Below are 57,671 nucleotides of genomic sequence, written 5' to 3'. Positions count from 1 at the left end.
CGAAGTATTAGTTATTAGTACTCCTAAATTTTTACTAGATGAAGATGAAGCCTTTGCGTTTTCCATCCCATCAGATACGAAGGGGTTAAAATTCATTTGCAGAGAGCCGTTTGTTGGTGGGGATTCTCTTTTTAACCATCCCTTAAGCTCTCGATTCGAAGAGATGGATACCATCCTTGTTTTCGATAATGTACTCGTTCCGTGGAATCGAGTATTCTATTATGACAATGCGATTGTAGCTGCAGATTTCTCATACCAAAGCTCTTTTCACAATTTTACGACCCACCAAGTCATAACCAGACAAATTGCCAAAACGGAATTCATTTTAGGTCTGGCTGAGCTCCTTGTACAAACGATAAACGTGAGAGAATATCAACATATTCAGGAAAAACTGTCTGAGATCATTATTGGTCTAGAAACGATGAAAGCACTATTGGAAAAGTCGGAGAATGATGCGGTGTTGGATCAGTGGGGAGTCATGCGACCGGATATTGTTCCGCTTAAGGTTGCCAATAATATCTTCCCTAAAATTTATCCCCGCTTCACCGAAATTATTCAATTAGTTGGCGCTAGTGGTCTGGTTAGTCTGCCTACTGAAAATGCATTTAAATCCTCTATTCGAGCCGATCTCGATCAGTATCTTCAAGCAGCAACCAGTAACGCAGAGGATCGGGTGAAAATATTTCGGTTAGCCTGGGACCTGACAATGAGTTCATTTGGAACGAGACAAACCCAATATGAGAGGTACTTTTTTGGAGACCCAATCCGATTATCTGGCCGTCTATACAATGCATATCCACTTGATGATTATGTGAAAGAAGTTAGGAATTTTTTAGACTTGGAAAGTGAAGTAAGTAAGTCTAAAGATTAAAGGCCTCTAGCCAAGTTCTATTAGATGTCAGTAGTGGACTGCTCACAATTTGAGTTGAAAAAGTAACCAACCCAAAGGCCTGCTAGGTGTTTAATGGGTGGTTACTTTTTTTTGTGAGAGCTTTAACCCCATTCTACAGAACATATTCAATACTTTATTACATAAAAATAAGACCCCCTGCCGTAGCTGAGAGTCTTGATGCGTATATACAAAATTAACATTTTGGGAAATATACTTATTGAATCCACAATAAATGTTAGTTGTATACTATTTCTGACCATGGCTTATAAACTCTAATATTCTCATACATTTCTCTACATAAATGATTAAGCTTTTCCTTTTCTCATGAAGAGGAAGAACACGCCACTTAACAAGAGTAAAAACCCTGCTAATAAGTACTGATAGATCGTAGTGGCAGTTTCCGGTAGCTTTTGTCCTTCTTGTCCTTCTTTTCCTCCTTGTACGTCTTGCTCTTTTTGTCCGTCATCCGTACTAGGCTGCTGTTCTATTGCTTCCTGTTCAAAAACAGTATAGGTGCTAAAGTGATCGGTTTGTGCCATTACCTTTCCATCTTGCCATTCTCCGCCAATTGCTTCCCATTCTTCAAGTTCTGGGTTCAAATAAAACAGTTGCACCTCATCTTTATCATTTACCTTGTCGCTATTAACAGAAAAAGTCAGCGTCACTTTTTCGTCGAAGGTATTTAATTGTTTTTCGCCTTGTTTGATTTCAAAGTCATAGACCACACTCAATGCTTGATCAATGTCAGCTAAACGCTGTAACTGGATTGTTGCAGCCTCGGATACATTAGTGAAATTGGAGGCAGCTAGTTGCAAGCTGACATTTTTCAACTGAATAATGATCGTTATTTGATGCTCCTTCAGCCATTTTATCTGGTCAGAAGTAAAAGCGAGATTAACAGAGTCATTATGTTCAAGTAAATCTATCCACAATTCACCTTGATCAGCTAGCTGATGGAGTGAGGCTGTTTCAATCGTTGCTTCCCCATTGATAACGTCTGGTGTTACGGTAACACGAGGGCGTTTCTCTGCTTCTAGGTCTTGTGAGTCCTCCGGATCCTCGGGATCGACAGGATCTTTGGGATCTTCATGATCTTCCGGATCTTCAGGGTCTGGTGTACCTGGATCAGAAGTACCGACTGCGTTGATATGTGCAACGACATTATTATTATCATAAGTGACATTTACCTCATAATCATCTGCTGTTACATTATTAAATTTACCTTCCACCTTGTCAGCAGTCATTATCGTAATATTTGCAGCCTTGTCTATTTCATAATTAGAAAGATCCAAATTCAGATCCCCACCATCAAGGTATACCACGCCATCTACATTTAGTTGAGTTTGGTCTTTATTCATAGCAATATCTAGGCTTCCAGCTTCCATTGTTAAGTTCCCGTTTAAATTCAGAGGTTCCTCTACATTAACTAAAACAGCACCATTTTCTACATAAAGGTCACCTTCACCAAAAGCAGTCGCTGAAGTAGCTTCTAACGCTCCTTCTTGCAGTAATGTGCCTCCCGTATAACTATTATTCCCTGTCAATGTAAGTGTTCCTGTCCCTTGCTTGGTAAGCATACCACTTCCAGTTATATCATTTCTCCACCAATCTTGGGCATTAAATCTTCCTTTTGAAGCATCCATATCCACTGTTACATTGCTTAAAAACGCACCATAACCATCAGACGCTGTTACCAAATCAATTCTTCCCCAACCATTTGATTCATCTATTACAGGGTAGCCTGATTCTATTTCTGTCGTATATAACACTTCTCTACGTTGTTCATCGGTCAAATAAGGTTGGCGAGTTTCTAACAAAACTTCTGCCCCTTTAGGTACTACAGGAGCTAAACCTTTTACGCCTGTTTGAGGTAATCCGTATGTGAGCTTTTCCCGATAAAATGCTTTATTTGCTTCATGGTCTTCCCACTTTTGTTCATCGTACGCACTTTCAAACGTATAATCCTCTGTTACTGTATGTGCATATTCGTACAAACTCATTTCTTTGGATGCAGCTAATTTACCGAATACTTCTCCAGCATTGTTATATGCCTTATCCAATACTTCTTGATTTCCTGAAAGATTGTATGCATAAGCAGTCATGGCAGTAGATTGTATTCTTCCTCCTATAATATCAAGTGGAGAGTGCATACCAGTCACTATTCTATTTTCTCCCATTTGAGCTGCTCTTGTTAAAAATTCAGCATACCTTTCAGGTGTTGCGTATGCAAACCCGAATGTTGACAAATAAGATGCACTTGTATGCCCGCTTGGAAAAGCTCCGTCTTTACCTCTCCCGTCTTCCGCTATTCTTTTTACATATTCTAATGCAGGAATTATTTCCACATTCGTTTCATATTGTTGGTAATGTCTTTCCCCTGTTTCTTTTTTCCCGCCTGAAGGTAACTCTTCTACTACCTTATCGCCGCTACCGATTGTTTCCCATTCAGGTAAACCATTCTCATCTACAACTTCTATCACTTCTCCATTTGAATTCATTCTGTACGGCCTTGGAGAAGAGTAAAAGTACTTAGAAGGATTGGATGAAGAAGGATTTCTAAACCGTATTAAATGTACTAAATCCAACGCATCTGAAAGTTCAGTTCCTTCCCATTGTCCCATTCCTTGGCTTTGGTCTTCAACAGTCGTTTCTTCCAATATCTTATTCATGTCCTCAGTTGATCTTACTACACTTGTGGTCGGATTAACGATATCTACATAGGTATTAGCCAAAGGCCCATAAGCTTCCATCATACTATATATCTTATCTCTTTGATCATCATAATAGGCCGCTAACGCCTCTTCATCTGTTCTGTTTTTGGTAACATCTTCAACATATTTAATATTAGCTTTCCAAGTCTCTGGATCTCTGATTTCTACGTTAGCATATGTATTCTTATCTGCTACTACTTTTGTCTTATCATTTTTATATCCATCAAAATAAACGGTGGGTCCGTCACCATAGTTAGCAACTTCCCCATTTGCACCTGGTATAGTTAACGCTGTTCCGTCTCTCCAATCTGATTGATTCATAGACCATACTTGATCAAACCCATCTAAAATACTTATAAAAGGATTAGTCGCAGCTATATTCTTTAATTGTGAATCATTGGCATTTCCACCATTATCCACTGCTGGTAATGGTTGCTCAACGTTAGGAGGATCTGTATTTACGTTTTCAGTAGTTCCTTGTGGTTTTGAGGGTTTATCTGAATATTGACTAGCAGCCTGAACAGGAAGCTCAAAATTTGTCATAATTAGCATTGCAAGTAGTAATATTATCGACGCTTTTTTCATGAATTTCATACTTTTTTATTTCCCCTTTTCTGCTGCATTTTAGAATAACTAACTAAACCTCACTAGTTACACTTTAAGGACAGTATGTTAAATGAATGTAGGGAAACTGTTAAAACTTCGTTAATTTTATGTAGAAGAGCAGAGAAGTATGACGAAAATTACGGGTTCAGTTGTAGTCGAAGCAGGCATGGATCCTAACAAAGAATATTTCATTACTAACCATGAAAACGTCAAAATGCTATTACTATGATAAGTGGGGAAAGTGATGGAATACTCATGTTACCGATGAAGCGAAGGAGAAAACATCCGAGATTTTCCCAAATTAGCCCAGGGTATTCAATCCCAAAGTTGGACAGAAAAAAAGACTCTTTCCACATAAGTGAAAAGAGCCTTGAAACGTAAATATAAAATTAACGTTTTGAGAACTGTGGTGCACGACGAGCGCCTTTAAGACCGTATTTCTTACGTTCTTTCATACGAGCGTCACGAGTTAGGTAGCCTTCTGATTTAAGAGATCCGCGGTATTCTGGATCTGCTTCAAGAAGTGCGCGAGCGATACCGTGGCGGATTGCTCCTGCTTGTCCTGTGAATCCTCCACCATGAACGTTTACTAAAACATCATAAGTTCCTTGAGTTTCAGTAGCAGCTAGTGGTTGGTTCAAGATTAAAAGCTGAGTATCGTATGGGAAATAGTCTTTCGCTTCACGACCATTAATAGTTACATTACCTGTACCTGGTACTAAGCGTACACGTGCAGTTGATTTTTTTCGACGACCTGTGCCGTAGTATTGTACTTGTGCCATTTGATTAACCTCCTTTTAATTACCCGCGAAGTTCGTAAACTTCAGGTTGTTGTGCTTGGTGATTGTGCTCAGCGCCTCTGAATACGTGCAATTTCTTACCCATTTTACGGCCTAGAGAACCTTTTGGAAGCATTCCTTTGACTGCAAGCTCAAGCATTTGCTCAGGGTATTTTGTACGCATTTCATATGCATTACGTTCTTTCAATCCACCTGGGTGGTTTGAGTGACGGTAGTAGATCTTGTCATTGATTTTGTTACCAGTTAGTTCGATTTTCTCTGCGTTAATGATGATTACATTATCGCCAGTGTCAGCGTGTGGTGTGTAAGTTGCTTTATGCTTTCCGCGAAGGATTGCAGCAACCTCACTAGCTAAGCGACCAAGACGTTGGCCTTCAGCATCCACAACAAGCCATTTGCGTTCGATATTAGATTCATTCGCCATGAAAGTTGTGCGCATGATTGTTCCCTCCATAATTAAAAATTCATTTTAAAATTCGTTTCGCTATTTCTATATTCAACACAATTAGATTCCGGGGCTAATCGTGGTTTCAGAAATAAATTGCCATAGATCATAATACACCAAAGTATAGGGATTTGTCAAGGGGATGAGCAAATGATTTGCGTAAATCCTCTATTTACATTATGAAGGCTCCTCTTCATAGACAACATTCCACAAATAAAGCCCCTGTGGTGGAATCGTTTCGCCCACAAGCTGACGATCTTTCTGTTTCAGCAAGTCATTTATGTCTTCGGGGTTACGCCGCCCCTGTCCAACATCTAGGAGCACTCCAACAATGATGCGCACCATATTATATAAAAAGCCGCTCCCTCGAAAAATAAATTCCAGCTCTGTCCCCTGCTGTTCGCAGCTTACCTGAAATAGGGTTCTTTCCTTACTCCCCTTCGTCGTTGCTTTCGCAGATGAAAAGGTTGTAAAATCATGTGTCCCTTCCAGGTAAGTGCACGCCTCTTTTATTTTCGAGACATTAAGTACGTAGGGGAAATGATAGCTATAATGACGTTTAAACACATCAGGCTCTTTTTCGTTTGTTACGTAATAGCGATATTCTTTTTCGACTACATCATAGCGAGCATGAAATGTTTCCGAGACTTCTGTTACGTCCTTAATATAAAGATCACCCGGCAATAAAGTATTTAGCGCAAGCTTCCAGTTCCCTGTTGGAATCGTATAAGGGGAGTCAAAATGGATTTTTTGCCCTTTTGCATGCACGCCAGTGTCAGTCCGGCCAGATGCCTGGATCCGAATGTCGCTACCCTTATGCATTTTCTTCAACGCTCTTTCCAGCTCACCTTGGATTGTTCGCTTTTTGGGTTGTATTTGGAAACCGGAAAACTGGGACCCATCGTAATAAATGGTACATCGTAGTCTTACCATCGTGTTTCAGCCTTTCCTTAATAGCCTCTTGTTAGCAGCAGACCTGCAATGACAGCGATAAATAGTAGATAAACGGCGATATCACGTGCGTTTATCTTTAATTCTCTTAATTTCGTACGTCCCTCTCCACCTTTATACCCACGAGCTTCCATCGCCATAGCCAGCTCTTCCGCCCGCTTAAAGGCACTAACAAACAAAGGAATCAGCAATGGAACCACCGCTTTTGCTCGATCTTTGATAGAACCTGTCCGAAAGTCAACTCCGCGTGAGGCCTGAGCTTTGGAGATTTTTTCTGTTTCCTGCATAAGTGTTGGGATAAACCGAAGAGAAATAGACATCATCAGTGCAAGCTCATGAACAGGGAACTTCACTTTCTTTAATGGATGCAGCATATCCTCAATAGCATCGGTAATCTCAATTGGTGTTGTGGTTAAAGTTAAAAGAGATGTAATGAGAATAAGCAAGAAGAACCGCAATGAGATAGCAATCCCTTGAAATACTCCACCAGAATAAATCTGAAAGGAGTATATCTCCAGCCATACGGTGCCTTCCTTCGTTACAATGATATGCAAGATGAACGTGAAGACAATCAGGAACCATACAGGTGTCAGCCCCTTCATGATAAATCGTATGGGTACACGAGAGGTCACCATACTGGCCAGTGCAAACAACGCTAGAATACTATAACTCACTACATTATTGGCTAAAAATACAATGAATACAAAAAAGAAAATAAGTGTAATTTTAGTTCTTGGGTCTAATTTATGAACAAGGGAGTTTCCTGGTACATATTGTCCGATGATCAGGGTGTTATTCATCTATTCTTCCCCCTTGCACGACACGACGGATGTCCTCAGCCATTTCATCAACCGTCTGACCTTTAAAAGGCAGAGAGTACTTAAATCTCTTTTCAAACTTACTTAGGAATGCAACACTCTCTGGTACATCTAATTGCACCTTATGCAATGCATCCTTTTGGGTGAAAACTTCAACAGGGTTTCCCTCCATATACTTTTTCCCTTTGTTCATAATCAACACGTGGTCAGCATATTTCAGTGCATCCTCCATACTATGGGTAACGAGAATGGTAGTAAGCCCCTGTCTTTTATGAAGCTCGTAAAACATTTGCAAAATCTCTTTTTGACCTCGAGGGTCTAAACCTGCCGTAGGTTCATCCAAAACAAGTACTTCTGGCTGTACAGCCATAACACCTGCAATCGCAACTCTACGCATTTGCCCACCACTCAAGTCAAATGGAGAACGCTCTAATATATCCTCAGATAATCCAACAGCTGGAATGATGTCTCGAATTCGCTCCTCGATTACAGCTTTCTCGACACCGAAATTTTCTGGACCAAAGGCGATATCTTTTACAACGGTTTCCTCGAATAGCTGGTGCTCGGGATATTGGAATACGACACCTACTTTGCTACGCAGTTCTCGCATGTTCTTCGGCTTCTCTTTTGCTTTTAGGTGAAAATCACCAATCGTTACCTCGCCTCTTGAAGGCATGGCAAGACCATTTAAATGCTGGATCAGGGTCGATTTACCGGAACCTGTATGACCGATGACAGCTACAAAGGAACCAGATGGGATATGAAAATTTAAATCCTCAATCGCCTTATGAGCGAAGGGGCTATTTTCTTGATATATATAGCTTACGTTGTTGAATGTAATGTCCATAATTCCTCCAGCAGCTCTTCATGGTTTAATGGTTCCTTTGTTAAAGCTAGTCCCTTTACCTGCAACTCATCAGCCAAAATGGCGACAAATGGCACATCAAGCCCGATTTCTCGAAGTGCATGTTTTTTAGCAAAGATTTCTCTAGGTGTGGCTTCATCCCAAATCTCTCCATGGTTCATGACGATAACGCGATCTGACTGCACGACTTCATGTAAGTCATGGGTTATCGTGATGAGAGATAGATTATTTTTTTCTTGCACTTGATTTAATGTGTTCATAATTTCCGTTCTACCTTTAGGGTCAAGCATCGCTGTCGCTTCATCTAATATCAGGACTTTTGGGGAGACTGCCAGTACACCTGCGATGGCGACACGCTGTTTTTGACCACCTGAAAGCCGGTGTGGCTCTGTTAAATGGTAATCCTGCATTCCCACGGCTGTTAAGGATTCCTCAATACGGGCTATCATTTCTTCTCTTGGAATACCTCTATTTTCCATCCCGAAGGCTACATCATCCTGGACGGTGGTACCCACGAACTGATTGTCAGGATTCTGAAAAACCATCCCTACATCTTTTCTAATATCCCAGATTGTCTCCTCTGTTACAGGTTTTCCAGCTATTAAAATCTCGCCTTCTTGAGGAAACAGTAAGCCATTAATTAGCTTTGCTATTGTGGATTTACCACTTCCATTATGGCCAATGATAGCAATCGATTCATCTTCATAGATTTCAAACGAACAGTTTTTCAAGACCCAGGGGTGCTCTTCTCTATATCGAAAGGATACATTTCTAAACTCTATTAGCTTCTCTCTCATTCTAATGCCTCCTCTAGCTCTTCTCTCCCCCTGAGGTGTGTTTGTGTAGGGGCAATGGGTTAAATAATGTTCAGAAGGGCGTTAAAAACGCTTCTGTGAGGTTTATACTCTATGATGTTTCTTCCGTCTAGTTGGATACAAGGCATAGTAGGCTCAAACACTCCACAAGCAACATTAGCCAGCACTAGAGTGTTACAAGCCCACTACCTTTTTAAATTACAAAAAAAGGGCTTGGCTTCACCTCATGAAGAGATTCAGTCCTGCCCTCGACGCCTTTTTGTAAAATTAAACTAATTCTACAATTGCCATTTTTGCTCCATCACCTTGGCGTTCACCTAATTTAAGAACGCGTGTGTATCCACCTTGACGGTCTTCATAGCGTGCAGCAACGTCATTGAAAAGTTTTTGAACAACACTTTCATTTTCGTTAGCTTCTTTGTTATACAAGAATGCTGCAGCTTGACGACGTGAATGAAGATCACCACGTTTTCCAAGCGTAATCATTTTATCTACTACAGATTTAAGCTCTTTCGCTTTTGCTTCTGTTGTTTCAATCCGTTCATGAATAATCAAATCAGATGCAAGATTACGAAGTAGAGCCATACGAGAATCTGTTGTACGACCTAGTTTTCTAGCCATGGACTATCCCTCCCTTTCTTGATGACTACAGACTAAATTTAAAAATGCGAAAAACCGCAAAGAAAACCTGCGATACCTATTCTTCCTAACCTGCGTATGTCCCGGTTATCGGGACCAGGTTAAATGGGAATAGGAATGCTGGTAAAAACAATGATCAATCGTCATCACGTAAGCCTAAGCCAAGATCAATTAGTTTTACTTTTACTTCTTCTAATGATTTACGACCTAAGTTACGAACTTTCATCATGTCTTCTTCCGATTTGTTTGCAAGTTCTTGAACCGTGTTAATTCCAGCACGTTTCAAGCAGTTATAGGATCTGACAGAAAGATCAAGCTCTTCGATTGTCATTTCCATTACTTTTTCTTTCTGGTCTTCTTCTTTTTCTACCATGATTTCGGCCTTTTTGGCTTCATCAGTTAAACCAACGAAAATATTAAGATGCTCAGTGAAAACTTTAGCTCCAAGAGAAACTGCTTCCTCTGGGCGAATGCTTCCATCTGTAGAGACATCCAACGTTAGTTTATCAAAATTAGCTACTTGCCCTACACGTGTATTCTCAACTTGATAGGTCACACGGGAAACGGGAGTAAAAATAGAATCGATTGGCACAACACCAATAGGTTGGTCATCTTTTTTATTCGCTTCAGCCGGACGGTATCCGCGACCACGTTCTGCGGTGATTTTCATACGCAAATTACCTTTGCTGTTCAATGTAGCAATAGGTAGTTCCGGATTTAATACTTCCACATCACTATCGTATGTCAGATCAGCGGCCGTAACTTTCCCTTCCCCCTGTACATCCACTTCTAAAACCTTTTCTTCATCAGAATAGATTTTCAAAGCTAGTTTTTTCAAGTTCAAAATGATAGACGTTACGTCTTCAACAACACCATCAATTGTTGAAAATTCATGAAGCGCCCCATCAAACTGAACGGATGTAACAGCAGCACCTGGAAGTGAGGATAGTAGGATACGACGCAAGGAGTTTCCTAGAGTGGTACCATATCCACGTTCAAGCGGTTCGACTACGAATTTACCAAACGTAGCATCCTCGCTGACTTCTACCGTCTCAATTTTTGGTTTTTCAATTTCGATCATTCAATAAAACCCTCCTTTAAAACGTCGAAACCCCGGTTAGACACCGCGTCTAACCGAAATTCCTCAAATAGGCAGTTGGCGTTTCTGCACTACCTGCAATACTTTCGTACTTCTTGTCTCTCGAATGCTGTATGGTAAAGGGCGGACCTTTACATTTTTAGCTATCATAACCCATTATAGACAGGGTGACAAATTCTATACGGTATAATTATACGCGACGACGTTTTGGTGGGCGACAGCCATTGTGTGGAACAGGAGTTACATCAACAATTGCTGTTACTTCCAGACCAGCTGCTTGAAGAGAACGAATCGCTGCTTCACGGCCAGCCCCAGGTCCTTTAACTGTTACTTCTAGAGTTTTCATTCCATTATCTACAGCAGATTTCGCTGCAGTTTCTGCTGCCATTTGAGCAGCAAATGGAGTAGACTTACGAGATCCTTTGAATCCTAATGATCCAGCAGAGCTCCAGCCAATCGCATTACCTTGCGCATCTGTAATTGTAACAATTGTGTTGTTAAAAGTAGAACGGATATGTGCAATACCGGTTTCTATATTCTTTTTCACACGACGTTTACGTGTATTAGTTTTACGTGCCATTAATTAGCTTACCTCCTTCACGTTATTTTTTCTTGCCTGCAACTGCTCGACGAGGTCCTTTACGAGTACGTGAATTGTTCTTAGTTTTTTGTCCACGAACTGGCAACCCACGACGGTGACGAACACCTCTGTAAGAACCAATCTCGATTAGACGTTTGATGTTAAGGGAAATTTCACGACGAAGGTCCCCTTCGGTTGTATAAACATCGATTACTTTACGGATTTTACCAAGCTCATCTTCTGTTAGATCGCGTACACGAGTGTCTTCTGAAACGCCTGCTTCTTTAAGGACTTTCTCTGCGGTCACTTTGCCAATTCCATAAATGTAAGTCAATGAAATTACTACACGTTTGTCACGTGGAATATCAATACCTGCAATACGTGCCATAAGATTGTAACACCTCCTATTAGTTTAGCCTTGTTTTTGCTTGTGTTTCGGGTTCTCGCAAATAACCATAACTTTACCTTTACGTTTGATTACTTTGCATTTTTCACAAATTGGTTTAACAGATGCTCTTACTTTCATCTCATCTTTTCCTCCTTTTATATCGGAGCTCGCTTATTTATAACGGTACGTAATTCGTCCTCTAGTTAAATCATACGGAGAAAGTTCAACCGTTACTTTATCACCTGGCAGAATGCGGATGAAATGCATACGAATCTTGCCTGAGACATGGGCCAAAACTGTATGGCCATTTTCAAGCTCTACATTAAACATCGCATTCGGCAATGTATCGGTTACGGTACCTTCAACTTCAATTACATCGTCTTTCGCCATCGTGTTGATCTCCCTTCTTCAAATCAGTCACAACTTCATTGATAAATTTAGCTATGGCAAACCGTAGCTTACCATTTGTGACACGACCAGTTTCTAGAAGGCTTTTCTGGACTTCAGGAGAAATGTAGTCCATAACTTCAATATGATGCAAGTTCTTTTTCTTTGGTCGATCATATTTACGTTTTTCCCCATCTGCAAGCAAGACATACCGATCTTCAAGTAATTTTATGATAACCGCATATTGTCCTGCTTCCCGTCCCTGCATAATACGAACAACTTGACCTATTAGCGGAATCGAATCATCTTCGTTCAACAACGATCACCTTCACTTAGGCTATAGTTTATACTGCCACCCTACTAAATAGGGGTTATCGCTTATCCAATCCTGTGTCACTTAACTTGAAGCAATGCACGTTCAAATGTGATTACTCCATTTTATTATAACTTTTCATCCAACGGAATGCATCCGTTGGCTATACAACAGTTATAATAAAAGATTATTTATCAATCTTGTTTTGAATATCTTCAAAAACCTGATCAATATCTTGGTCACCGTTAACAGATACTAAGTATCCTTTGTCCTCGTAAAAGTCCAATAACGGTTGAGTTTGCTTTATATTAACTGCCAAACGGTTCTTCACTGTTTCGGCCTGATCATCTTCTCGCTGAATTAACTTGGAACCATCTTTATCACAAATTCCTTCAACCTTTGGCGGGTTGTAAAGAACGTGATAAGTAGCTCCACATGTCGGACAAATTCTACGACCCGTTAGACGCTCCACTAATTTTTCTTTTGGTACATCTACATGCAGTACATAGTCAATGGATTGATTTAAATCGGAAAGAAGATCTTGTAAAGCCTCTGCTTGGGCAATGGTTCTTGGAAATCCATCCAATAAGAAACCTTCCTTACAGTCTGCTTTGCTTAAACGTTCTTTCACAATCCCGATTGTTACTTCATCCGGAACAAGCTCACCTTGATCCATATATTCTTTAGCTTTCTTTCCAAGGTCTGTACCCTCTTTTATAGCTAATCGGAACATATCTCCTGTTGAAATATGAGGGATGTTATATTTTTCGTTTATCTTTTCGGCCTGAGTACCTTTGCCGGCACCAGGAAGACCCATTAAAATCAAATTCAACAAATTTCCCCTCACTCTCATTGGCAGCAGGATCCTACTTGATAAAACCTTTGTAGTGTCGTTTAACCAACTGACTTTCCAGCTGTTTCATTGTCTGTAATGCTACTCCAACAACAATCAGTAAGCTTGTGCCACCAATTTGAACTGCGGTAGGTAATCCCGCAAGCCCACCCAATAGGATAGGGAGCACAGATACAGCCGCCAGGAAGAGAGCACCGACAAAGGTTAAACGGTACATCACACGTGTTAAATACGTTTCAGTATTTTTACCAGGTCGGATACCTGGAATATAACCGCCTTGTTTCTGTAAATTCTCAGCCATTTGTTCAGGATTAACCTGTACGAACGTATAGAAATATGTGAAAGCAATAATAAGCGCTACATATAAAACCATACCAATTGGCTTTGTATAGTCAAAAATCGTTGTGATCGTTGATGCGATTTGGCTTCCTTCAAAGAAGTTAGCCACCGTACTTGGTGCAACCATAAATGCTATCGCAAAGATTACCGGGATAACTCCTGCAGCATTTACTTTTAACGGTAAATGTGTGGAATGTCCGCCAACCGGAGAGCGATTAACAAGTTTTTTTGCATATTGGATTGGTATTTTACGAAGTGCCTGCTGGATGAAGATAACTCCAACCACTACAGCCACAACTACCAAAGCAATCAAGGCAACAATTACAATGTTGATAAACAATTCATCACCAGGATTAACAAAATACTGACTGTAAAGTTGTTGAATCCCGTTTGGAACTGCGGCTACGATACCCGCAAAGATAATAATTGAAATCCCATTTCCTACACCATTTGCTGTAATCTGTTCTCCCAACCACATTAAAAATGCAGTTCCACTTGTGAGAACAATCGCAATCACGAGGAATGTTAATACACCTGGATCGGTAATCAGCATACCTTGAGCCATAGCGTTAAAACCTATGGACATTGCAATCGCCTGAATGAATGCAAGAACGATCGTACCATAACGCGTAATCTGTGCCAACTTCTTACGTCCCGCATCACCTTGTTTCTTCCACTCGGCAAATTTAGGAACAACATCCATTTGCAATAGCTGCATAATAATGGACGCTGTAATGTATGGCATGATCCCCATGGCAAAAATGGAGAAGTTTTGTAGGGCTCCTCCACCAAATGTGTTCAGGAATCCAAATACATTTTGTGAGTTCATGAAATCAATTGCTTGCTTATCTGTATAAGGCACAGGAATAAATGTGCCTAGACGGAAGACAACCAACATCAACAAAGTGAAGATTATTTTCCGTCTAATGTCACCTACGCGCATAAAATTGGAGATTGTACGGAACATTAAATCACCTCGGTTTTACCGCCCGCTGCCTCTATTGCTTCAATTGCTGAAGCAGAGAACTTATGAGCTTTTACTGTAAGTTTTTTTTCGATAGCACCTTTGCCAAGTACTTTAATACCAGCATTAAGCTTGCTTACGACACCTTCTTCAAGTAATAGCTCAGGTGTAATTTCTGTGCCGTCTTCAAAACGATTTAGCGCATCTAAGTTCACAATAGTAAATTCTTTACGGTGAATGTTTGTAAATCCACGTTTAGGTAAACGTTGGAATAAAGGCATTTGACCACCTTCAAAGCCCGGACGAGTACCGCCGCCTGAACGTGCTTTTTGACCTTTATGTCCACGGCCGGAAGTTTTTCCGTTACCAGATGACATACCACGACCTACACGGTTACGATTTGTGCGTGTTCCTTCTGATGGCTTCAATTCATGAAGTTTCATTCGAGCACCTCCTCTTTACGCAATTATATAATTAAAGTTCTTTAACCGCTACTAGATGAGATACTTTGTTAACCATACCGCGAACGGCATCAGTATCTTCACGTACTACGGATTGACGAATCTTTCTAAGTCCTAATGCTTGAACAGTTTTCTTTTGTACATCTGATCCACCGATAACACTACGCGTGAGGGTGATTTCTAATTTTTTAGACATAACAGTTCCCTCCTTATCCTAACAGTTCTTCCACAGACTTTCCACGTAGTTTTGCTACGTCTTCTGCGCGCTTCAAGTTTGTTAAACCGTTTAATGTTGCACGAATCATGTTAATTGGTGTATTTGAACCAAGTGATTTTGTTAAAATATCACCAACACCCGCAAGTTCAAGGATGGCACGAACCGGTCCACCAGAGATAACTCCAGTACCCTCTGCTGCAGGTTTCATCAATACATTACCAGAACCAAAACGTCCATTGATTTGATGAGGAATAGTAGTTCCGACGATCGGTACTGTAATCAGATTTTTCTTCGCATCATCAACTGCTTTTTTAATTGCTTCTGGTACTTCTTGTGCTTTACCTGTACCAAATCCTACATGGCCATTTTTATCACCGACAACTACTAAAGCAGCAAAGCGGAAACGACGTCCACCTTTAACTACTTTTGCAACACGGTTGACCGTAACAACACGTTCTTCAAGATCTAATTTGTTCGGATCGATGTTTGACATCATGTATGTCCCTCCTTTATCGATTAAAATTCAAGACCTGCCTCACGGGCAGCATCTGCTAATGCTTTTACACGTCCATGATAAAGGTAGCCTCCGCGATCGAATACAACCGATTTGTAACCTTTATCTTGGGCACGTTTCGCGATAGTTTCTCCGACTTTCACGGCAGCGTCAAGGTTGCCAGTAGCTTCTACTTTTAACTCGTTATCTTTAGTTGAAGCACTTGCAACTGTTACACCATTATTGTCATCAATTAACTGTGCATAGATGTGTTTATTTGAACGATATACGTTAAGACGTGGGCGTTGCTCCGTACCAGAAATGTTTTTTCTTACACGTGCATGCCTTCTTTTACGTACAATATTTTTGTCAGGCTTTGTGATCATTTAGGTCACTCCTTTCTGCTCCCTAACTAGTCTTACTTAGCAGTTTTACCTTCTTTACGACGTACATATTCACCTTCGTAGCGAATACCTTTTCCTTTATAAGGCTCAGGTGGTCTGATTGCTCTAATATTGGAAGCAACTGCACCAACAAGCTCCTTATCAATTCCTTTAACAATTACTTGCGTGTTTTTAGGAACGTCAATTTCAATGCCGTCAATTGGATCAAGTTCAACTGGGTGTGAGTAACCAGCGTTAATCACAACTTTGTCTCCTTGTTTCATTGCACGGTAACCAACCCCGATGATTTCAAGGGATTTTTCGAATCCTTTGCTTACACCTTCAACCATGTTGTTGATTAAACTACGAGTAGTTCCGTGCAGGGCACGATGGTCTTTGTGGTCACTTGGACGTGCAATTGTAACAACATTATCTTCAATATTAATATTCATATCCTGGTGTACGTTTCTTGTTAACTCACCTTTAGGTCCTTTCACAGACACTGTAGTTCCGTTAAGTTTAACTTCTACACCTTGTGGAATTTCAATCGGCTTAAGTCCTATACGAGACATTCCATACACCTCCTCATCAAAAAATGTTAATTACCAAACGTATGCTAGAACTTCGCCACCAACAGCTTGTGAACGTGCTTCTTTATCAGAAAGCACACCTTTTGATGTTGAGACAATAGCTATACCTAAACCATTAAGTACACGTGGTACTTCATTAGCTTTAGCGTAAACACGTAGTCCTGGCTTACTAATACGTTTGATACCTGTAATTACTCGTTCTTCGTTTGTACCGTATTTAAGGAAAATACGCAAAACACCTTGTTTGTTATCTTCAACAAACTCATAATCTGAAACGAATCCTTCACGCTTAAGGATGTCAGCGATCTCCTTCTTCATTGTTGAAGCCGGAAGCTCTAACTTTTCATGGCGTACCATGTTAGCATTACGAATACGAGTTAGCATATCTGCAATTGGATCTGTCATAACCATTACTAATTACCTCCTTCCCGAATCGGGGTTTACCAGCTTGCTTTTTTGACACCAGGAATTTGACCTTTGTAGGCAAGTTCACGGAAACAAATACGGCAAAGTTTAAATTTACGGATTACAGAATGTGGACGGCCACAACGTTCGCAACGTGTATATTCACGTACTTGATACTTTTGTGGGCGTTTTTGTTTCGCAATCATTGATTTTTTAGCCACAATTTTCCCTCCTTGTATTAGCTCTAAGCTTATTTTTGGAAAGGCATGCCTAGCTGAGCTAAAAGTTCACGAGCCTCTTCGTCAGTATTGGATGAAGTTACAATAACGATATCCATACCACGTACCTTGTTAACTTTATCATAATTAATTTCCGGGAATATTAGCTGTTCTTTTACACCTAATGTATAGTTTCCACGACCATCAAAAGCTTTTTTAGAGATACCACGGAAGTCACGTACACGTGGAAGTGATACCGATACAAGCTTTTGAAGGAATTCGTACATACGCTCACCGCGAAGGGTTACTTTTGCACCGATCGGCATTCCTTCACGAAGGCGGAAACCAGCGATTGATTTCTTAGCACGAGTGATCAATGGTTTTTGACCAGAAATTAACGCAAGCTCTTCAACAGCGCTATCTAATGCTTTAGAGTTTTGAACTGCATCACCGACACCCATGTTGATAACAATCTTCTCAACAGCTGGTACCTGCATTACAGACTCATAATTAAATTTATTCATCAAAGATGGTGATACTTCATCTTGGTATTTTTTTCTTAATTCATTCATCAATGTCGCCCTCCTTTCGTCGCTAAATTATTTATCTATTGCTTCACCGGATTTTTTAGCGATGCGGACTTTCTTTCCGTCACGTACTTCATACCCAACGCGAGTTGGTTCACCGGATTTAGGATCTATTGGCATTACGTTAGAAGCGTGGATTGGAGCTTCTTGGTTTAGGATTCCACCTTGTGGATTTTCCTGTGAAGGTTTCGCATGTTTTTTCATCATGTTAATGCCTTCTACAAGAACGCGCTCCTGAGCTGGGTTCACTTCTAGGATTGTGCCTTCTTTACCGCGGTCTTTACCGGATATTACTTTAACTTTATCACCTTTTTTTACATGCATGCTTGACGCACCTCCTTGCAAGGCTAATTTTAGCTTATAGCGGAAGTTCAAAGTCTCCTGTAAAAATGGCGCATCGAATTTCTTCGTTGGCTTACTTTTCCGATACTCACGTATTTACTCTATACGTTCCGTTTCTCAAAGCTTCGCCGCCTCGAACTTCTCGGCCCTTTTCACACTCGGCCTGAACTGCTCTTATAGAACTTCTGGAGCTAGAGATACGATTTTCATGAATTTTGCATCACGTAATTCACGTGCAACTGGTCCGAAGATACGAGTACCTCGTGGACTTTTATCATCACGGATAATTACCGCTGCATTTTCATCAAAACGAATGTATGAACCATCTTTACGACGTGCACCAGATTTAGTACGTACGATGACAGCTTTAACAACTTCACCTTTTTTGACAACGCCTCCTGGTGTTGCTTGTTTGACAGTACAAACAATTACATCACCAATATTGGCAGTTTTACGGCCAGATCCGCCTAACACTTTAATAGTTAAGACTTCACGTGCGCCAGAGTTATCTGCAACTTTTAAGCGAGTTTCCTGTTGAATCATATCGCTGTGACCTCCCTTCGGATACCTTCCGAGCGAACTTTATTATATAATTACCGCTTCTTCAACGACTTCAACCAAACGGAAACGTTTAGTTGCTGATAGCGGACGAGTTTCCATGATACGCACAACATCTCCAGTTTTTGCCTGGTTGTTCTCGTCATGTGTTTTGAATTTCTTAGAGTATTTTACACGTTTACCGTATAGTTTATGAAACTTATAAGTTTCAACTAATACTGTAATTGTTTTATCCATTTTGTCTGATACGACACGGCCTGTATATACCTTACGATCATTACGTTCAGTCATTCGAGGCTAACCTCCTCTCAGATTTCTAGTTATTTACGCTAACTTCGCGTTGGCGTACTACTGTTTTCATGCGAGCAATTGACTTTCTCACTTCACGAATACGAGCAGTGTTTTCCAGTTGACCAGTTGCAAGCTGGAAGCGCAAATTAAATAGTTCTTCTTTTAAAGATTTTACTTTTTGTTCAATTTCGGCAGTGGTTAGTTCTCTGATTTCATTAGCCTTCATTGCTTTCACCACCAATTTCTTCACGTTTTACGAATTTAGTTTTGATCGGCAGTTTGTGAGATGCTAGACGTAGCGCTTCACGAGCAACCTCTTCGGGAACTCCTGCGATTTCAAACATGATTTTTCCTGGTTTTACTACTGCTACCCAGCCTTCTGGAGCACCTTTACCGGAACCCATTCGAACTTCTAGGGGTTTTGCAGTGTATGGCTTATCAGGAAAGATTTTAATCCAAACTTTACCGCCACGTTTCATGTAACGAGTCATTGCAATACGGGCAGCCTCAATCTGACGACTAGTGATCCATGAAGCTTCTGTTGCTTGTAGGCCGTATTCACCAAAAGCTACTGTAGTACCACCTTTAGCTTGGCCTCTCATTTTACCACGATGTTGTCTACGATATTTTACGCGTTTAGGCATTAACATAATGCATTGCCCCCTTCCTTATTTGTTTGATTTAGTTGGAAGGACTTCCCCACGATAGATCCACACTTTAACACCTAGTTTACCGTAAGTAGTATCTGCTTCAGCTGTACCATAATCGATATCAGCACGCAATGTGTGTAGTGGTACTGTTCCTTCACTATAATGTTCCGCACGAGCGATATCTGCTCCACCAAGACGTCCGGAAACTTGTGTTTTGATTCCTTTTGCTCCTCCGCGCATTGCACGTTGAATTGATTGCTTTTGTGCACGACGGAATGAGATACGGTTTTCTAATTGACGAGCAATGTTTTCTGCAACTAGTGTTGCATCAAGATCAACTTTCTTAATTTCAACAATGTTGATGTGCACTCGTTTACCAGTCAAGCTGTTCAATGATTTACGTAGAGCTTCTACTTCAGAACCGCCTTTACCAATTACCATTCCTGGTTTCCCAGTATGAATAGTGATGTTTACGCGATTAGCTGCGCGCTCGATGTCGATAGAAGAAACAGCAGCAATACGCAAACGGTTTTCAAGATATTCTCTGATTTTAATATCTTCATGTAGTAAGTCTGCATAGTCTTTACCAGCATACCATTTTGACTCCCAGTCTTTAATGATGCCGACACGAAGACCCGTTGGATTTACTTTTTGACCCACTGACTATCCCTCCTTCTTTTCTGTTACAACCACTGTAATGTGGCTTGTGCGTTTATTAATTTTACTTGCACGTCCTTGTGCACGTGGACGGAAACGTTTCAATGTAGCACCTTCATTTACAAATGCTTCGGAAATCACTAGATTGTCCGGGTCCATTTCGTAGTTGTGTTCTGCGTTTGCGATAGCAGACTTCAAAACCTTCTCTACGACTGGAGAAGCACCGCGTTGTGTGTGGCGTAGAATTGCAACTGCTTCGCCAACGTTTTTTCCTCGAATTAAATCAACGACTAATCGTACTTTACGAGGAGCAATACGAACCGATTTCGCCATGGCTTTAGCTTGCATACTTAGTGCCTCCTCTCATTAGCGTTTAGTTTTCTTATCATCGCCACCATGCCCTTTATACGTGCGAGTTGGCGCGAATTCACCTAGTTTATGACCGACCATGTCTTCTGTGATATAGACTGGTACGTGTTTACGTCCATCATATACAGCAACAGTGTGACCAATAAAAGTAGGGAATATTGTTGAACGACGTGACCAGGTTTTTACTACCTGTTTCTTGTCGTCTTCATTTAATTTCTCGATCTTTGACAATAGATGGTCATCTGCAAAAGGTCCTTTTTTCAAGCTACGACCCATGGATAAACCTCCTTCCGCAATTGAGAGACGGGTATATAATCCCGTCCACTACTTTCGATTATTTTTTACGTTTACGAACGATATATTTATCAGTCGGCTTATTACGTTTACGAGTTTTGTAACCAAGTGTAGGTTTGCCCCAAGGTGACATTGGTGATTTACGTCCGATTGGCGCACGTCCTTCACCACCACCGTGTGGGTGATCGTTAGGGTTCATTACAGAACCACGAACTGTAGGGCGTTTGTTTAACCAGCGTGAACGACCAGCTTTACCGATACGAATAAGTTCATGTTCTAAGTTTCCAACCTGGCCAACAGTTGCACGACAAGTTGTAAGAACTAGACGAACTTCACCTGATGCTAAACGAACAAGTGTGTACTTTTCTTCACGACCAAGAATTTGTGCTTCCGCACCAGCAGAACGAGCTAATTGACCACCGCGTCCTGGCTTTAATTCAACGTTATGAATAATTGTACCAACTGGAATGTTAGCAAGTGGAAGTGCGTTACCTACTTTGATATCCGCATCTACACCAGATTCGATTTTTTGTCCTACTTTTAGTCCTTTCGGAGCCAAAATGTAGCGTTTTTCACCATCAGCGTAATTGATTAGTGCAATGTTAGCTGAACGGTTTGGATCATACTCAATAGTAGCAACGCGTCCTGGTATACCATCTTTATCACGTTTAAAGTCGATAATACGGTATTGACGCTTATGACCGCCACCTTGATGACGAACAGTTAGTTTCCCTTGGTTGTTACGACCACCACGTTTGTACAACGGGCTTAAAAGGGATTTCTCTGGAGTGTCTGTAGTGATTTCCGCGAAATCAGACACTGACATATTACGTCTTCCGTTAGACGTTGGTTTGAATTTTTTAATCGCCATCTTGTTTTCCCTCCTTCACGAGATTTTCTAGTTAACCTTCGAAGATTTCCAGATCTTTACTGTCTTCTGAAAGTTGAACGATAGCTTTTTTGCGGTTTGGACGGTAACCACCGTATCTTCCCATTCGCTTAAATTTACCTTTAAGGTTCATTGTGTTTACTTTATCTACTTTAACGCCAAATACAAGTTCAATAGCATCTTTGATCTCTGTTTTATTGGCTTTAGTACTTACTTCAAACGTATATTTCTTTTGTTCCATTAAGTCAGCAGAATTCTCTGTAATGACAGGGCGCTTTATAATATCACGTGGATCTTTCATTATGCAAGCACCTCCCCTGCTTTTTCAGCTGCATCCTTCGTTAGGATCAGCTTGTCATGCGTAAGCAAATCTAGAACATTTACTTCTTCAACAGTTAGAACTTTAACAGATTGAAGGTTGTTTGCGGAACGGATAACCGTTTCGTCTTTCTCAGCAGTTACGATCAATGCTTTTGTATCCACATTAAGTGCTTTAAGCATGCTCACTACTTCTTTTGTTTTTGGAGCATCCATCGCTAGACTTTCCAATACTACTAGATTTTCTTCTTGTACTTTAGAAGAAAGTGCAGATCTTAGTGCTAGACGACGTACCTTTTTAGGTAGTTTGTAGCTGTAGCTGCGTGGTGTTGGACCAAACACTACACCTCCGCCTACCCATTGTGGAGAGCGAATAGAACCTTGACGCGCACGGCCAGTTCCTTTTTGACGCCATGGTTTACGACCACCACCGCGTACGTCAGAACGACCTTTAACTGCATGAGTTCCTTGACGCATAGATGCACGTTGCATTACTACTGCTTCATGTAAAACATGTGTATTTGGTTCAATTCCAAATACAGAATCATTTAATTCCAGATCACCAGCTTGTGAACCGTCTTGTTTTAATAGTGCTACTTTAGGCATGACATATCCTCCCTTCGTGTGTGTGATTAGTTAGCCTTTACTGCACTCGTAATTTTTACGAATGATTTTTTTGCACCTGGTACATTACCTTTGATTAATAGCAAGTTGCGTTCAGCATCTACACTAACAACCTCAAGGTTTTGAATTGTTACCTGTGTTCCACCCATTTGACCTGGTAGTGGACGTCCTTTGAAGACACGCATTGGGTCAACCGCACCTAGTGAACCAGGGCTTCTGTGGTAATGAGAACCATGGGACATTGGACCACGTTGTTGATTGTGGCGTTTAATAGAACCTTGGAATCCTTTACCTTTGGTTGTGCCTGTTACGTCGATCTTGTCTCCTGCTTGAAAAACTTCAACGCTGATTTCTTGACCAACTTCATGTTCGTCAAGCTTCGCGTCACGGATTTCACGAACGTAGCGCTTAGGGGCTGTGTTTGCTTTGTCAGCATGGCCTTTTTCCGCCTTGTTAGTACGTGATCCTTTTTCATCAGCAAAACCGATTTGCAGTGCTTCATAGCCATCATTTTCTAATGTTCTTTTTTGTAGAACTACGTTTGGCTCAGCTTGAATTACAGTCACAGGTACTAATTCACCAGTTTCAGAAAATAGCTGAGTCATGCCGATTTTACGACCTAAGATTCCTTTCGTCATCCGTTACACCTCCTATAGTAAAACATTTATTTATAATTTAATTTCAATGTCAACACCTGATGGTAAGTCAAGACGCATTAGTGAATCAACTGTTTGTGGTGTTGGGTTAACAATATCGATAAGACGTTTATGTGTACGCATTTCGAATTGCTCACGTGAATCCTTATACTTGTGCACCGCACGTAGTACTGTGTAAACCGATCTTTCTGTAGGTAATGGAATCGGACCAGACACACTAGCACCTGAACGTTTCGCAGTATCTACGATTTTCTCAGCTGATTGATCTAAAATACGGTGATCATAAGCTTTCAAACGAATTCTAATCTTCTCTTTTGCCATTATTTTCCCTCCTTCTCGCCCATATTATTATAGACATTCTCCACGAAAATATCTCGACAACCCGCCATGGCAAAGGGGCCGGGTGTGCCAACAACCTTCCGCTTCATCGCCTTTGATGACCAACATTCTTATTATATAGAATTTATACGGTCATTGCAACCCTTTTTGTAAAAAACATTCATTGGGTCGCACATCTATGTATTATACTAACTATCGCTACTAAATGCAAGGGTGTGTGGAAATCTCTTTAATAAATTTCTCACGTGTTAACCTTTTGGAGAAGAAGAAGTGTGTAAGTCAGAAATTATGGCTTTCTGACCTACTTGTGCGATTCTATATGGTTCTCTAGGATATAGTTCATTTATCTCTATTAAGAAAACTCTATTAACCCCTCGTCTTTAGAAGGTTTGTGTTACTTTACTAAATACATCTTTATACGATTGGAACTTCGTTGTGGTTAATTCAAACCAAGTGCTTGGTTGTTTAATAGGTTTTGTACAGTTTCCAACGAAGATTGACTTCTTGTTAAAAACCAAAAAAAGGACCGCGCATAGTGCGCAGTCCTTTTGAAAAGGTATTATTTGTTGATAGAAGAAACAACACCAGATCCAACAGTACGTCCACCCTCACGGATAGAGAAACGAGTACCGTCTTCGATAGCGATTGGTGAAATCAATTCTACAGCCATTTCGATGTTATCTCCAGGCATTACCATTTCAACGCCTTCTGGAAGTGTAACAACGCCAGTTACGTCAGTTGTACGGAAGTAGAACTGTGGGCGGTAGTTACCGAAGAATGGAGTATGACGTCCACCTTCTTCTTTTGACAATACATAAACTTCAGCTTTGAAGTTAGTGTGTGGAGTAATTGAACCAGGCTTAGCAAGCACTTGTCCACGGTTGATGTCTTCACGTGCTACACCACGAAGAAGTGCACCAATGTTATCTCCAGCTTCTGCATAGTCAAGAAGCTTACGGAACATTTCAACACCAGTTACAGTTGTTTTAGAAGCTTCTTCATTGATACCAATGATTTCAACTTCGTCCCCAACTTTAACTTCTCCACGTTCAACACGGCCTGTTGCTACAGTACCACGACCAGTGATTGAGAATACATCCTCAACTGGCATCATGAATGGTTTGTCTTTGTCGCGGTCTGGAGTAGGGATGTACTCGTCAACTGCGTCCATAAGTTCAATGATTTTTGCTTCGTAGTCTGCATCTCCTTCGATTGCTTTAAGAGCAGAACCTTTGATTACTGGTACGTCATCACCAGGGAAGTCGTATTCAGTTAATAGGTCACGTACTTCCATTTCAACTAGCTCAAGAAGTTCTTCATCGTCAACCATATCTGTTTTGTTAAGGAATACAACGATTGAAGGTACACCTACGTTACGAGATAGTAGGATGTGCTCACGAGTTTGTGGCATTGGACCATCTGCAGCAGATACTACAAGGATAGCTCCGTCCATTTGTGCAGCACCAGTGATCATGTTTTTAACATAGTCAGCGTGACCTGGGCAGTCAACGTGTGCATAGTGACGAGTATCTGTTTCGTACTCTACGTGAGAAGTCGCGATTGTGATTCCACGTTCTTTTTCTTCTGGTGCGTTATCAATTTGGTCATATGCCATTTGAGTACCTTTACCAGATTTCTTGTGCATTACGATTGTAATAGCAGCAGTTAAAGTAGTTTTACCATGGTCAACGTGTCCGATAGTACCAACGTTTACGTGACTTTTTGAGCGATCAAACTTTTCTTTACCCATTTATAGTTCCTCCTTTAAATAAATAAAAGTATTTGTAAGATTTATGTGTGGCTAAGAAACAATACTAGATTATTTCTTAGCCTTCACTAAAGTTATACTTTAGTTGCAGAAAAAAATCAATTATTCACCTGCATTTTTCTTGATAATTTCTTCAGAGATGCTTTTCGGCACTTCTTCGTAATGATCAAAATGCATGGTAAAGACTCCGCGTCCTTGGGTGTTAGAACGTAATGCAGTTGCGTAACCGAACATTTGAGATAAAGGAACAAATCCTCTTACTACCTGTGCAGTTCCGCGTGCTTCCATACCTTCCACACGACCACGACGACTTGTTACGTCACCCATGATATCACCAAGATATTCCTCAGGGATAACAATTTCTACTTTTGCGATTGGCTCAAGTATAACTGGGCTACATTTGTTTTTCGCTGCTTTCAATGCCATTGATCCAGCGATTTTAAATGCCATCTCGTTGGAATCGACATCATGGTAACTTCCATCATATAGAGTTGCTTTAACATCTATTAATGGATAGCCAGCTAATACACCATTTTTCAATGCTTCTTCAATACCTGCTTCAACAGATCCGATGTACTCACGTGGTACGACCCCACCAACAACCTTGTTTACAAATTCAAAGCCGGCACCTTCTTCGTTTGGCTCAAATTTAACCCAAACGTGTCCGTATTGCCCACGTCCACCTGACTGACGTACGAATTTACCTTCGACTTCAGCTGCTGAACGGAATGTTTCACGGTATGCTACTTGTGGCGCACCAACATTCGCTTCAACTTTAAATTCACGCTTCAGGCGGTCAACAATGACATCAAGGTGAAGTTCACCCATACCAGAGATGATCGTTTGTCCTGTTTCGACATTTGTTTCTGTTCTGAAGGTAGGATCCTCTTCAGCAAGTTTACCTAGAGCGATACCCATTTTATCCTGATCGGCTTTTGTTTTAGGTTCGATTGCAACCCCAATAACCGGCTCAGGGAAGTCCATGGATTCTAGAATAACTAGATCCTTTTCATCACAAAGGGTGTCCCCTGTAGTTGTATCTTTAAGACCAACTGCAGCAGCAATTTCACCGGAATAAACTTTTGAGATTTCTTCACGGGAGTTTGCGTGCATCTGTAGGATACGACCAACGCGTTCGCGTTTGTCTTTAACAGAGTTTTTAACATAAGAACCAGAATCTAAAGTCCCAGAGTATACGCGGAAGAATGTTAACTTACCAACGTATGGGTCTGTCATTACTTTAAATGCTAGTGCTGAGAATGGTGCTTTATCATCTGCCGGACGTGTAACTTTCTCTTCTGTTCCAGGAATAATCCCTTCGATAGCAGCAACATCAGTTGGTGCTGGAAGATACTTGATAACACCATCAAGCATTAATTGAACACCTTTGTTCTTAAATGCTGAACCACAGTATACTGGGTAGAATTCTACATCCAGTGTTGCCTGACGAATCGCATTATTCAATTCTTCGTTGGAGATTTCTTCTCCTTCTAGGAATTTCATCATTAGTTCTTCATCAAGCTCAGATACAGCTTCGATTAAGCTAGCGCGTAGTTCTTCTGCCTTTTCCTTGTACTCAGCAGGAATCTCGCGAGACTCTGCTTTTGTACCAAGATCATCAAGGTAGAAGTGAGCTTCCATATTTACAAGGTCAATAATACCTTCGAATTCGTCTTCAGCACCAATTGGTAGCTGTACAGGATGCGCGTTTGCACCAAGACGTTCTTTCAAAGTACCTGTAGAGTATAGGAAGTCTGCACCAATTTTGTCCATTTTGTTAATGAAAACAATTCTTGGTACACCATACGTAGTAGCCTGACGCCAAACTGTTTCTGTTTGAGGTTCAACACCTGATTGAGCATCAAGAACCGTAACGGCACCATCAAGTACACGTAGTGAACGTTCAACTTCAACAGTGAAGTCTACGTGACCTGGTGTATCAATTATATTGATACGGTGGTCATCCCACGCAGCAGTTGTTGCAGCGGAAGTAATTGTAATACCACGCTCTTGCTCCTGCTCCATCCAGTCCATTTGAGAAGCACCTTCATGTGTTTCACCAATTTTATGAATACGTCCTGTGTAGAAAAGAATACGCTCTGTAGTAGTGGTTTTACCTGCATCAATGTGTGCCATAATCCCAATATTACGCGTCTTTTCCAAGGAGAACTCTCTAGCCATGTATTCTTCTCCTTCCTATTAAAAGCTATATTTTGATTTAACCTACCAGCGGTAGTGAGCGAATGCTTTGTTTGCTTCCGCCATTTTGTGCATTTCTTCGCGACGCTTAACTGCGGCTCCTGTATTGTTAGAAGCATCCAGAATTTCGTTAGCAAGACGTTCTTCCATTGTCTTTTCTCCGCGTAGACGAGAATAGTTAACGATATAACGTAGTCCTAGAGCCTGACGGCGTTCTGGGCGAACCTCCATTGGCACTTGGTAGTTTGAACCACCAACACGGCGTGCGCGTACTTCAAGTACAGGCATTACGTTTTTCATAGCTTGTTCAAAAACTTCCATAGCGTTTTGTCCGCTTTTTTCATTTACAAGTTCAAATGCATTATAAAGAATTTTTTGTGCAATCCCCCGTTTACCGTCAATCATGATCTGGTTGATTAAACGAGTGACAAGTTTTGAATTATAAAGTGGATCTGGCAAGACATCGCGTTTAGGTACTGGTCCTTTACGTGGCATATGTCCTCCTCCTTTCTTAATTATAATGATGCGAGACTGGTGTCACGCTTATTTCTTAGCTTTAGGTCTTTTCGTACCGTATTTAGAACGGCCTTGCGCACGACCTTCAACTCCTGCTGTATCAAGTGCTCCACGAACAATGTGGTAACGTACACCAGGTAAATCTTTTACACGTCCACCGCGAAGCAATACAACACTGTGCTCCTGTAGATTGTGACCAATCCCTGGGATATATGCAGTTACTTCCATGTTGTTAGAAAGACGAACACGCGCATATTTACGAAGTGCAGAGTTCGGTTTCTTTGGAGTTAGTGTACCCACACGTGTACAAACACCACGTTTTTGTGGAGAGTTTTGGTCTGTTAGTTTCTTTTTGAAGCTATTGTAGCCTTTGTTAAGTGCTGGAGAATCAGACTTTTTAGGCTTGCTCACACGTCCTTTACGGACAAGTTGATTAATAGTTGGCATTTTGTTTTCCTCCCTTCCGGAATAAATAAAAGTCTAAAATAAACTGGCACAACCTAAAGTATAACAGGTTGTTTGTAATACCACACAGCCAGGTGGTTCATCTTTTGGCAAAAAACAAAGCTTCAACGATTTAGTTTCGTTAAAACTATTATCTTCTGATTGCTACTGTTGAGGCGCCCACTTCAATACCACAAGCTGCACCTAGCTTTTCCATTGAATCTACTCGCTGACAAGGTATTCCAAGTTCTTCAGCCAAACCTGCTACCTTTTGCGTTATTTGCCTATCAGCATCATCTGCAATAACCACTTCGCTTATTTCGCCATTTTTCATAGCTTTAAGCGTTTGTTTAGTACCGATGATTATTCGTGATTTAACCTGTGCTACTTTTTCATAAGACATCTCATATCCTCCAAAGCAACAAGTGTAATCAGAAGCACCTTGAATATTCTACCATCCACATTTTTTAATGTCAACATGATTTAAAATATTTTTGGCACTTCTAATTGTTATCCCTTGTTTTTAACCTAAAGGTCAGGGGAGCCAGTTTGCTACAAATCCGTAACAAAACTCTCTATCTTTCTGACTCCCTACTTTAGGTGTTGGTAAGCTATCCCCACTATTGTATGGTTTCTGTTTCTTCTGTTTCCTCAGTTGTATCTGCTAAGTCATCTAGAGAAGCTTTCACTTTTCGGTATTTCTGCATTCCAGTACCAGCCGGAACAAGTTTACCAATGATAACATTCTCTTTTAGACCGAGTAATTCATCGCGTTTTCCTTTGATCGCTGCATCTGTAAGAACTCTTGTTGTTTCTTGGAACGATGCGGCTGATAAGAAGGAATCTGTTTCAAGGGAAGCTTTTGTAATACCAAGCAGAACAGGTTTCCCTGTCGCTGGTTGCGCACCCTCGTTTAGTACCGTATGGTTGGCGTCACGGAATTGATGTAATTCAAGTAAGGACCCCGGAAGAACTTTTGTATCACCCGAATCAATTACTCTTATCTTACGAAGCATCTGGCGAACCATTACTTCTACGTGTTTGTCACCAATTTCCACACCTTGCATACGGTAAACCCGTTGTACTTCGCGTAACAAGTAATCCTGAACGCCTTCCACACCTTGCACACGTAATAGATCTTTTGGATCAACAGAACCTTCTGTTAGTTCCTGACCAGCAATTACGGTGTCTCCAACGCTGACCTTCATACGGGCATTGTAAGGAACTGCGTAAGCACGTTGTTCTACGTCGCTTTGAACAATGATTTCCTGTTTATCTTTTACTTCTTTCACTTCCTGAACCGTACCATAAACTTCACTAATTACAGCTTGACCTTTCGGGTTACGCGCTTCAAATAACTCTTGGATACGCGGTAAACCTTGGGTAATATCGTCTCCAGCAACCCCACCTGTATGGAAGGTACGCATTGTTAGCTGTGTACCTGGCTCACCGATGGATTGTGCTGCGATAATTCCTACTGCTTCACCAACTTCTACATCGGCTCCTGTAGCAAGGTTCCGGCCATAACATTTCTGACAAACGCCATGTTTCGTGTTACAAGTGAACGCTGTACGAATGGTAACATCTTCAATGCCGGCTTCCACAATTTGCTTCGCTTGATCCTCTGAAATCAACTCATCATGCTCTACGATAATATCGTTGGTTTCAGGGTGCTTCACAGGGTGGAACGCAGTACGACCAATTAGACGGTCGATTAGTGGTTCAATTAATTCCGCACCGTCAGTTAGAGCTGAAACAGATAAGCCTCTATCTGTACCACAGTCATCTTCACGAACAATAACATCCTGCGCAACATCAACGAGACGACGGGTTAGGTAACCAGAGTCCGCTGTCTTCAAGGCAGTATCGGCAAGTCCTTTACGCGCACCGTGAGTGGAGATAAAGTACTCTAGTACTGTAAGTCCTTCTCGGAAACTTGACTTGATCGGTAACTCAATGATCTTACCAGCCGGGTTGGCCATTAGACCACGCATACCAGCAAGCTGTGTGAAGTTGGAGGCATTACCCCTCGCCCCTGAATCACTCATCATGAAGATTGGGTTACGTTCACTAAGTGACTTCATAAGTTTTTCTTGGATATTATCCTTCGCTTGTGACCAAATAGCGATAACTCTGTCATAACGCTCTTCATCTGTAATCAGACCACGGCGGAATTGTTTTAAGACATTATCTACTTTCTTCTGTGCTTCTACAAGGATTGTTTCTTTTTCTGGTAGTACCACGATATCAGAGATACCAACAGTCATACCTGCCTTCGTAGAATAGCTGAATCCGAGATCCTTCATTCTATCAAGCATTTTAGACGTCTCACTGATCTTAAATTTCTTAAAGACTTCAGCGATGATATCACCAAGGAAACCTTTCTTAAACGGCTTGATAATCTCTCGAGATTTTATCTCTTCCTTAATATTTGTGCCATTAGCAACAAAGTATTTCTCCGGAGTTTCGATCTCCAAGTTACTTTGTGTCGGCTCATTAATATACGGGAAGGACTCCGGAAGAATGTTATTGAAAATAAGCTTCCCAACCGTTGTAATTAGCAACTGATTGTGTTGCTCTTCTGTAAATGTTTTATTATTTAGACTTGAAGCCTGAACAGCTATCCGTGTATGAAGATGTACATAACCATTTTGGTATGATAGTACTGCTTCATTAAGATCTTTAAAGACAGTACCTTCCCCAATTGCATCCTCACGTTCTAGTGTTAAGTAGTAGTTTCCTAATACCATATCCTGAGAAGGTGTAACAACTGGTTTTCCATCTTTCGGATTTAAGATGTTCTGTGCTGCAAGCATCAAGATACGCGCTTCAGCTTGCGCTTCTGCAGATAACGGCACGTGGACAGCCATTTGGTCTCCATCAAAGTCAGCGTTATATGCTGTACATACAAGTGGATGTAACCTAATTGCCCGGCCTTCTACCAATGTTGGCTCAAATGCCTGAATTCCCAATCTGTGAAGCGTTGGTGCACGGTTAAGTAATACAGGATGCTCCTTAATTACTTCTTCCAATACGTCCCAAACCTCTGGGTGTACACGTTCAATTTTCCGCTTAGCGGACTTGATGTTGTGCGCAATACCTTTTGCAACGAGCTCTTTCATGATAAATGGTTTGAATAATTCTAGCGCCATTTCCTTCGGCAGACCACATTGATACATTTTCAGATGTGGACCAACGACGATAACAGAACGACCAGAATAGTCAACACGTTTACCTAGCAAGTTTTGACGGAAACGACCCTGTTTCCCTTTAAGCATATGTGAAAGGGATTTAAGTGGTCTATTACCAGGACCAGTCACTGGACGACCGCGACGGCCATTATCAATTAGTGCATCTACCGCTTCTTGTAGCATCCGCTTCTCGTTTTGTACGATAATGCTTGGTGCTCCAAGATCCAATAGTCGTTTAAGACGGTTGTTACGGTTAATTACACGACGATACAAGTCATTTAAATCAGAAGTGGCAAAACGCCCACCATCCAGTTGTACCATTGGACGGATTTCTGGTGGAATAACAGGTAATACGTCCAATACCATCCAAGAAGTATCATTACCGGAATTACGGAATGATTCAAGTACCTCTAGACGTTTAATTGCACGTGTTCTCCGTTGTCCTTGAGCTGTCTTCAATTCTTCTTTCATTGCATCGACTTCTTTTTCTAGGTCAATGTCTTGAAGAAGCTTACGGATTGCCTCTGCACCCATTTGAGCTTTAAATGTTTTTCCGTACTTGTCATAATAAGCGCGGTATTCTTTCTCTGACAATAGCTGCTTTTTCTCTAATGGTGTGTTACCTGTCTCTGTAACAATATATGCAGCGAAATAAATAACTTCTTCCAATGCTCGTGGTGACATATCTAGCACAAGACCCATTCGGCTTGGGATACCTTTGAAATACCAGATATGGGAAACAGGTGCTGCTAATTCAATATGTCCCATACGCTCACGGCGTACTTTTGCTTTTGTTACTTCCACACCACATCGGTCACAAACAACGCCTTTATAACGAACTCGTTTGTATTTCCCACAATGACATTCCCAGTCCTTTTGCGGTCCAAAAATACGTTCGCAAAACAGGCCGTCCTTTTCTGGCTTTAGTGTCCGATAGTTAATTGTTTCAGGTTTTTTTACCTCACCGTATGACCATGAACGGATCTTTTCTGGTGAAGCCAACCCTATTTTCATATACTCAAAATTATTTACATCTAGCAAGGGGCCTACCTCCCTTTTAGTGTCCAAAAATTTACCACAAGCTTATTTATGCGTTATATACAATAAAAGTGGGGGGAGGTTCCTAACCCTATAGGAACCTGCCATCCAACTTTTAGTTACCTTCTACTTCTAAATTGAGTTTACTTGCCTGTTGTGTTTCCTCTTCTTCCAATTCGCGCATATCAATTTCTTGTTCATCACTGGAAAGCATTTTAACATCCATTCCAAGACTTTGAAGTTCTTTGATTAATACTTTGAAAGATTCTGGAACGCCTGGTTCAGGGACATTGTCACCTTTAACTATGGACTCATAAGTTTTCACACGACCGACAATATCATCTGATTTAACAGTTAATATCTCCTGTAGTGTATATGCAGCACCATATGCTTCAAGTGCCCAAACCTCCATCTCACCGAAACGCTGTCCACCGAATTGTGCTTTACCACCTAGTGGTTGCTGCGTTACAAGTGAATAAGGACCTGTTGAACGGGCGTGTAATTTATCATCAACCATGTGAGCAAGTTTGATCATGTACATGACACCAACAGACACACGATTATCAAATGGCTCACCGCTTCTACCATCATAAAGAACGGTTTTCGCGTCACGAGGCATTCCCGCTTCTTCAAGTGTTTCCCATACATCTTCTTCTGTAGCACCATCAAATACCGGTGATGCAACATGTAGTCCAAGCTGTCTTGCAGCCATTCCTAGATGTAGTTCAAACACCTGTCCGATATTCATACGTGATGGTACCCCTAATGGGTTAAGCATGATATCAATTGGTGTGCCATCCGGCATGAACGGCATATCTTCTTCAGGTAAAATTTTAGAAATTACACCTTTGTTACCATGACGTCCTGCCATTTTATCGCCCTCATGAATTTTACGTTTTTGGACGATATACGCACGAACAAGTTGATTTACCCCTGGTGGCAGTTCGTCTCCATCTTCACGGTTGAAGATTTTAACATCGTGGACGATTCCGCCAGCACCATGTGGTACACGCAAGGATGTATCTCTAACTTCACGAGCTTTTTCACCGAAGATAGCATGTAGCAAACGCTCTTCGGCAGATAGTTCTGTAACCCCTTTTGGCGTTACTTTCCCTACAAGAATGTCACCGTCTGTTACCTCAGCACCAATACGGATAATTCCATGCTCATTAAGGTTTTTCAATGCATCTTCCCCAACGTTCGGGATATCTCTTGTAATTTCTTCTGGTCCAAGCTTTGTATCACGTGCTTCAGACTCATATTCTTCGATGTGAATTGAAGTATAAACATCGTCTTTTACAAGTCTCTCACTCATGATGATAGCATCCTCATAGTTATAACCTTCCCAGGTCATAAATCCTACAAGAACATTACGTCCTAGCGCCAGTTCTCCATTTTCCATGGATGGACCATCAGCTAAGATTTCACCTTTTGTTACTCGGTCGCCTCCACTTACGATCGGGCGTTGGTTGTAACAAGTTCCTTGGTTGGAACGAATGTACTTCTGTAGCTTGTAACGATCTACGTCACCTTCTACTTCTTTACCATCCACTTCAGAAATACGACGTACATAGATTTCTTTCGCTTCTACGCGTTCCACGATTCCTTCATGGCGACAAATAATAGCGGCACCAGAGTCTTTACCATCTACATATTCCATACCAGTACCAACAATCGGTGCTTCCGGATTCATCAAAGGAACAGCCTGACGTTGCATGTTTGCGCCCATTAGTGCACGGTTGGAGTCATCATTCTCCAAGAAAGGAATACATGCTGTCGCAGCAGATACAACCTGTTTTGGAGATACGTCCATGTAATCAATTTGATCACGCGGAACAATGGTGTTCTCCCCGCGGAAACGAGCAATTACTTCTTCGTCAACAAAGTTTCCTTCATCGCCTAATTTCGCATTTGCCTGTGCAACAACGTAATTATCTTCTTCATCTGCTGTCAGATAATCAATCTGCGCTGTAACCTTACCTGTTTCAGGATCTACCCGACGATAAGGTGTTTCGATAAAGCCGAACTTGTTCACTTTTGCATAACTGGACAGAGAGTTAATCAAACCGATGTTTGGACCCTCTGGTGTTTCAATCGGACACATACGACCATAGTGGGAATAGTGAACGTCACGTACTTCAAATCCAGCACGCTCACGTGTCAAACCCCCTGGCCCAAGTGCAGATAGACGACGTTTATGCGTCAACTCTGCTAGCGGATTCGTCTGGTCCATAAACTGGGATAACTGTGAACTACCAAAGAATTCTTTAATAGACGCAATAACCGGACGAATGTTGATTAATTGTTGTGGTGTAATGCTAGAAGTATCCTGAATGGACATTCTTTCACGCACGACACGCTCCATACGTGACAAACCAATACGGAATTGGTTTTGCAACAATTCACCAACTGAACGCAAACGACGATTACCTAGATGGTCAATGTCATCTGTGTCCCCTACTCGGTGTAATAGGTTAAAGAAGTAACTGATTGATGAAAGGATATCAGCAGGTGTAATGTTCTTCACGCTAGTATCCACATCAGCATTACCGATTACGTTAAGCACTCTTTCTCCACTAGGGTCTGTTGGATCTACGATTTTAATGGATTGTAACGTAATATCTTCTTCTAGAACGCCATCTTTTGGCTCGCTTGTAATCTCGCCAAGCTTTTCTTCCGCTTTATCAAGATAAGGGATTAGTTTATTTAATAGTTTACGTTCTAGCTTATCGCCTTTCTCTGCAAGAACTTCACCAGTTTCCTGATCCACTACCGTTTCAGCCAACACTTGGTTGAATAGGCGGTTTTTTATGTGTAACTTTTTATTCATTTTATAGCGTCCAACATGAGCTAAATCATATCTCTTAGGATCAAAGAAACGTGATACTAATAGACTTTTAGCATTTTCAACTGTCGGCGGCTCACCAGGACGAAGACGCTCATAAATTTCCAGTAGCGCTTTTTCCGTGGTTTCTGTATTATCTTTTTCAAGAGTGTTTTTGAGGTACTCATTATCACCAAGAAGATCAATGATTTCCTGATCTGTACCAAAACCAAGGGCACGAAGAAGCACTGTGATCGGCAACTTACGTGTACGGTCGATACGAACATAGGCAACGTCCTTGGCATCTGTTTCAAACTCTAGCCAAGCTCCCCTATTGGGAATAACCGTAGCAGCTACACCCCTTTTACCGTTTTTGTCTATCTTTTCATTATAGTAGACACTTGGTGAACGTACGAGCTGGGAAACAATTACTCGTTCCGCACCATTAATTACGAAAGTACCTGTATCTGTCATTAATGGGAAATCACCCATAAATACTTCCTGCTCTTTTACTTCACCGGTCTCATTATTAATCAAACGGACCTTCACGCGAAGCGGAGCATTGTACGTAACGTCTCTTTCTTTTGATTCATCTACAGGGTATTTCGGCTCACTGAGACTGTAATCCACAAACTCTAGCGATAAATTACCTGTAAAATCTTCAATAGGAGAGATGTCTCTAAACATTTCCCGCAAACCTTCTTCTAAGAACCACTCATAAGAAGCGGTTTGAATCTCGATTAGGTTTGGCAACTCTAATACTTCACTAATGCGCGCATAGCTCCTGCGTTGGCGGTGCCGTCCATACTGAACTAGTTGACCTGTCAACTGCTTCACCCCTTAAATCATGCATTCTTTATAGATTTCTCTACTCGGAATGGGTTATTATATTTAGGAAAACATACTAAAATAGCCTGCTTTCCGGTTCTAGCAAACAAACATAAAATGCCCAGCAAACATACTGAACAACTTGTAATTCGGAGTGATTACAAGTAGAATAATACGTAAAAAATGCTAGAGAAACGCAAAATAAAAATAGAAAAAAGGCTTTTTATTAAAAAAACCGTCTCTTATTTTACCCGATTTTACAAGTGTCCCCGAAGACTTATAAAATATACGTTTCAATTTTTATGAAAATACTTCTTGACAGAAGAACCCCCATGTTAGCATTTTCCTATCTTAACATAACAAAATAGAGCGGTCAAACATTAATAGCCCGCAATATAAAATAGCCTTTATCTTTCGCCATCGTTTCTACTTCTCCAAACAATGTTTCCAACTTTTTGATGGCTGATGGGGCACCTTGCTTTTTCTGAATCACAATCCAGAGCTCCCCGCCCTCAGCTAAAGCGGCATGGGCTTCTTCAAACAATTGGTGGACCACTTTTTTTCCAGCTCTTATTGGAGGGTTTGTTAATATCGCAGCAAAGTCTCTCTTGTTTACTTTTGCAAAGAGATCACTTTGGAACACTGTTGTATTGGATACATGGTTTAATTGTGCGTTTTTTTCGGCAAGCTCCACTGCCCGTTCATTCACATCTGCCATGAATACATGGCGTTCAGCGAATTCGTCTGCCAGCGTAATGCCGATTGGGCCATAACCACACCCCATATCCAGAATATCTCCGTCTACTTTCGGCTCCGTGAATTGCTCAATAAGCAATCGGGACCCAAAATCAACGTCATTTTTTGAAAATACCCCGACATCGCTAGTAAAGGTGTAGGATGTCCCGCGTAATGTATAACTCCATGTCTTTGGTGAACGTTTAGAATGAGGTTGTTGTGAGAAGTAATGCTCAGACATTTGGCACCTACTTTTTAATAGTTTTGCGAAGATACGAATAGCTGGATTGCTATCGATAAGGGTTTATACATAGAGAGCCCGTCGCATGAAATACGACGAGCTCCCATTATGGAAATTACTTAACTGCTACAGAAGCGCCTGCTTCTTCTAGCTTGCCTTTAACTTCTTCAGCTTCATCTTTAGATACAGCTTCTTTGATAGCTTTTGGTGCGTTATCAACTAGATCTTTTGCGTCTTTAAGACCAAGACCAGTGATTTCACGTACTGCTTTAACAACTTTAATTTTAGATGCTCCAGCACTTTCAAGTACTACATCAAATTCTGTTTGCTCTTCAGCAGCTTCTCCAGCTCCTGCGCCACCTGCTACTGCTACTGGCGCTGCAGCTGTTACACCAAATTCTTCTTCAATTGCTTTAACTAGGTCATTAAGATCTAGAACTGACATTTCTTTAATCGCATCAATGATTTGTTCTTTAGTCATGATAAAATTGCCTCCTATTTTAAATGTAATTTTTTTATCCTGCTAGGCACAGATTATGCGCCTTGTTCTTCTTTTTGCTCCGCGATAGCTTTTGTAGCGTATGCGAAGTTTCGTACTGGTGCTGTAAGCACGCTAAGCAGCATAGAAACCATGCCTTCGTAATTCGGAAGATCTGCAAGCTCTTTGATTTGATCAAGGGTTGCAACTTTCCCTTCAATTACTCCACCTTTAATTTCCAACGCTTCGTGTTTTTTAGCGAAATCGTTAAGAATTCTTGCTGGTGCTACTACATCATCGTTACTGAATGCTAAAGCAGTTGGTCCAACCAACACATCGCTTAGATCATTTAACTCAGCAGCTTCAACAGCACGGCGAGCCATTGAGTTTTTGTATACTTTGAAATCAATTCCAGCTTCACGCAGTTGTTTACGTAATTCTGTAACTTCCGCAACATCAAGACCACGGTAGTCTACAACTACAGAAGTTTGGCTTGCACGGAATTTTTCAGTGATTTCATCTACAACTTGTTTCTTTTGCTCAATAATACCGGACATTCTTCCACCTCCTGTTTGACAAATAATTATACCGTAAAAGGAAACCGAATCTGCACAGAGCCAATAAGAATAGGCCAACTGGAATTAACCAGAGAAGCGTAACTTCCTATTGTTCTTGTTTTATAAACAAAAGAAGCTCCCGCGCAGACACGGGAGCTTACTATAACATACGATAATCATAAGGATTCATCGATCTGTTTTATAAACACCTCGGCAGGATATTAAGCGGATGAATCCGCCCCTACTGTCTACGGTACAACGTATTCTTTTATTCAACGCCTCTTAGTATACCTCAGGTTCCCCTGAGAGTCAACCACTAATTAACGACGAGTGTAAGTTGTTACATCTACTTTAACTCCAGGACCCATTGTAGAAGCTATAGAAGCATTCTTCATATAAGTTCCTTTAGCAGCTTGTGGTTTAACTTTTACAAGTTGTTCTGTAAGCGCCACGAAGTTTTCGATTAATTTATCGTTGTCAAAAGAGATTTTCCCGATTGGAACGTGGATGTTAGATTGTTTATCAACGCGGTATTCTACTTTACCTGCTTTGATATCCTTCACCGCTTTTTCAACTTCAAACGTTACAGTTCCAGTTTTCGGGTTTGGCATTAAGCCTTTTGGTCCCAATACCCGACCAAGTTTACCAACTTCAGCCATCATGTCTGGAGTAGCAACGATTACGTCAAATTCGAACCAACCTTGGTTGATTTTATTAATGTAATCAGATTCTCCAACGTAGTCAGCTCCAGCTGCTTCTGCCTCTTTTGCTTTTTCGCCTTTTGCGAAAACCAATACACGTTGTGTTTTACCAGTACCATGTGGAAGAACCATTGCTCCACGGATTTGCTGGTCTGCTTTCTTAGGGTCTACTCCCAAACGGAAAGCTGCTTCTACTGTTTCGTCAAAGTTAGCTTTAGCTACCTCTTTCACAAGAGAAACTGCTTCAGCTACTTCGTATGATTTTGAACGATCAACAAGCTTTGCAGCTTCTTGATGCTTTTTACCTTTTTTAGCCATTTTATTTCCTCCTCTATTGTGGTTATAACGGTAATACCTCCCACTTACAAAAGCCGACTCGCTTTTGTAAAGCTGTGAGCCCATCCCCGGGGATGGGTCACATTCACGAAAAAGGTTGCGAGTATGGCATACTATTCGCAACCTGTACCGTATTTGTTCTTAAAAAACTGTTTAACGGGCACTTCCGCTAATTAGTCCTCGATTGTAATACCCATGCTGCGCGCAGTTCCTTCAACCATGCGCATCGCTGCTTCAACATCAGCGGCGTTTAAATCAGGCATTTTTGTTTCTGCGATTTCTTTTACTTTATCGCGTTTAACAGTAGCGACTTTATTACGGTTCGGCTCACCTGAAGCAGTTTCAATACCTGCTGCTTTTTTCAACAATACTGCTGCTGGTGGAGTTTTCGTAATAAATGTAAATGAACGGTCTTCAAAAACCGTGATTTCAACAGGGATAATCATACCCGCTTGATCTTGAGTACGTGCGTTGAATTCTTTACAGAATCCCATGATATTAACACCCGCTTGACCTAGTGCAGGTCCTACTGGTGGTGCCGGATTCGCTTTCCCAGCTGGAATTTGTAGCTTTACTAGCTTGATTACTTTTTTAGCCACGAGACACACCTCCTTAAAGTCCGTGATGTGGTAATAGGGGATTTTCCCCTCCCACTCCTATTTTCCATTGCTCTCGATTTAGAGTGCATGAATAACAAAAGAATTTTAGCATGAATTTAAAAATATTGCAAGGTCTTGTCTAATTATTTCTTTCAAAACAGCCTCTAGGACAGCTTTTCAACCTGTGAAAAATCTAATTCTACAGGTGTTTCCCTGCCAAACATATTAACATGCACTTTGACTTTCTGTTTATCGATGTCGATATGTTCAATTGAACCAGTAAAGTCAGTAAACGGCCCGTCAGTTACACGGACATTTTCTTTCAAGTCAAAGTCTACTTGTACAACAGACTCTGCCACACCCATACGTTTTAACACGGTTTCCACTTCATCTGGTAATAGTGGTGTTGGCTTCGTTCCGCCCCCACTAGATCCAATAAAGCCTGTAACCCCAGGTGTATTTCGAACAACATACCAAGAGTCATCCGTCATAACCATTTCAGTTAAAACATAGCCAGGGAAGAATTTTTTCTTCGTTACTTTCTTTTTCCCGTTTTTGATTTCGGTTTCTTCATCTTCAGGAACAATGACACGGAAAATCTTGTCTTCCATACCCATTGTCTCTACACGCTTTTCCAAGTTCATTTTTACTTTATTTTCATAACCAGAGTACGTATGAACCACATACCAATTTTTCTCCATTTTCACAGGACAATATCGCTTGCCCTTCCCTCCCTTTATATAAAAGTTATAGATGTCGAATTTATCCCGGTGTAACCGTCCGTATAACTCCCACTTTAAAACATGAAATGAAACCGGAATGTTTAAGCGGGCGGAAACGGGCGCTAACACCCCGATTCGTTCAACTAACAATCAGTGGGCGAAGAACGAAAGCTTCCACCGATTGAAGTTTCACTTTATGTTTGTGCTACTTTTTAAGACAATTTAAAAAACCCGTTGAGACGGGTTTCCTGAAATGTACTATTAATTTCCATTATAGCATAATTATATTGTAATTATTCAACAAATATTATAGCAGATTCAAAATTTGAGTTATTCCAAGGTCAATCAGAAAGAAAAATACTGCCACAAAGGCTACCGTAGAAATAACCGTTATGGTGTAACTTGTTAGTTCTTTTCCTTTTGGCCAGCTGACTTTCTTCATTTCTCTAGAAACATTTCGCAAAAACTTAAACATGCTTGTAACCCCCATCGTTTACCGGAATCTCCAATATGCTGATAAACATTTATTTATTTTGTTTCTCGGTGCAACGTATGCTTCCCACATGTTTTGCAGTATTTACGCACTTCCAAGCGATCTGCATGTGTGGATGTGTTTTTATTTGTTGAATAATTTCTACTTAGACAAACTGCACACGCCAACGTTATCTTTTTATTCATCTCTTCACCCCATATGTGAGGTTGTCCCATCACAAAGCGTCATCTTTTATAAAGGTACAAAATATACTAATAATGTAGCACGGTTATAGCTTTGTGTCAACGCGCCCTTAGTAGGAGACGTCGTTTGCTTCTAGTAATTGCTCTAATTTTTTCTTCACCCGCTGGAGCGCGTTATCAATTGATTTCACGTGTCGATTCAACTTACCGGAGATCTCCTGATAAGTGCAGCCATCAAGGTATAGATGGAGCACTTTCTTTTCTAACTCGCTTAATAATTCAGATAATTTTAATTCCATGTCGCCGAACTTTTCTCTGTGTAAAAGCATTTCCTGTGGATCAATTGCTTTGGAACCTGCTATAACATCGAGCAGCGTTCGTTCGGACTCCTCATCATACATTGGCTTGTCCAACGACACATAGGAGTTGAGCGGGATATGTTTTTGCCTTGTCGCTGTTTTTATAGCCGTAATGATTTGTCTTGTAACACATAGCTCAGCAAAGGCTTTAAAGGAAGATAGCTTGTCCCCATCGAAATCACGAATCGCTTTGTAAAGGCCAATCATTCCTTCTTGAATAATATCCTCTTTATCCGCGCCAATTAAGAAATAGGTGCGCGCTTTAGCACGTACAAAATTACGATATTTATGAATTAGGAAATCAAGCGCATGACTATTTCCGGCATGCACTAATTGTAGTACCTCATCGTCATCAAGCGTTTGAAAGTTCACTGTATCTGTCTCTAATGGCTTGACATTCACCAAGTTTGACCCCCTGACTACAACGCAGTCACTATAACGAGAGTATAGCGGTTTGAAACAATTGCTAATCCATTGCAACAATGTAAGGGCTATTACTTGTTGGATTTCCTAACCGCGCTATTTCCGTTACTATTATGAATAGTATACAGGAAGCGTTTTATCTTAGTCAATACAAGGCAGGAAGAATTTAGCAGCTCTTTAAAATAAAAGCGTGGCGAGAGGATGATTTAGACGGTCTTTATGGTGATTGGTTGAGATGCTACTCTGGTTGATTGGACCGCTCTTCTCATGGATTGAAGCGCGCTTCCGGTTGATTGGACCGCTCTTTTCATCGATTGAAGCGCGCTTCCGGTTGATTGGACCGCTCTTTTCATGGATTGGAGCGCTCTTCCGGTTGATTGAACCACTCTTCTAATCGATTGAAACGCTCTTCCGGTTGATTGGACCGCTCTTCTAATCGATTGAAACGCTCTTCCGGTTGATTGGACCGCTCTTCTAATCGATTGAAACGCTCTTCCGGTTGATTGGACCGCGCCCACTAAACCGGCAATCAAAAAAGACGGCTTTAAAAGCCGCCTCTTCTCCACTTCTCGAATTTTTCCATGATTTCTTCGTTAAGCACAATTTTACTTTTAGACTGCACTTTTTTGTGCTGCTCAATTGTTGCTTCAATATCTCGTTCAATATTTTTTAATTCAATTTGTAATTCTCTTGCGGACTTTCTAAGTGCACCTTGTCCAAAGATTGTCCGTTGTTCAGCATAATCAGATGTAGCCACATAGACCTGTGTTTGTACATTCTTTAACGTCTTAACCAACTTTTCGATACATTCGTCTGCTGTTTCTTTTTCCTTTGTATAGATCACTTCAACTTTAAATGTTTTGGTTTTACTTGTGATCCCTCTAACATAATAAGCGTCAAACACCACGATAACCCGATGCCCTGAATAGGCTTGATATTCAGCCATTAGTTCAATGAGCCTATCTCGAGCTTGTCCGATTTCTTTCTCCTTGAGCTGCTTCAGTTCCTCCCAGTCGCCGATGATGTTATACCCATCTACCACAAGAACGATCATTCTTAACCACCAGCCGGGTGTCTTTTACGGAATACCTCATATAGCAACAGGCCACATGCTACCGAAGCATTCAAGGAGGAAACTGCTCCAACCATCGGCAGGCTCACAGTCCAATCACATTTTTTACGAACTAAGCGACTTATCCCTTTTCCTTCATTTCCAATCACAAGAGCAATTGGCATCGCCCCATCTAAGTGACGATAATCTTCGGTTGCTTCCGCTTCTGTTCCGACAACCCATACATTCCGTTCTTTCAGTTCATCGATTGTGTTAGCAATATTCGTCACACGCGCAACTGGTATATGCTCTATCGCACCAGCTGACGTTTTTGCTACAGTTGCCGTTAACCCTACTGATCGCCGTTTTGGAATAATGACACCGTGCACGCCCACTGCATCTGCCGTCCTGAGGATAGAACCGAGGTTATGCGGGTCTTCCAACTCATCTAAAATGATGAAGAATGGGGCTTCCTGCTTTTCTTCCGCCTTATTAAATAAGTCATCCACTGAGGCGTACTGGTATGAGGCAACATACGCAATAACACCCTGGTGATTCTCCTTAGATAGCTGATCCAATTTGTTCCTTGGAACCTTCTGCACGACAGTTCCCGCTTCTTTTGCTGCTTGATTGAGTTTCCCTAGCATGTTGCTGTTTAATTGCTCTGAAACCATCACTTTATTAACCGATCTCCCTGACTTTAATGCTTCCATTACAGGGTTTTTCCCAATAATCATTTCTTGATCCACTTTTAATCCATCCTCGCTTCTGTCCATTCAATCGCCTCCTGCAAGAGCTCTTGTAATCTTGCTTCATTTTTCATTAAGTAATGATAGCCAATTAACGCTTCAAATGCTGTACTGTAACGATAGGTTTGTACACTTATATTTTTAGGAATCGTGCCCGACTTGGCATTCCGCCCCCGGGCCACGATTTTTTCCTCTTCTTCCGTTAAATGCTTTACCTCAAGCCAATGCAAGATTATATTTGCTTGCGCTTTTCCAGATACAAACCGTATTGCCCGCTGATGGAGCTGGTGTGGTTTCACTTGGCCGGAATCCAGGAGATGCTCACGTACATAAACTTCATAGATCGCATCCCCCATATAGGCAAGAGCCAGACTTTTCATTTGCTTTACATTCCGCTCCATTGTTAACCCCTCTTCCAGCGTACTCCTTGTGGTGTATCTTCTAGAATAATACTCTGTTCCTTCAGATTGTCTCTAATTTCATCAGCTCTTGCAAAGTTACGGTTTTTTCTGGCTTCATTTCTTTCCTGGATTAAAGACTCAACTTCTTCATCCAATAAACCAGCTTCCTCATTCAGCTCTATCCCAAGTACCTTTAGCAAGGACGCAATCGCCTCTTGGAATGCTTCAATAACATGAGTGGACGTTTGCTTGGATTCCAAATACACATTCGCATCTTTTGCTAAATCAAATAACACGGAAATGGCATTTGCTGTATTAAAGTCGTCCTCCATGGATTGCTCGAAGGCTTTTTTGTGCTCTTGGATTTGCTTCAGCCATTCTGTATTATTATCCAAATTCATACTAGAAGCTTTTCGATGCTCAAGATTAAAGTACGAGGTCTTAATACGTTCCAGACTGTTTTTGGCGCTTTCTAGAAGCTCTACTGTAAAGTTAATCGGATTACGATAATGCACACTAAGCATAAAGAAGCGGAGCACCTGTGGATCATGGTGATTAATCAGATCCCTTGTCAGAACAAAATTCCCAAGTGATTTAGACATTTTTTCGTTTTCAATATTAATATATCCATTATGCATCCAGTATCTTGCAAAGGATTTACCAGTCATAGCTTCTGATTGTGCTATTTCATTTTCATGGTGTGGAAAAGCAAGGTCTTGCCCACCAGCATGAATGTCGATCGTATCTCCGAGGTATTTCTTAGCCATTGCCGAGCATTCAATATGCCAACCTGGTCTACCTTTTCCCCAAGGCGTTTCCCAGGCAATTTCATCCTCCTTGGCACTTTTCCAAAGAGCGAAATCAAGTGGATCCTCTTTCTTCTCGCCAATTTGGATTCTCGCCCCGGAACGGAGTTCGTCAATCGATTGATGCGATAGCTTCCCGTAGCCCTCAAATGCACGAGGTTTGAAATACACATCTCCATCTACCGCATAGGCATACCCTTTATCTATAAGCACCTGAATAAATGCGATGATATCGTCCATTGTCTCCATTACTCTTGGATTATGGGTAGCTTCTTTCACTCCTAATGCATCAACATCCTCGAGATACGCATTGATAAATCGGTCAGCAATGGATGGTACCTCTTCCCCTAGCTCCTTCGCTGTTTTGATGATTTTATCATCTACATCTGTAAAATTAAGCACATAGTCGACTTTAAAGCCTTCGTATTCAAAATATCTCCTCACCGTATCAAACACAATTGCCGGACGGGCGTTTCCAATATGAATGTAGTTATAGACAGTTGGCCCGCAGACATACATACTGACCTTTCCTTCTTCTAAAGGTTTAAATTCTTCTTTTTGTCGTGTAAGTGTATTATAAATTTTTATCGCCATTGCTATTCCCTTCCTTCAATTGAGCTAATTCGAGTTTCAGTGCATCTATTTGTCCCTGTAAGTGCTGACAGCGATCTTGTACAGGATCAGGTAAATTGTTGTGATCAAGTTCTCTACTTACTTTCTCCCCATTTTGTTTTACTATTTTTCCAGGGATTCCAACAACGGTTGCGTGATCTGGAACATCTATCAGGACCACAGAACCAGCACCTACTTTTGCACTTTCCCCAATGGTAATCGATCCAAGAACCTTTGCCCCTGTTGCAATAAGGGCATGATCTTTTAAAGTGGGATGGCGCTTCCCCTTTTCCTTGCCAGTTCCTCCTAGGGTTACGCCTTGGAAGATGGTCACATTATCTCCAATATCACAGGTTTCCCCGATAACCACACCCATTCCATGGTCAATAAATAGTCGTCTGCCAATATTGGCCGCAGGGTGTATTTCTATACCTGTTAAAAACCTTGCCACCTGCGAGATAACCCGCGCAATAAAATATAGCTTCCGCTTATAAAAAGCATGTGCGATGCGATGTGCCCAAACGGCATGTAAGCCTGAGTAGGTTAAAAGCACTTCTATATAGCTACGTGCAGCCGGATCTTGTTCAAACACTACATCCATATCTTCCTTCATTCGTTTAAACATCCCCAAGTAAGCCGAACCTCCTTTGCCAATTCGTGTCATACCTTCATTAGAAAAACTCGCATTCGCTCGTCCTTTAGCCAATGGGAAAGACTTTCTTATAGTTGGAACTTCAAAATTTTCACCGCGTTGACTTTGCTTCCTTGCTGAAATTTTATACTTTCCTAACGTGCAATGAAACACGTTTTCAACGTAAAAAAAGCGCCCCTGTGCATGTATACACAGAGACGCTTTAGCGCGGTCCCACTCTGTTTGGAGGAAAGCTCCTCCCAACTCAAATCTCTCATAACGGGAGAGTACCGCCGTTATGTACTTATATTCCATAACGGACTCCGAGGAGCACTTCAAAAACAATGCCCAAAACCACTCACAGCCAAGGTGGTTCTCTCTGGATAAGCAGCTTGTTTTTTACTTTCCCTCTTCAACGTTCTATATGAATAAGCAGAAAGGAGAATAAACGTTAAAGCAACGTAGCCAGCTAGGTACTAGCAAAATGAGCTAAGCGCCGTTTACATTGTCCTTCCACACCAAGATAATTAAATCTGCAATACTTATTCTATACTATATTATATTTGCCTAAAGTTGTGAATCATTACGCTCCTAATTGTTTAAGAACATTATCCAATCGTTGCAAAATAACCTCTTTGCCAAGCAGTTCAATAGCCATTGGAAGCTCTGGACCATGTGTCTGACCAGTAGTAGCTACTCGTATTGGCATAAATAGCTTCTTACCACGATGGCCTGTTTCCTTTTGGGTCGCTTTAATTTGGGCTTTTATATCGTCCTTGTTAAAGCTATCCAAGTGAATAAGCTTATCCGCAAAAACCTGTAATACTTCCGGTACTTGCTCTTCTTGAAGAACATCCATTGCACCTTCATCATAATTCAGTGATTCATTGAAGAATAGCTCAGTTAGCTCAACAATTTCAGCACCGAAACGTAATTGTTCACGATATAGAGAGATGACAGCTTCAGCCCATTCCCTTTTCTGTTGATCCATATCCGCTGGGAGTTTACCCGCTTTAATTAGCTGTGGCATCGCAAGGTCGATTACCTTATCAAGATCCATTGCTTTGATATATTCATTGTTCATCCATTTCAGTTTATGACGATCAAAGATTGCCGCAGAAGTAGATAACCGCTCTGGATCAAAGATTTCAATCAATGTTTGCTTATCAAATATTTCTTCTTCGCCAACAGGTGACCATCCAAGCAATGTAATAAAGTTAAACAATGCTTCTGGAAGGTATCCCAGGTTGCGGTATTGTTCAATAAACTGCAGGATATGCTCGTCCCGTTTGCTAAGCTTTTTCCGCTCTTCATTCAAGATTAAAGTCATATGTCCAAATGTTGGAGGCTCCCAACCAAATGCGTCATATACCATCATCTGTTTAGGTGTGTTAGAGATATGCTCTTCACCGCGCAACACATGAGAAATTTCCATTAAGTGATCATCAATCGCAACTGCGAAATTATACGTAGGGATGCCGTTTTTCTTCACGATAACCCAGTCACCAAAGTCTTCTGATTCAAACGTAATATTATCTCGAACTAGATCCTTAAAAGTGTATGTTTTCCCAGCTGGAACGCGCATGCGAATGCTCGGCTTCCGTCCCTCTTTTTCAAATTGCTCTATTTGCTCAGGTGTTAGGTTGCTATGTTTACCGGCATATTTCGGAACCTGCCCATTGGCCCGTTGTTCTTCACGCTCTGCTTCGAGCTCATCTTCTGTCATATAACATTTGTAGGCAAGATCTTTTTCAAGAAGCTCTTTCACATATTTATTATAAAGGTCAAGGCGCTCTGTCTGGCGATATGGACCATAGTTTCCACCAATATCCGCTCCCTCATCCCATTCAATGCCAAGCCATTTTAGAAACTCAAGCTGACTCTCTTCTCCACCTACTACGTTTCGTTTATCATCTGTATCTTCAATTCTAATAATAAACTTCCCATCAAAGTGTTTGGCATATAGATAGTTAAATAATGCGGTACGCGCATTTCCAATATGCAAATGGCCAGTTGGACTTGGTGCATATCGAACACGAACTTGATTTGTCATCATAAGTGCCCCCTAATTATTCCTTTTTAGTGTGTATGTTATCGTATTAATTAAAAGCTACTAAATGGCTGTATTGGTAAGATCAAGTTTCTTCCAATCCCATAACTTTTAAACACTTTTCTTAAGTATATCAAAAAGTGATAACAATTTCTGTTATCACTTTACTAGTTATACCCTTTTTATAAAGCTTTTTCAAGTAATTTTGGTTTCGCGAAGATCATGCGACCGGCTGATGTCTGCAGGACACTTGTTATTAGCACTTCTATCGTTTTTCCGATATAATCCCTGCCCTCTTCTACTACAATCATCGTCCCATCATCAAGGTAAGCAACCCCTTGATTATGTTCTTTACCATCCTTAATCACTTGTACTACTAATTCTTCACCAGGTAGAACAACCGGCTTTACGGCATTGGCAAGGTCATTGATATTCAGAACGGCAACGCTCTGCAGATCGCAAACTTTATTCAAATTAAAATCATTTGTTACGACAATACCATCCATCACCTTAGCAAGCTTAATCAGCTTACTGTCTACTTCTTGTATTTCTTCGAAGTCTCCCTCATAAATTTGCACCTCTACAGGAAGCTCTTTTTGAATACGATTCAGTACATCCAAGCCACGTCGTCCTCTATTGCGTTTTAAAACATCCGAGGAATCAGCTATATGTTGAAGCTCACCAAGCACAAACTGCGGAATAACAATTGTACCTTCCAAAAACTTCGTCTGACATATGTCAGCAACACGTCCATCAATAATGACACTTGTATCCAGAATTTTAGGTTTTGGATGATTGTTAACAAGCAGTTCTTCATCAGGCGTTTTCCGCTTATCACGTTCTCTTTTATTAATGTTCATGAGATTAACAAACTCTTCTCTTCGTCTAAAACCAACCTGGAATCCAAAGTAGCCTAGAAGAATCATAATAAATAGCGGTAAAACCTGTGAGACTACTTCAATATTAATATCCTGTAACGGAGCACTAATAAAGTATGCGATCACTAACCCAACGATTAAGCCAACACTTCCAAAGAACAAATCTCCTGCCGGCAATTTAATGAGAGACTCTTCTACCCATTTCAAAAACCCGACAATGTAATCTCCCAACCAGTAGGAAAGGAAAAATAGAATAATGGCTCCTATAACCGTCCCTAAATAGGGTGATGCTACCCAACTAGCATCCGTAAAATCTAATAAATTTATAATTACTGGTATATACAAATATCCAATGGTTCCACCCAATACAATAAAAAACAAATGAACAATTCTTTTGAGCACCACTGTCACCTCCTAACCCTTATTATTACCTTTTTCATTAATTCTAACCCTTATATAAGAAAAAAAGCTTACTACCAATTATTGCCGAACACCGGTACACTGCGTTAGAAAGTCTCAGTCTAAGAAGCATCTAGTAATTAAGCAAATACAGTTTATGGCAGTTATCATAGCATATTTTTTTGTGATAATCAATTTGTTAAACGTATAATGGTACCATACTCCTAATTCTATTTCAAACCTTTTTTACTAGTTTTCCATTTTAATGGTAATCTATTGACCTAGCCCTACCTTAAGCGCTTCTTGTACCGTATCAACACCAATTACTTCTATCCCTTTTGGTGCAGTCCAGCCATCCAGGTTTTTCTTAGGACAAATAACCCGTTTAAAGCCCAGTTTTGCCGCTTCCTGTACCCGTTGCTCTATGCGGGAGACTCTTCTAATCTCTCCTGTTAAACCGACCTCCCCAACAAATATATCTTCACCTTTTGTTGGCTGATCGCGAAAACTTGAGGCTATGCTTACCGCAATTGCTAGATCAATTGCAGGTTCATCAAGCTTAACCCCGCCTGCAACTTTTATATAAGCATCCTGGTTTTGCAGCATAAGGCCGACGCGTTTTTCTAATACTGCCATTAATAATGGGACACGATTGTTATCAACGCCCGTTGCCATACGCCGTGGATTTCCGAAACTCGAAGGAGATATAAGTGCCTGAATTTCCACAAGTACTGGTCTTGTTCCTTCCATGGAAGCGACGACTGTTGAACCTGCTGCTCCCTGGGACCGCTCCTCTAGAAATATTTCGGAAGGATTCATGACTTCACGAAGTCCTTCTTCCTTCATTTCAAAAATACCCATTTCATTGGTACTACCGAACCTGTTTTTCACACCACGTAAAATGCGATAGCTATGATGTCGTTCTCCTTCGAAGTACAGCACGGCATCTACCATGTGCTCTAAAAGTCGCGGTCCGGCAATAGACCCTTCTTTCGTAACATGTCCGACAATAAAGATCGGAATGCCATTGGATTTTGCTAGCTTCATTAATTCGCTTGTAGACTCCCTAACCTGTGAGACACTGCCTGGGGCACTTGATATCTCTTCACGAAATATCGTTTGAATGGAGTCTACTACGACAAATGATGGCTTTATTTCCTCAATCTGCTTTGCTATATCAAATAAATTTGTCTCAGATAATACATATAATAAGTCTGATGTTACCCCGAGTCGGTCTGCACGCAACTTAGTCTGACGTGTAGATTCCTCTCCAGAGATATAAAGCACGTTTAATTGTTTATCTGCAAGCTGGGAAGCAATTTGCAGTAGTAAGGTTGATTTCCCAATACCTGGGTCCCCACCAACTAGAACAAGGGATCCTGGCACAATACCCCCACCGAGCACACGGTTAAATTCCTTCATGGCCGTTGTGATCCTTGGCTCTTTTTGTGATTCAATTGCTGTTATCTTTTCTGGCTTACCTGCTGATTTGGACCCTATATTGAATGTATGCTTTCCTGCTGAGCCAGATGCTTCTATTTCTTCTACAAGTGTGTTCCAATTGTTACAGCCAGGGCACTTGCCCATCCATCTGGCAGATTCATATCCACATTCTTGACATACAAATTTTGTTTTTCGCTTTGCCATCTCTTTATTCCCTTCTTTGTTTCTATTATATACGTTTTGAGCCGATATAAAGTTACAGGTTCCTATCAATTCAATTAAAAATTACCATATTCATGCCACATTTAGCTATAGATTGGGAAGAAAAACTACTAACTAAGTCCCGCAAATTATGTGGCGCATGGGATCCCGATTAAAAAAAGCCTTGTGAAAAAAGCTAGAAGATTCTTGTTAATCTTCTAGCTCCTTCCATAGGCCATGCTAAGTTAGCAAACTGCTTTTACCATGTCTCATGACAACTGTTTATGGCAGTAAGGTGTATTCCCCTTTACTGTTCAGCCCTATTTTTATTTTTTGACCTTTTTCTATGGTGCCCTTTAATAATTCCTCTGATAAAAGGTCTTCTATATTTTTTTGAATGGAACGTCTTAGCGGTCTGGCACCGTATTCTGGATCAAAACCTTCATTCGCAATTTTTTCTACTGCCTTATCAGTAAGGGAGAAATTGATATCCTGTTCTTTTAGTCTACTTTGTAATTGGTTGACCATTAAAGTAACAATATCTTTCATATGCTTCTTCTCAAGAGAATGGAAGACAATCATTTCATCAATACGGTTAAGAAATTCCGGACGGAAGGCTTTCTTCATTTCCTCTGTTACTTTAGCCTTCATATCTTTGTAGTCCTGGCCTTCTTCGCCAAGGGTAAAACCAAGGTTCTTACTCCGTTTCAGCTCACTTGCTCCCACATTGGATGTCATAATGAGCACGGTATTACGGAAATCTACTAAACGTCCTTTAGAATCGGTTAACCTTCCATCTTCAAGGACTTGTAATAGAATGTTAAATACTTCTGGATGTGCTTTTTCCACTTCATCAAGCAGGACAACAGAGTAAGGTTTTCTACGGACTTTTTCTGTTAGCTGTCCACCTTCATCATATCCCACATAACCTGGAGGTGACCCAACAAGCCTTGAGGTGGAATGCTTCTCCATGTACTCAGACATATCAATTCGGATCATAGCATCCTCATCGGCAAACATGGTCTCAGCAAGCGCACGAGCAAGCTCCGTTTTCCCAACCCCTGTTGGTCCTAAGAAGATAAAGGATCCAATTGGTCGCTTCGGATCTTTCAATCCAGCACGCGCTCTGCGAATCGCCTTGGAGATTGCATTTACTGCCTCTTCTTGACCAATCACGCGTTTGTGTAAGGTGTCCTCCATGTTTAACAGACGGTCAGTCTCGTCCTTCGTTAATCTGGACACAGGTACTCCAGTCCAGATGGAAACAACGCTAGCAATGTCCTCTACTGTTACTTCAGAATCTGTTTGTCCCTGCTTTTCTTTCCATTGATTTTTCGTTTCATCTAGCTCTTCCCGTAGGCGTTGCTCAGAATCTCGTAAAGAAGCTGCCTTTTCAAATTCCTGGCTTTGAACAGCTGCGTCTTTTTCTTTACGTACTTCTTCTAGCTTTTGTTCAAGATCTTTTAAATTTGGTGGCACGGTGTAAGAACGCAAGCGTACCTTAGAACCAGCTTCATCAATTAAATCAATTGCTTTATCAGGTAAAAAGCGATCCGTAATATAACGGTCAGAAAGATTTGCTGCTGCCTCAATCGCTTCGTCCGTTATTGTTACCCTGTGATGTGCTTCATATCTATCACGCAAGCCACTCAAAATTTGAATCGTCTCATCTAATGTTGGTTCATCCACTTGGATTGGTTGGAAACGACGCTCAAGCGCTGCGTCTTTTTCAATGTATTTACGATACTCATCCATCGTGGTGGCACCAATGCATTGCAGTTCACCACGTGCTAGGGATGGTTTCAGAATATTGGAGGCATCGATCGCACCTTCTGCACCACCAGCACCAATTAGGGTGTGCAATTCATCGATGAACAGTATAATATTGTTCGCCTGGCGAATTTCTTCCATCACCTTTTTAAGGCGATCCTCAAACTCACCACGATACTTTGTACCTGCAACAACTGTACCCATATCTAGGGTCATAACGCGTTTATCACGTAATGTTTCTGGTACCTCATTGTCAATAATTTGCTGTGCTAAACCTTCTGCAACAGCTGTCTTCCCGACACCTGGTTCACCAATAAGAACAGGGTTATTTTTTGTACGACGGCTAAGCACTTGAATGACACGTTCAATTTCTTTACTACGGCCGATAACAGGGTCTATTTTCCCTTCTTTCGCACTTACCGTTAAATCTCTTGCTAGTGAATCTAATGTCGGTGTATTGGCACTAGACTGCTGCCCACGGCCCTGGCGACCTGCTTGCGATTCATTGCTTCCAAGTAATTGAAGCACCTGTTGTCTCGCTTTATTAAGGCTCACACCTAGATTATTAAGCACTCGGGCTGCTACCCCTTCACCTTCACGAATAAGACCAAGAAGGATATGCTCTGTTCCTACATAGGAATGTCCTAGCTTTCTTGCCTCATCCTGTGACAGCTCTACCACCTTTTTTGCTCGTGGGGTATAGTGAATAGATTGCATTGGTTGTTTGCCCACACCAATTAGTTTTTCTACTTCTTCTTGAATTTTTGCTACTTCCAATCCGAGGGACTGCAATGCTTTCGCAGCGATGCCTTCACCTTCACGAACCAGTCCTAGTAAGATGTGCTCTGTTCCAATATTATTGTGCCCGAGACGGACCGCTTCTTCTTGTGACAAGGCAAGCACTTTTTGTGCTCTCTCTGTAAATCGTCCAAACATCATATTGTATTCCTCCTAACTATTTTTCCAATTGCAGTCTTTCCCGGATCAATGAAGCGCGAAGTATATCCCGTTCATTGGCGGTAAGTGTACGCTTCGCATATTGTTGAAGAAACCCTGGTTGAGTTAAAATCATTAGTTCATTTAATATATTCCGTGATACGTTTTCAATGAATCCTAAATCAATACCAAGTCGTACATTGGAGAGACAAACAGCTGCCTCTTTTGATTCGATGACTCTGCTGTATTCCAAGACTCCATATGAACGGAAAATTCGATCCTCCAATGAGGTTCTTGATTGCTCCATAATTCGACTGCGTGCTTTTCTCTCATGATCAATTAGCTGCTTTACTACACTCTGTAGGTCCTCGACAATGTCTTCCTCTGTCTTACCAAGTGTAATTTGATTAGATATTTGGAAGATGCTCCCTATTGCTTCACTGCCCTCACCATAGATTCCTCTAACCACAAGGCCGAGCTGGTTAATTGCTGGAATCATCCTATTAATTTGCTTGGTCATTGCCAGAGCGGGCAGATGCATCATAACAGAAGCACGCATGCCAGTGCCGACATTTGTCGGGCAGCTTGTTAAGTAACCTCTCGTTTCATCAAAAGCATAATTGACTTTTTCTTCAAGGAAATCATCAAATGTAAAAGCTTTCTGCAATGCATTTTCCAGTTGGAAACCTGGGAGGTACAACTGGATACGAATATGGTCCTCTTCATTGACCATTAGGGAAACCTGTTCATTTTCAGAAATTAAAGCTGCAGCGATTTCTGCGTTTTCCGCAAGATGGGGGCTGATTAAATGCTTCTCCACCAGTACTCGTTTCTCAACAGGGGATAAATCACTTATCGCCACAAAAGCAAAATCCTTATATTCCTCAAATGATTGATTCTCATAATTGTCACGAAAGAAATCACGTATCTCTTCCAATTTATCCTTGTCTGCAATAATTGGATAGGACACATTCGCAAAATTCCGCGCCAGACGTATACGGCTACTTAATACAATGTCACTGTCAGGCCCTTCCTCACGCATCCAAGGACTAATTGCTTCATTCATAAAATTTTGTAGTGTCATGAAGGATCACCCTCTTCCGGATCCTGTGTATTATTTTCCAACGCCTTTATTTTATCTCTTACTTCTGCAGCTTCTTCAAAGGCTTCATCTTCAATCAGTCTTTTTAATTTGGACTTGTAATCTTCCATTAATTTCTTATTATGCAGGTCTCCACCTTGGCGTTTGGGGATCTTACCTTGATGCTTCGTATTCCCTGCATGAACACGACGGAATATAGGGTCCAGGCGACTGGAAAACGTGTCATAGCATACAGCGCAACCGAATTTCCCCACCTGTTTGAATTCAGAAAATGTCATTTCACATTTTGGGCACTGTAATTCTTGTACCTGCTGAAAAGTATTTTGCTGTGGTCCCTTAATCGTAGAGGTGTCAAAATTCATTAAGCCTGAAAGTAAGTTATGCAACGAATATCCTTCTTCAGGATAGTTCATATATCCCTTTTCCTTTGCACAAACCTCACAAACATGAACTTCACTTTTTTGTCCGTTAACGTATTGTGTAAAGTGCAGTGTAGCAGGACGCTCATGGCATTCCTGACATTCCATGAAAAACCCCCCTTACTTATTTAAGTATTTCAATGTAGACAGCATGGCCGTTAAGACCCTTGCGCGCACTTCATCTCGCAAAGGAAGTTGAAACGCTAACGTATTCCTTCCTATGGCACTTAGCATGATCTTCGCTTCACGTGTTGTAATAAGCTGTTCATCGAGTAATCGATCGAGAACATCTATTGCTGCCTGCTGCGTTACCGTTGGATTAATCATGTTTATAATTTCATCGATAAGTTCGGAATTGTCTTGATGAATAACACGCATGATTCGAATATATCCTCCGCCGCCCCGTTTACTCTCTACTATATACCCTTTTTCCACAGTAAATCTTGTTTTAATAACATAATTTATTTGTGAGGGCACACATTGAAATTGATCGGCAATTTCACTTCGTTTTATTTCAATTGCATTTTTCCCTCTGTCTTGAAGAATTTGTTTTAAGTAATTTTCAATGATGTCGGAAATATTGCTCATACTATGCACCTCCTTTTCAACAAAGGCTTTTGACTTTGACTATCTTTGACTATATTCTTATTATACGACAAATCACAAGAGATGCAAATAATTGTTTTCCCTATTTATCTTAGACAAAAACCACAAGGGCGAAACCTCTGATTTCTCTTATAGCCTACAAAAAATCTCACAGCTAAATAAAACTGTAAGATTCTTTGTTGGTTTATTCGATTTCAAATTTCAGATATGTTCTTTATATGCTCAATACGAGAGAGCTCTTCAAAAAAGTGAATTCTATTTAACTGATCATTTCTATCAATTTTTATAAAGATGTTCCGTATACCATGCTCTGCTTTAATAATTTCTACATTCTTAATGGACAAATTAAACTTCTCAAAAGCGGATACCACATCATTCACCTTAATATCGGGTAGTGCAACAATTTGAATTAGGTTGGAAGTACTCCCTTTTCTAAAGAGCTTTTCAAAGTTATTAAGGAAGATTAAACTTAACAAAATAACAATGGTTGTAAAAAGGGCAGCTGCATACATGCCAGCGCCAACGACTAGGCCAATACCTGCCACTGTCCAGATAGAGGCAGCAGTAGTTAATCCTCTTATTGTACCTCCATATACTATGATCGTACCGGCACCCAAAAATCCAATACCACTAATAACATATGAGGGAATACGCGCTGGATCAAATTGTACATTCTCATGTGTTTCCATAAACACATCAAATCCATACAAAGATAGTAGCATCATCAAACATGCTCCAACGCCTACTAGAATGTGTGTCCGAAAACCAGCTGAGTGATTTTTAATTTCTCTTTCAAATCCAATTAATCCCGACAACAGTAGCGCAAACAGTATACGGGCCATAATAAGGAGGAAGTCTTCCCCAAGCATTCCTTCAATAAATGATTCCAGTGTTCACACCTCCCCACAATGTCTTCTCTTTTATAATATGATGATCTTTCCTTAATTAGTAGAGAGAAACTCTTGCGTTCCCCCTAACATTATAACAATATACAAAAAAATGCTAAGACACAATAAATGTGAACTTAGCATTTCCATTCGCCTGGCGGCGTCCTACTCTTGCAGGGGCAAAGCCCCAACTACCATCGGCGCTGGAGAACTTAACTTCTGTGTTCGGCATGAGAACAGGTGTGACCTCTCCGCTATTGCTACCAGACCTCGGTTTTAAACCGAATCTT

Annotated in this window: 68 protein-coding genes, 1 rRNA gene and 2 other annotated features (1 of these 71 running past the window's edge); of the genes, 1 reads left to right on the top strand and 68 read right to left on the bottom strand. The window is 41.0% G+C overall.

Annotation, left to right across the window (positions count from 1 at the left end; translation table 11 throughout):
- Nucleotides 1-871 carry the 3' portion of a 4-hydroxyphenylacetate 3-monooxygenase, oxygenase component gene (gene hpaB / locus K3T81_RS17285; RefSeq protein ID WP_238021193.1) on the top strand. Its footprint begins 599 nt before the window's first position, so the window shows 871 of its 1,470 coding nt (coding positions 600-1,470); its start codon lies off the left edge, out of view; the stop codon is at nt 869-871.
- Between the two features lie 326 nt (nt 872-1,197).
- Here hpaB and K3T81_RS17280 read toward each other — a convergent pair whose 3' ends face one another.
- The 68 genes from K3T81_RS17280 to rrf form a co-directional block, all read right to left on the bottom strand.
- Nucleotides 1,198-4,197, bottom strand: a complete 3,000-nt coding sequence (locus tag K3T81_RS17280) for a phosphatase PAP2 family protein (protein ID WP_238021185.1) — start codon at nt 4,195-4,197, stop codon at nt 1,198-1,200.
- Between the two features lie 401 nt (nt 4,198-4,598).
- A complete protein-coding gene (gene rpsI, locus K3T81_RS17275; protein WP_036578626.1) occupies nt 4,599-4,991 on the bottom strand; it encodes a 30S ribosomal protein S9 in 393 nt (130 codons plus the stop codon).
- A 19-nt stretch (nt 4,992-5,010) separates the two neighbouring features.
- A complete protein-coding gene (rplM, locus tag K3T81_RS17270) occupies nt 5,011-5,448 on the bottom strand; it encodes a 50S ribosomal protein L13 (RefSeq protein WP_036578627.1) in 438 nt (145 codons plus the stop codon).
- Between the two features lie 183 nt (nt 5,449-5,631).
- Nucleotides 5,632-6,387 (bottom strand): tRNA pseudouridine(38-40) synthase TruA, encoded by a 756-nt coding sequence (gene truA, locus K3T81_RS17265; protein WP_238021178.1) that lies wholly within the window; start codon nt 6,385-6,387, stop codon nt 5,632-5,634.
- 17 nt (nt 6,388-6,404) lie between these two features.
- Entirely contained in the window at nt 6,405-7,205 is an 801-nt protein-coding gene (locus tag K3T81_RS17260; RefSeq protein WP_238021150.1) for an energy-coupling factor transporter transmembrane component T family protein, read from the bottom strand.
- Nucleotides 7,198-8,070: an energy-coupling factor ABC transporter ATP-binding protein gene (locus tag K3T81_RS17255; protein WP_238021148.1), complete on the bottom strand. Its 873-nt coding sequence runs from the start codon at nt 8,068-8,070 to the stop codon at nt 7,198-7,200. The genes K3T81_RS17260 and K3T81_RS17255 overlap by 8 nt, the downstream gene beginning before the upstream one ends.
- Complete coding sequence (locus tag K3T81_RS17250; protein WP_238021138.1) at nt 8,046-8,885, bottom strand: energy-coupling factor ABC transporter ATP-binding protein; 840 nt, start codon at nt 8,883-8,885, stop codon at nt 8,046-8,048. The genes K3T81_RS17255 and K3T81_RS17250 overlap by 25 nt, the downstream gene beginning before the upstream one ends.
- Before the next feature lie 285 nt (nt 8,886-9,170).
- Nucleotides 9,171-9,524 (bottom strand): 50S ribosomal protein L17, encoded by a 354-nt coding sequence (gene rplQ, locus K3T81_RS17245; protein ID WP_036578635.1) that lies wholly within the window; start codon nt 9,522-9,524, stop codon nt 9,171-9,173.
- Nucleotides 9,525-9,678: 154 nt separating this feature from the next.
- Entirely contained in the window at nt 9,679-10,623 is a 945-nt protein-coding gene (locus K3T81_RS17240; protein WP_036578636.1) for a DNA-directed RNA polymerase subunit alpha, read from the bottom strand.
- 208 nt (nt 10,624-10,831) lie between these two features.
- A complete protein-coding gene (rpsK, locus tag K3T81_RS17235; protein ID WP_036578637.1) occupies nt 10,832-11,221 on the bottom strand; it encodes a 30S ribosomal protein S11 in 390 nt (129 codons plus the stop codon).
- Between the two features lie 22 nt (nt 11,222-11,243).
- A complete protein-coding gene (gene rpsM / locus K3T81_RS17230; RefSeq protein ID WP_036578638.1) occupies nt 11,244-11,609 on the bottom strand; it encodes a 30S ribosomal protein S13 in 366 nt (121 codons plus the stop codon).
- 24 nt (nt 11,610-11,633) lie between these two features.
- Entirely contained in the window at nt 11,634-11,747 is a 114-nt protein-coding gene (gene rpmJ / locus K3T81_RS17225) for a 50S ribosomal protein L36 (protein ID WP_010095733.1), read from the bottom strand.
- Between the two features lie 33 nt (nt 11,748-11,780).
- Entirely contained in the window at nt 11,781-11,999 is a 219-nt protein-coding gene (infA, locus tag K3T81_RS17220; protein WP_036578640.1) for a translation initiation factor IF-1, read from the bottom strand.
- A complete protein-coding gene (locus tag K3T81_RS17215) occupies nt 11,977-12,312 on the bottom strand; it encodes a KOW domain-containing RNA-binding protein (protein ID WP_036578642.1) in 336 nt (111 codons plus the stop codon). Before K3T81_RS17215 ends, infA begins: the two co-directional genes overlap by 23 nt.
- Before the next feature lie 184 nt (nt 12,313-12,496).
- Nucleotides 12,497-13,141: an adenylate kinase gene (locus K3T81_RS17210; protein ID WP_106895425.1), complete on the bottom strand. Its 645-nt coding sequence runs from the start codon at nt 13,139-13,141 to the stop codon at nt 12,497-12,499.
- Between the two features lie 34 nt (nt 13,142-13,175).
- Nucleotides 13,176-14,468, bottom strand: coding sequence for a preprotein translocase subunit SecY (gene secY, locus K3T81_RS17205; RefSeq protein WP_106895424.1), 1,293 nt, complete (start codon nt 14,466-14,468; stop codon nt 13,176-13,178).
- Nucleotides 14,468-14,908: a 50S ribosomal protein L15 gene (gene rplO / locus K3T81_RS17200; RefSeq protein WP_036578646.1), complete on the bottom strand. Its 441-nt coding sequence runs from the start codon at nt 14,906-14,908 to the stop codon at nt 14,468-14,470. The genes secY and rplO overlap by 1 nt, the downstream gene beginning before the upstream one ends.
- A gap of 31 nt (nt 14,909-14,939) precedes the next feature.
- The gene (rpmD, locus tag K3T81_RS17195; protein ID WP_036578647.1) at nt 14,940-15,122 is read right to left on the bottom strand and encodes a 50S ribosomal protein L30; all 183 of its coding nucleotides are present in this window, start codon (nt 15,120-15,122) and stop codon (nt 14,940-14,942) included.
- 13 nt (nt 15,123-15,135) lie between these two features.
- A complete protein-coding gene (gene rpsE / locus K3T81_RS17190; protein WP_036578733.1) occupies nt 15,136-15,636 on the bottom strand; it encodes a 30S ribosomal protein S5 in 501 nt (166 codons plus the stop codon).
- Nucleotides 15,637-15,659: 23 nt separating this feature from the next.
- Entirely contained in the window at nt 15,660-16,022 is a 363-nt protein-coding gene (gene rplR / locus K3T81_RS17185; RefSeq protein ID WP_106895423.1) for a 50S ribosomal protein L18, read from the bottom strand.
- 32 nt (nt 16,023-16,054) lie between these two features.
- Nucleotides 16,055-16,591, bottom strand: a complete 537-nt coding sequence (rplF, locus tag K3T81_RS17180) for a 50S ribosomal protein L6 (protein ID WP_106895422.1) — start codon at nt 16,589-16,591, stop codon at nt 16,055-16,057.
- Between the two features lie 30 nt (nt 16,592-16,621).
- Complete coding sequence (gene rpsH, locus K3T81_RS17175; protein WP_036578652.1) at nt 16,622-17,020, bottom strand: 30S ribosomal protein S8; 399 nt, start codon at nt 17,018-17,020, stop codon at nt 16,622-16,624.
- A 29-nt stretch (nt 17,021-17,049) separates the two neighbouring features.
- Entirely contained in the window at nt 17,050-17,235 is a 186-nt protein-coding gene (locus K3T81_RS17170; RefSeq protein ID WP_019375521.1) for a type Z 30S ribosomal protein S14, read from the bottom strand.
- Between the two features lie 29 nt (nt 17,236-17,264).
- Nucleotides 17,265-17,804, bottom strand: a complete 540-nt coding sequence (gene rplE, locus K3T81_RS17165) for a 50S ribosomal protein L5 (protein WP_036578655.1) — start codon at nt 17,802-17,804, stop codon at nt 17,265-17,267.
- A 27-nt stretch (nt 17,805-17,831) separates the two neighbouring features.
- On the bottom strand, nt 17,832-18,143 hold the full coding sequence (gene rplX, locus K3T81_RS17160) for a 50S ribosomal protein L24 (RefSeq protein ID WP_036578657.1): 312 nt from the start codon (nt 18,141-18,143) through the stop codon (nt 17,832-17,834).
- 192 nt (nt 18,144-18,335) lie between these two features.
- The gene (gene rplN / locus K3T81_RS17155) at nt 18,336-18,704 is read right to left on the bottom strand and encodes a 50S ribosomal protein L14 (protein ID WP_036578659.1); all 369 of its coding nucleotides are present in this window, start codon (nt 18,702-18,704) and stop codon (nt 18,336-18,338) included.
- Between the two features lie 42 nt (nt 18,705-18,746).
- A complete protein-coding gene (gene rpsQ, locus K3T81_RS17150; protein ID WP_036578661.1) occupies nt 18,747-19,010 on the bottom strand; it encodes a 30S ribosomal protein S17 in 264 nt (87 codons plus the stop codon).
- Between the two features lie 25 nt (nt 19,011-19,035).
- Nucleotides 19,036-19,236, bottom strand: coding sequence for a 50S ribosomal protein L29 (gene rpmC / locus K3T81_RS17145; RefSeq protein WP_036578662.1), 201 nt, complete (start codon nt 19,234-19,236; stop codon nt 19,036-19,038).
- Entirely contained in the window at nt 19,226-19,660 is a 435-nt protein-coding gene (gene rplP, locus K3T81_RS17140) for a 50S ribosomal protein L16 (protein ID WP_036578664.1), read from the bottom strand. Before rplP ends, rpmC begins: the two co-directional genes overlap by 11 nt.
- Nucleotides 19,661-19,678: 18 nt before the next feature.
- Complete coding sequence (gene rpsC / locus K3T81_RS17135; protein WP_036578666.1) at nt 19,679-20,320, bottom strand: 30S ribosomal protein S3; 642 nt, start codon at nt 20,318-20,320, stop codon at nt 19,679-19,681.
- 3 nt (nt 20,321-20,323) lie between these two features.
- Complete coding sequence (gene rplV / locus K3T81_RS17130; protein WP_036578667.1) at nt 20,324-20,665, bottom strand: 50S ribosomal protein L22; 342 nt, start codon at nt 20,663-20,665, stop codon at nt 20,324-20,326.
- 18 nt (nt 20,666-20,683) lie between these two features.
- Nucleotides 20,684-20,962: a 30S ribosomal protein S19 gene (gene rpsS, locus K3T81_RS17125; protein WP_036578668.1), complete on the bottom strand. Its 279-nt coding sequence runs from the start codon at nt 20,960-20,962 to the stop codon at nt 20,684-20,686.
- Nucleotides 20,963-21,020: 58 nt separating this feature from the next.
- Nucleotides 21,021-21,851, bottom strand: a complete 831-nt coding sequence (gene rplB, locus K3T81_RS17120) for a 50S ribosomal protein L2 (protein ID WP_036578670.1) — start codon at nt 21,849-21,851, stop codon at nt 21,021-21,023.
- Nucleotides 21,852-21,882: 31 nt separating this feature from the next.
- Nucleotides 21,883-22,170 carry a 50S ribosomal protein L23 gene (gene rplW / locus K3T81_RS17115; protein WP_036578671.1) on the bottom strand — a complete coding sequence of 96 codons (288 nt, stop codon included), beginning with the start codon at nt 22,168-22,170 and terminating at the stop codon, nt 21,883-21,885.
- Complete coding sequence (rplD, locus tag K3T81_RS17110) at nt 22,170-22,793, bottom strand: 50S ribosomal protein L4 (RefSeq protein ID WP_036578672.1); 624 nt, start codon at nt 22,791-22,793, stop codon at nt 22,170-22,172. The genes rplW and rplD overlap by 1 nt, the downstream gene beginning before the upstream one ends.
- A 26-nt stretch (nt 22,794-22,819) precedes the next feature.
- Entirely contained in the window at nt 22,820-23,449 is a 630-nt protein-coding gene (gene rplC / locus K3T81_RS17105; RefSeq protein ID WP_036578674.1) for a 50S ribosomal protein L3, read from the bottom strand.
- Between the two features lie 30 nt (nt 23,450-23,479).
- Nucleotides 23,480-23,788, bottom strand: coding sequence for a 30S ribosomal protein S10 (rpsJ, locus tag K3T81_RS17100; protein WP_036578675.1), 309 nt, complete (start codon nt 23,786-23,788; stop codon nt 23,480-23,482).
- A gap of 577 nt (nt 23,789-24,365) precedes the next feature.
- Complete coding sequence (gene tuf, locus K3T81_RS17095) at nt 24,366-25,556, bottom strand: elongation factor Tu (RefSeq protein WP_106895419.1); 1,191 nt, start codon at nt 25,554-25,556, stop codon at nt 24,366-24,368.
- A 120-nt stretch (nt 25,557-25,676) separates the two neighbouring features.
- Nucleotides 25,677-27,755, bottom strand: coding sequence for an elongation factor G (gene fusA / locus K3T81_RS17090; RefSeq protein ID WP_106895418.1), 2,079 nt, complete (start codon nt 27,753-27,755; stop codon nt 25,677-25,679).
- Nucleotides 27,756-27,797: 42 nt separating this feature from the next.
- The gene (rpsG, locus tag K3T81_RS17085; protein WP_036578679.1) at nt 27,798-28,268 is read right to left on the bottom strand and encodes a 30S ribosomal protein S7; all 471 of its coding nucleotides are present in this window, start codon (nt 28,266-28,268) and stop codon (nt 27,798-27,800) included.
- 48 nt (nt 28,269-28,316) lie between these two features.
- The gene (gene rpsL / locus K3T81_RS17080) at nt 28,317-28,736 is read right to left on the bottom strand and encodes a 30S ribosomal protein S12 (RefSeq protein ID WP_042225473.1); all 420 of its coding nucleotides are present in this window, start codon (nt 28,734-28,736) and stop codon (nt 28,317-28,319) included.
- A 148-nt stretch (nt 28,737-28,884) separates the two neighbouring features.
- On the bottom strand, nt 28,885-29,136 hold the full coding sequence (locus K3T81_RS17075; RefSeq protein WP_036578682.1) for a 50S ribosomal protein L7ae-like protein: 252 nt from the start codon (nt 29,134-29,136) through the stop codon (nt 28,885-28,887).
- A 217-nt stretch (nt 29,137-29,353) separates the two neighbouring features.
- Nucleotides 29,354-32,965 (bottom strand): DNA-directed RNA polymerase subunit beta', encoded by a 3,612-nt coding sequence (gene rpoC, locus K3T81_RS17070; RefSeq protein WP_238021137.1) that lies wholly within the window; start codon nt 32,963-32,965, stop codon nt 29,354-29,356.
- Nucleotides 32,966-33,077: 112 nt separating this feature from the next.
- Nucleotides 33,078-36,614 (bottom strand): DNA-directed RNA polymerase subunit beta, encoded by a 3,537-nt coding sequence (gene rpoB, locus K3T81_RS17065; protein WP_058950410.1) that lies wholly within the window; start codon nt 36,612-36,614, stop codon nt 33,078-33,080.
- Nucleotides 36,615-36,987: 373 nt separating this feature from the next.
- Nucleotides 36,988-37,590: a class I SAM-dependent methyltransferase gene (locus K3T81_RS17060; RefSeq protein ID WP_036578686.1), complete on the bottom strand. Its 603-nt coding sequence runs from the start codon at nt 37,588-37,590 to the stop codon at nt 36,988-36,990.
- A 115-nt stretch (nt 37,591-37,705) separates the two neighbouring features.
- Nucleotides 37,706-38,071 carry a 50S ribosomal protein L7/L12 gene (gene rplL / locus K3T81_RS17055; RefSeq protein WP_106895415.1) on the bottom strand — a complete coding sequence of 122 codons (366 nt, stop codon included), beginning with the start codon at nt 38,069-38,071 and terminating at the stop codon, nt 37,706-37,708.
- 53 nt (nt 38,072-38,124) lie between these two features.
- Nucleotides 38,125-38,625: a 50S ribosomal protein L10 gene (gene rplJ / locus K3T81_RS17050; RefSeq protein WP_058950408.1), complete on the bottom strand. Its 501-nt coding sequence runs from the start codon at nt 38,623-38,625 to the stop codon at nt 38,125-38,127.
- A gap of 120 nt (nt 38,626-38,745) precedes the next feature.
- Nucleotides 38,746-38,897: a sequence feature (ribosomal protein L10 leader region), on the bottom strand.
- A 48-nt stretch (nt 38,898-38,945) separates the two neighbouring features.
- Nucleotides 38,946-39,644 carry a 50S ribosomal protein L1 gene (gene rplA, locus K3T81_RS17045; protein ID WP_036578691.1) on the bottom strand — a complete coding sequence of 233 codons (699 nt, stop codon included), beginning with the start codon at nt 39,642-39,644 and terminating at the stop codon, nt 38,946-38,948.
- 191 nt (nt 39,645-39,835) lie between these two features.
- Nucleotides 39,836-40,261, bottom strand: coding sequence for a 50S ribosomal protein L11 (gene rplK, locus K3T81_RS17040; protein WP_019375547.1), 426 nt, complete (start codon nt 40,259-40,261; stop codon nt 39,836-39,838).
- A 164-nt stretch (nt 40,262-40,425) separates the two neighbouring features.
- The gene (gene nusG / locus K3T81_RS17035) at nt 40,426-40,962 is read right to left on the bottom strand and encodes a transcription termination/antitermination protein NusG (protein ID WP_036578692.1); all 537 of its coding nucleotides are present in this window, start codon (nt 40,960-40,962) and stop codon (nt 40,426-40,428) included.
- A gap of 328 nt (nt 40,963-41,290) precedes the next feature.
- On the bottom strand, nt 41,291-41,458 hold the full coding sequence (gene secE, locus K3T81_RS17030) for a preprotein translocase subunit SecE (RefSeq protein WP_036578693.1): 168 nt from the start codon (nt 41,456-41,458) through the stop codon (nt 41,291-41,293).
- 53 nt (nt 41,459-41,511) lie between these two features.
- The gene (gene rpmG / locus K3T81_RS17025) at nt 41,512-41,661 is read right to left on the bottom strand and encodes a 50S ribosomal protein L33 (RefSeq protein ID WP_106895413.1); all 150 of its coding nucleotides are present in this window, start codon (nt 41,659-41,661) and stop codon (nt 41,512-41,514) included.
- A 107-nt stretch (nt 41,662-41,768) separates the two neighbouring features.
- Complete coding sequence (gene sigH / locus K3T81_RS17020; RefSeq protein ID WP_420830850.1) at nt 41,769-42,419, bottom strand: RNA polymerase sporulation sigma factor SigH; 651 nt, start codon at nt 42,417-42,419, stop codon at nt 41,769-41,771.
- Between the two features lie 227 nt (nt 42,420-42,646).
- Nucleotides 42,647-43,006 (bottom strand): methyl-accepting chemotaxis domain-containing protein, encoded by a 360-nt coding sequence (locus K3T81_RS17015; protein ID WP_238021136.1) that lies wholly within the window; start codon nt 43,004-43,006, stop codon nt 42,647-42,649.
- Nucleotides 42,985-43,494 carry an NYN domain-containing protein gene (locus tag K3T81_RS17010; RefSeq protein WP_106895410.1) on the bottom strand — a complete coding sequence of 170 codons (510 nt, stop codon included), beginning with the start codon at nt 43,492-43,494 and terminating at the stop codon, nt 42,985-42,987. The genes K3T81_RS17015 and K3T81_RS17010 overlap by 22 nt, the downstream gene beginning before the upstream one ends.
- A 2-nt stretch (nt 43,495-43,496) precedes the next feature.
- Nucleotides 43,497-44,240, bottom strand: coding sequence for a 23S rRNA (guanosine(2251)-2'-O)-methyltransferase RlmB (rlmB, locus tag K3T81_RS17005; RefSeq protein WP_106898442.1), 744 nt, complete (start codon nt 44,238-44,240; stop codon nt 43,497-43,499).
- Nucleotides 44,241-44,242: 2 nt separating this feature from the next.
- The gene (locus tag K3T81_RS17000; protein ID WP_106895409.1) at nt 44,243-44,641 is read right to left on the bottom strand and encodes a Mini-ribonuclease 3; all 399 of its coding nucleotides are present in this window, start codon (nt 44,639-44,641) and stop codon (nt 44,243-44,245) included.
- A gap of 2 nt (nt 44,642-44,643) precedes the next feature.
- A complete protein-coding gene (gene cysS / locus K3T81_RS16995) occupies nt 44,644-46,041 on the bottom strand; it encodes a cysteine--tRNA ligase (RefSeq protein WP_238021135.1) in 1,398 nt (465 codons plus the stop codon).
- Nucleotides 46,022-46,684, bottom strand: coding sequence for a serine O-acetyltransferase (gene cysE, locus K3T81_RS16990; RefSeq protein ID WP_106898441.1), 663 nt, complete (start codon nt 46,682-46,684; stop codon nt 46,022-46,024). The genes cysS and cysE overlap by 20 nt, the downstream gene beginning before the upstream one ends.
- Before the next feature lie 217 nt (nt 46,685-46,901).
- Nucleotides 46,902-47,115, bottom strand: a binding site (T-box leader).
- A 158-nt stretch (nt 47,116-47,273) separates the two neighbouring features.
- Complete coding sequence (gene gltX / locus K3T81_RS16985; RefSeq protein WP_238021134.1) at nt 47,274-48,743, bottom strand: glutamate--tRNA ligase; 1,470 nt, start codon at nt 48,741-48,743, stop codon at nt 47,274-47,276.
- A gap of 179 nt (nt 48,744-48,922) precedes the next feature.
- Nucleotides 48,923-50,020 carry a PIN/TRAM domain-containing protein gene (locus K3T81_RS16980; RefSeq protein WP_106895406.1) on the bottom strand — a complete coding sequence of 366 codons (1,098 nt, stop codon included), beginning with the start codon at nt 50,018-50,020 and terminating at the stop codon, nt 48,923-48,925.
- A gap of 270 nt (nt 50,021-50,290) precedes the next feature.
- Complete coding sequence (gene radA, locus K3T81_RS16975) at nt 50,291-51,664, bottom strand: DNA repair protein RadA (RefSeq protein ID WP_106895405.1); 1,374 nt, start codon at nt 51,662-51,664, stop codon at nt 50,291-50,293.
- 279 nt (nt 51,665-51,943) lie between these two features.
- Nucleotides 51,944-54,370: an ATP-dependent protease ATP-binding subunit ClpC gene (gene clpC / locus K3T81_RS16970; RefSeq protein ID WP_106895404.1), complete on the bottom strand. Its 2,427-nt coding sequence runs from the start codon at nt 54,368-54,370 to the stop codon at nt 51,944-51,946.
- A 16-nt stretch (nt 54,371-54,386) separates the two neighbouring features.
- On the bottom strand, nt 54,387-55,451 hold the full coding sequence (locus K3T81_RS16965) for a protein-arginine kinase McsB (RefSeq protein WP_238021133.1): 1,065 nt from the start codon (nt 55,449-55,451) through the stop codon (nt 54,387-54,389).
- Nucleotides 55,448-55,996, bottom strand: a complete 549-nt coding sequence (locus K3T81_RS16960; RefSeq protein WP_161464207.1) for a protein-arginine kinase activator protein McsA — start codon at nt 55,994-55,996, stop codon at nt 55,448-55,450. Before K3T81_RS16960 ends, K3T81_RS16965 begins: the two co-directional genes overlap by 4 nt.
- Before the next feature lie 12 nt (nt 55,997-56,008).
- Entirely contained in the window at nt 56,009-56,476 is a 468-nt protein-coding gene (locus K3T81_RS16955) for a CtsR family transcriptional regulator (protein ID WP_106895401.1), read from the bottom strand.
- A 212-nt stretch (nt 56,477-56,688) separates the two neighbouring features.
- Nucleotides 56,689-57,363: an MgtC/SapB family protein gene (locus tag K3T81_RS16950; protein ID WP_238021132.1), complete on the bottom strand. Its 675-nt coding sequence runs from the start codon at nt 57,361-57,363 to the stop codon at nt 56,689-56,691.
- 170 nt (nt 57,364-57,533) lie between these two features.
- A 5S ribosomal RNA gene (gene rrf / locus K3T81_RS16945) occupies nt 57,534-57,649 on the bottom strand.
- Nucleotides 57,650-57,671 lie beyond the last annotated feature (22 nt).

It is taken from the genome of Oceanobacillus jordanicus (assembly GCF_022095695.1).
Taxonomy (GTDB): Bacteria; Bacillota; Bacilli; order Bacillales; family Amphibacillaceae; genus Oceanobacillus_B; species Oceanobacillus_B jordanicus.
This window is presented reverse-complemented; position numbering and strand designations above follow the sequence as displayed.

Coding starts and splice junctions, on each gene's coding strand:
- K3T81_RS17280 (WP_238021185.1), bottom strand. CDS start 4,197: ATGAAATTCATGAAAAAAGCGTCGATAATATTACTACTTGCAATGCTA.
- rpsI (WP_036578626.1), bottom strand. CDS start 4,991: ATGGCACAAGTACAATACTACGGCACAGGTCGTCGAAAAAAATCAACT.
- rplM (WP_036578627.1), bottom strand. CDS start 5,448: ATGCGCACAACTTTCATGGCGAATGAATCTAATATCGAACGCAAATGG.
- truA (WP_238021178.1), bottom strand. CDS start 6,387: ATGGTAAGACTACGATGTACCATTTATTACGATGGGTCCCAGTTTTCC.
- K3T81_RS17260 (WP_238021150.1), bottom strand. CDS start 7,205: ATGAATAACACCCTGATCATCGGACAATATGTACCAGGAAACTCCCTT.
- K3T81_RS17255 (WP_238021148.1), bottom strand. CDS start 8,070: ATGGACATTACATTCAACAACGTAAGCTATATATATCAAGAAAATAGC.
- K3T81_RS17250 (WP_238021138.1), bottom strand. CDS start 8,885: ATGAGAGAGAAGCTAATAGAGTTTAGAAATGTATCCTTTCGATATAGA.
- rplQ (WP_036578635.1), bottom strand. CDS start 9,524: ATGGCTAGAAAACTAGGTCGTACAACAGATTCTCGTATGGCTCTACTT.
- K3T81_RS17240 (WP_036578636.1), bottom strand. CDS start 10,623: ATGATCGAAATTGAAAAACCAAAAATTGAGACGGTAGAAGTCAGCGAG.
- rpsK (WP_036578637.1), bottom strand. CDS start 11,221: ATGGCACGTAAAACTAATACACGTAAACGTCGTGTGAAAAAGAATATA.
- rpsM (WP_036578638.1), bottom strand. CDS start 11,609: ATGGCACGTATTGCAGGTATTGATATTCCACGTGACAAACGTGTAGTA.
- rpmJ (WP_010095733.1), bottom strand. CDS start 11,747: ATGAAAGTAAGAGCATCTGTTAAACCAATTTGTGAAAAATGCAAAGTA.
- infA (WP_036578640.1), bottom strand. CDS start 11,999: ATGGCGAAAGACGATGTAATTGAAGTTGAAGGTACCGTAACCGATACA.
- secY (WP_106895424.1), bottom strand. CDS start 14,468: ATGTTCCGTACAATCTCCAATTTTATGCGCGTAGGTGACATTAGACGG.
- rplO (WP_036578646.1), bottom strand. CDS start 14,908: ATGAAACTTCATGAATTGAAGCCATCAGAAGGAACACGCACAAATCGT.
- rpmD (WP_036578647.1), bottom strand. CDS start 15,122: ATGTCTAAAAAATTAGAAATCACCCTCACGCGTAGTGTTATCGGTGGA.
- rpsE (WP_036578733.1), bottom strand. CDS start 15,636: ATGTCAAACATCGATCCGAACAAATTAGATCTTGAAGAACGTGTTGTT.
- rplR (WP_106895423.1), bottom strand. CDS start 16,022: ATGATCACAAAGCCTGACAAAAATATTGTACGTAAAAGAAGGCATGCA.
- rplF (WP_106895422.1), bottom strand. CDS start 16,591: ATGTCTCGTATAGGACTTAAGCCGATTGAAATTCCACAAGGTGTAGAA.
- rpsH (WP_036578652.1), bottom strand. CDS start 17,020: ATGGTTATGACAGATCCAATTGCAGATATGCTAACTCGTATTCGTAAT.
- rplE (WP_036578655.1), bottom strand. CDS start 17,804: ATGAATGAATTAAGAAAAAAATACCAAGATGAAGTATCACCATCTTTG.
- rplX (WP_036578657.1), bottom strand. CDS start 18,143: ATGCATGTAAAAAAAGGTGATAAAGTTAAAGTAATATCCGGTAAAGAC.
- rplN (WP_036578659.1), bottom strand. CDS start 18,704: ATGATTCAACAGGAAACTCGCTTAAAAGTTGCAGATAACTCTGGCGCA.
- rpsQ (WP_036578661.1), bottom strand. CDS start 19,010: ATGACTGAACGTAATGATCGTAAGGTATATACAGGCCGTGTCGTATCA.
- rpmC (WP_036578662.1), bottom strand. CDS start 19,236: ATGAAGGCTAATGAAATCAGAGAACTAACCACTGCCGAAATTGAACAA.
- rplP (WP_036578664.1), bottom strand. CDS start 19,660: ATGTTAATGCCTAAACGCGTAAAATATCGTAGACAACATCGTGGTAAA.
- rplV (WP_036578667.1), bottom strand. CDS start 20,665: ATGCAAGCTAAAGCCATGGCGAAATCGGTTCGTATTGCTCCTCGTAAA.
- rpsS (WP_036578668.1), bottom strand. CDS start 20,962: ATGGGTCGTAGCTTGAAAAAAGGACCTTTTGCAGATGACCATCTATTG.
- rplB (WP_036578670.1), bottom strand. CDS start 21,851: ATGGCGATTAAAAAATTCAAACCAACGTCTAACGGAAGACGTAATATG.
- rplW (WP_036578671.1), bottom strand. CDS start 22,170: ATGAAAGATCCACGTGATATTATAAAGCGCCCTGTCATTACAGAGAAT.
- rplD (WP_036578672.1), bottom strand. CDS start 22,793: ATGCCTAAAGTAGCACTATTAAAACAAGACGGTTCACAAGCTGGTGAT.
- rplC (WP_036578674.1), bottom strand. CDS start 23,449: ATGACGAAAGGAATCTTAGGTCGTAAAATCGGCATGACTCAGCTATTT.
- rpsJ (WP_036578675.1), bottom strand. CDS start 23,788: ATGGCAAAAGAGAAGATTAGAATTCGTTTGAAAGCTTATGATCACCGT.
- tuf (WP_106895419.1), bottom strand. CDS start 25,556: ATGGGTAAAGAAAAGTTTGATCGCTCAAAAAGTCACGTAAACGTTGGT.
- fusA (WP_106895418.1), bottom strand. CDS start 27,755: ATGGCTAGAGAGTTCTCCTTGGAAAAGACGCGTAATATTGGGATTATG.
- rpsG (WP_036578679.1), bottom strand. CDS start 28,268: ATGCCACGTAAAGGACCAGTACCTAAACGCGATGTCTTGCCAGATCCA.
- rpsL (WP_042225473.1), bottom strand. CDS start 28,736: ATGCCAACTATTAATCAACTTGTCCGTAAAGGACGTGTGAGCAAGCCT.
- K3T81_RS17075 (WP_036578682.1), bottom strand. CDS start 29,136: ATGTCTTATGAAAAAGTAGCACAGGTTAAATCACGAATAATCATCGGT.
- K3T81_RS17060 (WP_036578686.1), bottom strand. CDS start 37,590: ATGTCTGAGCATTACTTCTCACAACAACCTCATTCTAAACGTTCACCA.
- rplL (WP_106895415.1), bottom strand. CDS start 38,071: ATGACTAAAGAACAAATCATTGATGCGATTAAAGAAATGTCAGTTCTA.
- rplJ (WP_058950408.1), bottom strand. CDS start 38,625: ATGTCCGGTATTATTGAGCAAAAGAAACAAGTTGTAGATGAAATCACT.
- rplA (WP_036578691.1), bottom strand. CDS start 39,644: ATGGCTAAAAAAGGTAAAAAGCATCAAGAAGCTGCAAAGCTTGTTGAT.
- nusG (WP_036578692.1), bottom strand. CDS start 40,962: ATGGAGAAAAATTGGTATGTGGTTCATACGTACTCTGGTTATGAAAAT.
- secE (WP_036578693.1), bottom strand. CDS start 41,458: ATGTTTAAGTTTTTGCGAAATGTTTCTAGAGAAATGAAGAAAGTCAGC.
- rpmG (WP_106895413.1), bottom strand. CDS start 41,661: ATGAATAAAAAGATAACGTTGGCGTGTGCAGTTTGTCTAAGTAGAAAT.
- K3T81_RS17010 (WP_106895410.1), bottom strand. CDS start 43,494: ATGATCGTTCTTGTGGTAGATGGGTATAACATCATCGGCGACTGGGAG.
- K3T81_RS17000 (WP_106895409.1), bottom strand. CDS start 44,641: ATGGAGCGGAATGTAAAGCAAATGAAAAGTCTGGCTCTTGCCTATATG.
- cysS (WP_238021135.1), bottom strand. CDS start 46,041: ATGGCGATAAAAATTTATAATACACTTACACGACAAAAAGAAGAATTT.
- cysE (WP_106898441.1), bottom strand. CDS start 46,684: ATGTTTAAACGAATGAAGGAAGATATGGATGTAGTGTTTGAACAAGAT.
- gltX (WP_238021134.1), bottom strand. CDS start 48,743: ATGACAAATCAAGTTCGTGTTCGATATGCACCAAGTCCAACTGGCCAT.
- radA (WP_106895405.1), bottom strand. CDS start 51,664: ATGGCAAAGCGAAAAACAAAATTTGTATGTCAAGAATGTGGATATGAA.
- clpC (WP_106895404.1), bottom strand. CDS start 54,370: ATGATGTTTGGACGATTTACAGAGAGAGCACAAAAAGTGCTTGCCTTG.
- K3T81_RS16965 (WP_238021133.1), bottom strand. CDS start 55,451: ATGACACTACAAAATTTTATGAATGAAGCAATTAGTCCTTGGATGCGT.
- K3T81_RS16960 (WP_161464207.1), bottom strand. CDS start 55,996: ATGGAATGTCAGGAATGCCATGAGCGTCCTGCTACACTGCACTTTACA.
- K3T81_RS16955 (WP_106895401.1), bottom strand. CDS start 56,476: ATGAGCAATATTTCCGACATCATTGAAAATTACTTAAAACAAATTCTT.
- K3T81_RS16950 (WP_238021132.1), bottom strand. CDS start 57,363: ATGCTTGGGGAAGACTTCCTCCTTATTATGGCCCGTATACTGTTTGCG.